The following is a 57,671-nucleotide window of genomic DNA, read 5'->3' on the forward strand; positions in this document are numbered from 1 at the left end:
CCATCCACAGTATGCACGGGTACAACAGGTTGCTGTACCAGCGCTGCAAACAGAATATCACTTGCAGGCACCAACGCATCTTTAGTATAGGTAACAGAAAAATTCTCCCCTATCTTTAACCGGCCTTTGAAAAAGGAATAATCCGTATTAAAGCGGGCCGTGATCTTCTGCTGATTTGTTTCTTTTACTATGCCCTTATTGTTATATAATCCTAAAGAAAAAAAAGAATTACCCTTTTCACCACCATTTGCCAGAGAGATATTATATGCCTGCAACAGAGATGTTTGTGCTATTTCATCAAACCAATAAGTATCCGCAGGTTTCATCGTTTTGGCAGCATCAATATATTCCGGCAGTATTACTTTATTGAGCACCGGATTCGTATAATCACCATTCCAGTCGTATTGATAAATCTGGTTATTATCCGGATTGGCACCGTCATTTACAGCCGCACGCCAGTAGGCTTTTCCCCTCCCATCAGTATTCAATGTTTTTAATTTGGTATTGTAATATTGAAGAGAAGAAGAGGCGTCTACATTAATACGGCTATATCCACTCTTTGCTCTTTTGGTAGTAACGATGATCACCCCATTTGCTGCTCGTGAACCATAAATAGTAGCCGCAGAAGCATCTTTCAGCACCTGTATGGATTCAATATCATTCTGGTTCAGTTCCTGCAATCCTCTTTTCGTAGGGATCCCGTCAATCACATACAACGGATCATTGTTACCGAGGGTGCCAATTCCCCTGATCCTTACAGTAGCACTGCTATTAGGATTACCATCTGTAGTAATGAATACGCCGGGAACACGTCCCTGTAAAGCTTTTACCGGACTCCCCAATGGAATGTTTTTTATCTCATTCACATTTACAACTGCTACTGCCCCGGTAAGGTCGGCCTTCTTCTGCGTCTGATAACCTGTAACTATTAGCTGGTTCAATTCCGTTGCATTCTCTTCCATCCGGATAGATAATACGGTCCTATTATCTTCCACTTTTTGTGTGAAGGATTTCATTCCGATATAAGAGAAGGTAAGCACATCCCCCGGAGCGGCCGAAATGGTAAATTGCCCCGTGCCATTGGTAATAGTGTGATTGTTGCCTGCCTGTACCGTTACTCCCGGTAAAGGGGTTTTGTTCTGCTGACTGATAACTGTACCTGTAATTGTTTTTTGCTGTGCTGCTGCGAAGAAATTAAATAGCAGTAAAGGCAAGAGATAGAAGACATTTTTCATAACGTAGCTTTAAATTGAATGGAATATATACATGACACGCTTACTAAAAAACCGGTGCCATTGTCGTTATTTCGGCTATATCATACTCCGGGCAACCGCCTGACTTTGACGCTACCAGCGCCCCCAATGCATTGGCATATGCAAGACTGTATTCCGGTGTACATTGATTAATCTGACAGCTAAGAAATCCGGCAAGGAACGCATCCCCGCTGCCAATCGTATCAGCAACTTTAATGGATTGTCCGGCCTGATAATAAAACTGCTCCTGTATGTACCCCATACATCCCGCGCCACCTAATGTTACTATAATGGTTGTTACACTAAAGTGGTTAGCCAGAGCTATGATCCGTTCTTCATTGGTGGCATAATTGCCATACCAGGAACTGATCAGTTCCAGCTCGGCAATATTCAACTTCAGCAGGTCGCAACTCAGTATTAACCATTCAAGCACTTCCCTTGAATAATAAGGAGCACGCAGGTTAATATCCAATACCTTCCTGGCCCTGGATTGCAATGCTTTACTGAGTGCATTACGTGATACAACATTACGTGCCAGCAGTGTACCATACACCATATACTGCAGGTCATCATCGTGCAGCAGATTTTCAAGTGATGCATTCCAGGTAATGTGATCCCATGCTACCGGATGTACAATATCATATTGCATATCATTATGCTCATCCATCCGGGCATATACTTTACCCGTAGCATAAACAGGATCCTGCTGGATATAGTCTGTGATGAGTTGCTGCCGTTGCATGAGCTGAAGCAACCGTTGTCCGTGACTATCCAGCCCTACACTGGATACAACCGCTACTCGCTGTGACAGTTTTTGCAGGTGGTATGCTACATTCAGCGGAGCACCACCCGGCAGTTCCTTATCGGGTAGTACATCCCACAGTATTTCTCCCAGGCTTACAATGTTATGTTTTATCATAGCTGTGATTCTTTAATGCATGATCATGGTTACCTCAATCTGTTCAAGCGTTTTCCCTTTGGTTTCAGGCATCCAGCGCCATACAAAGAATAGCTGAAGCACCATCATTATGGTAAAGAACAGGAAGATATGCCCGCTCCCTATATGGCTGGCGAGGTAAGGAAATGTAAAAGCAATGATGGCTGCCATGATCCAATGCGTAAAACTACCCAGGGTTTGCCCTTTCGCACGTACCTGCGTAGGAAAGATCTCTGAAATAAATACCCAGATGACTGCTCCCTGTGAGAAGGCAAAAAAGGCGATGTAAAATAGCAGATAAGATACTACCGCAATACCGCCTGAATGCATGTAAAAAGAGATCGCTACCAGGCCCAGTGTGGCAATCAGGCCGATTGTACCTATAAACATCAGTTGCCGGCGACCTATTCTGTCAATGAAACGCATGGCCGTGAGGGTAAATATAAAGTTCACAATACCTATTCCCACAGTAGAAAGCCTTGAAGAATCAGCCTCTAACCCAGACATTTCAAAAATGCGGGGAGCATAATATATAATGGCATTAATACCTGATACCTGGTTGAAAATGGCAAATAATACGGCCAGCATAACGGGAGTACGATATCGCGCAGAAAACAGCCGCTCCTTTGGTACACCAGAGGCAGACTGCTGTTGTGATTGCCGGATAGTAAGGATATCTTCCCGGAAGCTGGTGGGATTAATAATCTGCAGGATAGCAGTGGCCGCCGCTTCTTTATTTTGCTGTAACAGTAACCAGCGCGGACTTTCTGGCACCCAGCGCAATAACACCAGGAATATGGCTGACGGTACTGCCTGAATGCCTAACATCAGCCGCCAGGAATTTTCACCGGTTTGCCCGATCAGATAATTAGAAAAGTAGGAGATCAATATTCCGAATACAACGTTGAACTGGAAAAGCCCTACCATACGCCCGCGGTAATGTGGAGGTGCAATCTCTGAAATGTAAACAGGAGCGGTGACAGAAGAAGCTCCCACACCCAGTCCGCCTATAAAGCGGCAGGCTAAAAAGAAATACCAGTTAGCCGCCATCCCCGTACCTAAGGCAGACAGCAAATAGATGATGGCAACTATTATAAGTGTCGTCTTACGCCCTAGTTTGTCTGATGGCAGACTACCACTCAAAGCACCAATCACCGTTCCTATCAATGCAATAGATATAGTGAACCCGTGTTGCATCTCTGTTAAATGCCAGTATTGTTGAATGGATTGCTCAGCTCCTGAGATAACCGCTGTATCAAAACCGAAGAGAAAACCACCTGTGGCTACCACATAAGCCCAGAAGAACACAATTTTGCTGTTCATAACGTAGAATCTGTTTGAGCTTCAAACCTATTACTTTCCCTAAAGGATGGATTGCTATATAGCACCTATTCCTTCTAAAATTGTATTCTCATATAAATCCCAACTAATAACCTTATTATCAATTTGTTGTAAATAATTTAAAATACATTATCAATAGATCATTTTCAATTTCGTATCATTGTTTTTCGAAAAAGGGACATTCCACCACTTTAAATTCCACCATATTGTCTGCTATATTTACCAAGTACACTTACATTTCCTGCCTATTTGCAATCTTATGTTGCCTGGGCTGCCGGCAAAAATCAACACCCAGATACCGTATTGGATTTTCGCAATGTACAGGCAATGATGACTGGCGCAGAAATATGCTGGTCGAAATGAAACGGGAGTTATTCTATCATCCCGAAATGCAGTTATTATATAAAGACGCTGAAGATGACAGCAAACGTCAGATTAACCAGATAAAGGAATTGCTGTCAGAGAAAATGGATATCCTGTTGGTCTCACCCAATGAGGCGACTCCCCTGGCACCGATTATTGCGGAAGTATATCGTAAAGGTATACCAGTGATTATACTGGACAGAAAAGCAGCCACAGATTCTTTTACGGCTTACATAGGAGGAGACAATTATAATATAGGTAAACTGGCAGCGGAATATATTGCCGGACAACTAGGAGGGAAAGGACGTATCATCGAGGTCACCGGACTACGTGGTTCATCTCCTACAATAGAAAGACACCAGGGATTCCATGATGCCCTCACCCAATACCCTGGATTACAGGTAATTACCAGCCTGGAAGGCAACTGGGGACCCAGACAAACCAGGGAAGCCGCTATCCGGAATCAAGCGGCCATCCGGCAAGCGGATGTCGTATTTGCCCAGAACGATGTGATGGCTTATGCCATGTATAATTATTGCCGGGAAGCCGGATTCCGGAATATCCGGTTTATAGGAGTAGACGCCAGCCCTTATCCTGACGCTGGCATCGACCTTGTTTCACGCAGCATACTGAGTGCATCCCTCTTATACCCCAGCGGTGGTAAGGAAGCCATCAGCATGGCTGCAGATATACTCGCCGGGAAAAAGGTACCCCGGAGTACTTTATTACAGACGGTCCTTATAGATAACAGTAATGTAAAACTGATGCGCCTCCAGATAGACAAAATCCAGGCTCAGCACCATGAACTGGAACAACAGCAATCACTCTTACAAGAACAACGCCGTCTCTATCAGGACCAGCAACACCTGCTCCGAATTGTAGTGACTACCCTGTGTATCGCTTTCCTACTGGGGATTGTACTGATCTTTATACTGAGAACTAACAGACGTATTAATCATCAGCTGAAACAACAGCGCGATGAAATAGTCCAGCAACGGGATCAGTTAGTTGAAATGACCGCCAAAGCGCAGAAAGCTACAGAAGCTAAATTTGACTTCTTCACAAACCTGTCCCATGAATTCCGTACGCCATTAACATTGATTCAGGCACCCCTGGAAAATCTTCTGGGAGAACGGCAACTCTCTTCTTCACAAAAGCAACAGCTTGAATTGATGCAGAGAAATGTGAGCCGTCTCATGCGACTGGTAAATCAATTGCTGGAATATCGCCGTATCGAAAGTGGCAAAATGCAGTTGAAGGTATCAGAAAGTGAACTGGCTGTATTTATGATTGACATCATAGAAGCCTTTAAAGGCTTCGCCGTAAAAAAACACATAGACCTTCGCCTGATCAGCCGGCAACCTGGTATCAAAGCATGGTTTGATCATCGCCTCTTTGACCGTGTACTCTATAATCTCCTTTCCAACGCCTTTAAGTTCACCTCAGATTATGGCAAAGTACATATCTACCTTGAAAAAGCGGAGAATGGTAGAGATGCCGTTATTATTATTGAAGATGATGGCATTGGAATGGATGAATCCACACTGGCACATGCTTTTGAACTATTTTACCAGAGCAGGGAAAGTGAACATAAAGGCACCGGCATTGGCCTGGCCCTTACCCGTGAGATTATTACGCTACACCATGGCTCCGTGAGTGTAAAAAGCCGTAAAGGTGCTGGTACAACCTTTACGATAACGATGCCTGGGTACAGCGATCCCTTTACCTCAGAAGAAATACTAAAGGAAACGGAATACGTGAATGTGATCAATCCACAGCAGAACCACTATATGGAGGAACTGGAAAATACCATACCACTGACACAACTGCCCGTTTCAGGTAAGGAACATCATTACTCTATACTGATCATAGAAGACCATCCGGATCTCAACAGCTTCCTGGCAGGTTTTTTGAATGAGCAGTACGAAGTATTCCATGCGGGCAATGGTACTGAAGGATTACAACTGGCTTTCCACCATATCCCGGATCTGATCCTTTGCGATATCATGATGGATGGTATTAACGGCATACAGGTGCTGAGTACCCTGAAAAAAGATATTCGCACTTCACATATTCCCATTATACTACTCAGTGCCAATAATAGTGAGGAACAACGGATAGAAGGCATGCACCATAATGCAGATGCCTATATCAGCAAACCCTTTAAACTAAAATACCTGCAGGAAACTATCTCCAGCATCCTGAGCAACCGGACGCTACTGAAAGAGCATTATATTGCTGAGCCGGAAATAAGGGTAAATACCAACAATTCCAATAAACAGGATCGAAAATTCGTTAATGATTTTACTGCAATTGTAGAAGAAAACCTGGGGAATGATGGCTTTAGCGTAGAAGATATCTGTCAGCAATTATCTATTTCCAAAGTACAGTTGTATCGTAAAGTAAAACAATTGCTGAACTGTAATGTCAATGATTATATACTGGATGTCAGAGTAAAAAAAGCAAGGTATTTACTCGTTAATTCCAGAATGGCTATTTCAGAGATTGCATTTACCTGCGGATTTTCATCACCCGCTTATTTTTCTACCGTGTTTAAGGCAAGAAGCCAGCAAACGCCCAAAGGATTCAGGGAACAGATTTATAAAAAAAATGAAGGTTGATCAGGTTGCCAAAGATTTTTATGCCGTAAATTTGAGAATTGTTCATTCAGGATAAAAATCAGACCATATGACTGGCTTTATTAAACAATACCGTACAGAAATACGTAATATACTTATCATTGCCCTGCTGGCCATAATTCTACCGTACCTGCCTAAAATGGCAGCAATGATGCTGACAGCCACAGGATTAATCATTTCTATGGCACTGCTGGCAGGCGTTGTAATCGGAATGTCTCTTAAAGTATACTTTCGCACCCTGGTAATGCGTATTAATAAAGATAATGAGGTTACTGCCTAAATTTTTTATCATGATGAAGATTATTTATTTCTGTCTGTTAACAGGATTAATGGCGGCCTGTAGTAATGCTCCTAAAAAAGCACCGGATGCTGAAACCGTAGCCGTAAAACCGGCAGAACAGACCCCGGCGCCAATCCAGGATCCATTAATAGCAGGCAAATTACCGGACCCGGTATGCCAAATGCCTTATGATACCATGTATCATGAATGGAGTGTATACAAAAAAGATACCCTTCATTTCTGCTCACCGACCTGTAAACGGGTGTTCGACAAGAATCCGGAGAAATACGCTTCCAAACTGGGACTGTAATAAAACTATTTTTAATATCATATTTATCCGGCTTTTGACGGAGCCGGATAAATATCTTCCCTGTTTCGTAGCAAAATATCCCGGTGCAACTTCTAAATATGCCTTCTTTTCGACGATTTCCCCCTTTTCGTCGCCGACCAGATGTAACATAATTGACAAATTCACGTCTAATTACAAACTCATTATGTATGAGATCTCTTTTTACCACCCTGCTACTACTTCTTTTCTTTTGTAGCTGTGAGAAGAATGATACAGAGGCCACCCCCTCTATTGATGTTACCGGTACATGGCAACTGGCAGCAACCATGCCATCAACGGATACTTTCTGGCAAGCCATTTCGGCTACAGATTCTGTATATTATATATTCGGGAATAATGGCCAGTTTGCATTTAACGCAAGCTCCTATCACCAAACCGGCACCTATAAGGTATTGGCAGATGGGGTTGGAGTAAAACTGATCGTTACTGGTACAGACTCTCTCTCCCAATATCTTCAGGTAGAAAAAGAAAGCGATTCTACTATAAGAGTTGATGACTGGCTGAAAGGGATCACTAAAGGTTATGCCAGCAAGCTTTTTAAGAAGATAGAATAGGCTCAGTCATAACCCTTCCTTAAAATATTCCCGTAAGTCCAAAAGTTAAAGTCGGCCCCACCTTGTCTCCCATAATAGCCAGGTAAAGTTCAATTGCTATTAATCATCAATACATTGCGTCTGCCATAATGGTTAGGTGAAGTTCAATTGCCATCAATTAGTCAATGAATACATCTTGTCTCCCATGATGGTGAGGTTTGATGGCTGTTGATCAATAAATACACCTTATCTGCCGTGATGCTTAGGTGAAGTTTAATAAAGATCTGATCTAAAAACCCTTATTCTAAAGCCCAATTAATAACCAAAACAGGCAGATGCAGTGTATTTATTGATTAACAGCTATCAAAAGAAACGTCCCGGGAGAATTCCCGGGACGGTCAATTAAAACAGCTTATGAAAATCTACGCTTACGTTCAAATATGATGTACTAAAGATAACCTCACTATATTACTTCACTGTTACCCTAGCATTATCAGCGTATTAACAATTATTCAGTTTTAGAAACTATATCTCAGACCCAACTGCATCTGATGTCTGCTTGCAAAGAAATCCTTTGAATACGGAGTACCGGGATTAGACCAGGTATACACCGGATAAGCAGTAGGTGTACCAGCAGTAGCAGTTGTTAAACCAACACTGGCTGTTGAGTTAAAGGTATTTGGAGAGAAGTATTGAATCCCCCAGTTCTTATTCAACAGGTTAGTAAGGTTCACTATATCATAAGTTAATGTGATAGTGTGTGTTGACTTGCTAACTTTTACATTGAAATCTTGTGTAAAGCGGAAATCTGCCTGTGTATTCCATGGAGTACGTCCACCATTACGTTCTGTGAACTGTCCCTTGCGGCTGTTCAGGTATTTATCTCCCTGGATATAAGAGAAGAATGCATCTGCCTGGCTCTGGTTAGCGGCGGTAAAGAACTGACGCGCTTCTGCCTGATCTTTAGGAATATAAGCAAGACTTACCTGCTGCGGTGTACCCTGTATAGTAGCATTTACGAAACCATATGTGAAAGGAACACCTGAAGAGGTATTAAAGAATAAAGAGAAGTTAGAAATGAACTTGCCATTGTGCAACCAGTCTACTTTATAGTTTGCAGTTACAACTATACGGTGACGGATATCAAAGTTAGAATAAGCCAGTGTAGGATTATTCGGATTTAATGCCTGGTTCAGCTGCCAGTTAGACTCCATAGAGTTACGGATACCATTGGTAATATCTTTAGACTGACCATAAGTATACGCTGCAGAAGCATTCAGACCAAATTTGAAGGTCTTGCTTGCCTGACCGGTAATTGCATAACGGTATCCATCTTTGGTATTAGATAACAGGTAAGCATTGGTGAATTTGGAATTGATCTTTGCACCACTATAGATAGGCTGTTGTTTCTGCGTATCATAAATGTTGTACGTAGGATTATCTACCAGGTTCACTTGCTGGAATTTCAGATCATAAATAGTTTTGGTATAAATACCTTCTACAGTGAAACGCCATTGGTTCGGAGTAGAATAATCAAGTGCCAGGCTGCTTCTCCACATCTGAGGCATCTTGAAGTTATTATCGATTAAGTCTACCTGAGTAGCACCGGTAGCATCATGTACGTCTACACCCTGTGCGGCAACAAACTGTGCAGCACCCTGGTCAGAAACCTTAACAGGATTAGAACCAACAGCAGGTGAATTTGCAGGAGTAGTGTTTTTGAATTTAGTATCATATGCACCAAAGCTATTACCATTGTTATAGTAAGCATAACCTAACCATGCAAATGGAATACGACCGGTGAACAATCCTGTACCACCACGCAGTACCAGACTCTGGTCACCATTGATATCATAGTTAAAACCAAGGCGCGGAGAGATCTGTATGTTGTTCAGATATTTGTTCCTGATATCTTTAGGCTTGGTATAAGTATAAGTGGTACCATAGTTTGCATCAACAACAGCATTCACTGTTTTGTCGCTCAACTGCTGCTTGTTTGGTAAGCTGGTATAATCAAAACGGATACCCGGAGTGATCTTGAAACGATCAGTAATCTGGATCTCATCCTGTCCATAAATACTGTACATGCCAATCTTGAATTTAGCAGGAGGATGAGACATGATATAATCACGACTGTTATCAGTATAATTAAAGTTACCACGAACGCGGCTTGGCTGATCTGCCAGGAACGCACCAACACTATCATAATCCACACGACCATTCCATGAGTTTACAAAACCATAAGTGATATTGTAGAATTCATTGTGCGTACCAATTGTAATATTATTTTTCCCTTTGAAGATGTTCACGTTATCAGTAAACTCAAATGTTTTCTGCTTCATATCAAAAACAGAAGCCTCACGATCTGTACCTAGGAATATAGTTCCACCGTTAGATTTAATCTGGATCTGTGCCAGGGAAGGATCAGACACAGGATTACGATAATCATGAATATCAGAATAACCAACAATCAGACTGTTTGAAAGCGTATTTGAAAACTGGCTTTTCAGTTCAGCTACTGTTGAGGTTTGATTATTCACCTGTTTGTAATCTATACCACCGAAACGGAAGTTCTGCTGATCACGCTCCAGGTTAGTAGCCTGTGAAGTGATGGTATTGTTACGGATAGACAACCGGTGTTTATCACTGATATTCCAGTCCAAACGGTTAAAGAACTTATTAGAATTGGAGTAGATGCTGGTATTACTATAAGTTCCCGGATCATATTTTCCGCTTTTGGTTACATCCAGATCCAGCATATGCTGCCTGATAGCCTGCGCCTGAGCCACTGTGATCAGTGGCATATCTGACGATCCTGCACCCAGGATTACCGGATCATTTCTGCGGGTGATCTCTGCGTTGGTGAAGAAGAACAATTTATCTTTAACGATAGGGAAACCTAAACGAACACCTGTCTGGTAATCATGAAAATCTGAAGGCAGTTTGGAACCGTCACCTGCATTGTTCTTTCCAATCAGGGAAGCATTACGGCCAAAACCATATACGGAACCATGCAATTCATTAGTACCGCTGCGGGTAACAGCATTGATACTACCTCCTAAAAAGTTACCAATCTTCACATCATAAGGAGCCAGGTACACCTGGATGTCCTGTACTGCATCCAGTGATACAGGGTTAGTACGGGTACTGCTTCCTGGCTGACCAGAACTGTTGCTCTGTCCACCCTGAGAAGGACTGAATCCAATTGCATCGTTATTGATAGCACCATCCAGCGTTACGTTATTGTAACGGTAGTTGGTACCAAGGAAGGAGTTGTTATTACTCTGCGGAGTAGCACGGGTAAAATCCTGGAAACTGCGGTTCAGGGAAGGCAGTGTTTTCAGTTGGTTCTGACCTACGCGGAAACCGCCGGCCTTACCAGTGTTATTACCTTTGATCACTACTTCACTTAACGCTTTTGATTCGTCACTCAGCTGGAAGTTAAAAGTAGTGCTACCTAATCCAAGGTTCACATCTATCCTTTCTTCTTTTTTATAGCCAATGAAAGTTACTGTAATTGTGTAAGGACCACCTGGATTCAGGTTGTTGATCAGATAACGGCCATCACCGTTTGTTTGTCCGCCATAACGGGTGCCGGTGCTTGTGTTTAAGGCGATTACTGTAACACCGGGAAGAATTTCTCCTTTAGCACTCACTACTTTCCCAGTCAACTGGGAAGAGGTGATCTGCGCTCTTAAGTTGGTTGTTGAAAGTACAAGGATACTTACAAATAACAGGAGTGAATAGTAAATCTTGTTCACGTCTTTTGAATTTTGACGCAAACCTATCCCTGCTACATTACGCCTATGTTAACACAATATTAAATTAATGTTAACACATAGGCGCACGTATCACTTTCAACGAATTACAAATTAATTCCTTGAACATATGAGGCAACTTTTTGTTCAGATCTGAACTTCTCAGTACAGAATCTGCGTAGGCATTCCTACTTTCTAAAGGAAAGTATTGGCATGGCATACAGACAAAAACATTACCGGATTGGTAAAGATGCGGGAGAAAAAGATCCAGGTTCGCTTATAGGTATCCATATTCTTTTCGCAGAAATCAAAAATAACGTGTGTGTGTTAAGAGAGTGTTACCCCAATATTAACTTTATTAATTATGAATGTTAAATTTTATAACATTTTTTGAAGACTCATAAGTTATTTTGAGTGTAGCCTCTGGAGACGTAGCAACTCTCATGCATAAAAAAAGCCCCCCGCAAATGCGGGGGGCTTTTTTTATATGTACTAACTAATTCCCTTTATTAGTATGCAGTAACCTCAGCACCAGCGGTAGTCCAGCCTGTAGTCCAGTCTGTAGTACCATCAAATGCACCACGGTAAGCTACGGTTGTAAAACCAGTAAGACCAGTGAAATCAGCACCGGTTAAAGCACTAGCACCAGCTTTCAGCAGGAAGCTTGGAGTACCTATAGCAGTAGCAGTAGAAGTTATACCAGCAGAATATTTGTAAGCATCACTGATTAATACATCAGCTACGTTGGTCAGTACTTCTGTACCAGTACCAGCTATCCATGTAGTCCATGCAGCAGTATTAGCAGTCAGCCATTCTCCTTTGTAAGAAGTAGTGCAACCAGCAATGATGTTGTTCTTAAACACCAGTTTGCCAGCAATAGCATTCTGAGAAGTTTTGTTACCTACTACTTTGCTGTCATCGATATACAGCGCAACAGGGAAACCAACCAGCAGAGAGTTATAAATGCTGATAGATGAGTTACGACGGATCTGTGCAGCATGCTGGAAGTTAGCATTGATACCTGAAGTACTGTTACCAGACTGTATAGGTCCGATGATAGTCATGTTAGAAAACACAGCACTTGTTTGAGGTGCATTTTCAGAACCGTTTGAATCGTTATCAGATTCAAAACCGTTAGAACCAGATACGTCAGCAGTAGATTTATAACGTTGAGCAACGCCAAACTGTACTTTACCAGAGAAGCCATTGTCAGTATCGAAATCATCATCCCAGCTATTAGTAGCAACCAGGTGATCGCAATTTACGCTACCGCCAAACCATTCGAAAGCATCATCACCTGAACGGTAAACCTGGATATAACTGATCTTGGTACCACTACCAACACCACCCATTGTTAAACCGTTGATTTCATTATCAGGTGTGTAAGGAAGACCTGCAAACTCGATACGGATATATTTCAGAGAACCGGAGTTATCGGCATCATCTGTACCACCATACCAGATATATGTTTTTTCATCACCACCGTTTGTAGGAATCAGACCACCTTCGATCTTAGCTTCTGCAACAGTTGGATTAACCTTTGCTTTACCCAGCAGGATAATACCACCCCAGTCACCAGCACTACGCGCACCAGCTGCCTGAGAAGAAGTGAAAACAATAGGTTTTGCAGCAGTACCTTCTGCCATCAGTTTACCACCACGGGTTACAACCAGTGTACCTTTATTAGCCTTATCGCCCATGATAACAGTACCCGGCTCAATGGTTAATGTAACACCACTCTTCACATACACGAAACTGTTCAATAAATATTTTTTGTTTGCAGTCCATGTCTGGTTAGCAGTAATGTCACCTTTCACTATAACAAACCCACTACTGTCAGTACCATTGTTGTTAGTGTTGTCGTTGTTATCATCCTTGCTACAGGAAGACAGAATGCTTAAAGAACTAAGCGCGATTAAAGCAAATAAATACCTTTTCATGGAAATGTTTCAATTGTTTAAGAATTCAAAAATATGCTTGCGTTATGATGTAAGTATTAACTACCTGTTATGTATATATTAACTATTTCTATTTAGAGAAACGATAAGTGTAGGTCAGTGTAAATGTACTTCCAGGGCGGAATTGCTGTAAAATATAATCCTCTCCTGAACTGATAGATCCTTTTTTATAAACAGGATTATCAAACTTGTCATTACCATTCTGATCATAATAGAACCGGTACTTTGCGTTCAGGATATCTTTAACATTTAAACGAAGACCACTACGTTTGCTGATATTCAGACTCGCCTGGAAATCCAGCAGATCACGCGGACTTTCATAAATATTTCCCAGTTTACCGGAACCATCAGCTCCACCACCTTCTCCTACCAGATACAAACGTTGTCCTATACGATTGTACAACAGGTTGAAACTTACTTTATCATTAGGCAATGTATAAGCAAGGCTGGTATTGATCACGTAATTGGATTGTCCGGATAATGGTCTGTCTTTCGCGTTCACAACTGAATTATCCTGTACTACAGATTTAATATAAGCCAGGTTAGCATAGAAAGTAGTGTTCTTCAGGAAACTGTTCTGTGAAAGGAATCCCAGCTTTTTACGAATCTCTATTTCAGCACCCACATTATATGCACTGTTGAAATTATACGGAGTTACATCATACTGACTTAAACCGGATGAAGTAACCTTGCTTTCTATCGGATTCTTAAAATGTTTGTAGAATACAGAAGCAGATAATATTTCACCTGCTTTAGGGAAAAGTTCATACCGGAGGTCTGCATTATCTATCTGGCTACGTACCAGTTTAGTATTCCCATTAATCAGGGAAGACATTTCATAGTCGTAATAAGATAAAGGTGCAATCTCTCTCAACTCTGGTCTTGCTACTGTTCTGTAATATGAAGCACGCAGGTTGGAACTTTCATTCAGGGAATAGGTAAAGTTCGCAGAAGGTAAAAAGTCCGTCCAGGTATTATCCAGTTCTATAGAAGAATTGTTGATAGGTGATTTCAACTGCAGATTGAATGATTCCATACGCACACCCCATACCAGGCGGAGCTTGTCGGAGAATCTATTGTCAAACTGTACATAACCAGCCGTTGTTAAAGTATTGGCCTTGTACTGATCTGCACTGGAAGTAATATCATCCAGCTGGTAATAACCACCATTGATAGCATCATCACCATACAATGTAGATATCGGACGTTGTGCAACAGCATCACCACCATCTACATTAGGATCTAATTTCATACCAATATAACGTGCATGAAATTCACGACTACGGTATTGGCCTAATGCACCTATTTTTAAAGAACTCTTATTATTCAGGAAGCGAAACGGATGTGTATAATTTACATCAGCGATATAAATATTCTCATCAAGATCAGAAAACAGACGGTTATTGGCTTTACCAATAGTACCTACATCAGCTATCATTACAGCAGTAGCATCATCTATCGCCCTGCCGTAAGATATTTTGCGCTGGTCGGGCTGACTGTTTGTTACCTTATTATAAGACAATAACCAGTTGATCTTGTTTTGTCCTTCTCCTATCTGGTGATCTCCTTCTACTGCTGTTTTGAACAATGATTTCTGGATCAGGTCAAAAGCGTAATAGTTAATAAATTTGGAACTACCCAGGTTATCACCTTTACGCAAAAGCAGGTTGTCATCAAAGATCCTGTTGTAAAGGTTCTTCCATACAATCTTATTCTTACCGGCAGAATAACCGAAGTTCAGTACAGCACCAAGATTGGAAGAGTATTTATATACATTGTCTATATAATCGTAGTTATCATAATGCCTGATTACATCTTTCATCACTGTTTCATTGTGAGAATAAGTGATAGCAGCAATCATCCCCAGGCTGGCATCTTTTTTTGTATTCCAATGATCGCCCAGTGTAGCCTGTAAATTAACAGCGGGTAATCCTGTTCTTTCTTTAATGCTGTAATCGTTGTTTAATGATTTCTCTGCAGCCACTTCCTGAGCAGGCGTTAACTGGTTGTTGAGAATAGCATTGGTATTTGGGAAGCTGGAAGGCAGCTTACGTCCACCATTATCAAATCCCAGAAAGTCGGTACTGCTTTTATATCCGCTTTTAAATGTCTGGAAAGTGGAAACAGTGTTGAAACCTGTTCCTACAGAAATATCTATAAAATGTTGTTCAGGAATTTCTTTTGTCTGAATATTGATCACACCACCTGCAAAGTCGCCCGGCAGGTCTGGTGTTGCCGACTTGGTGATAACAATGTTATCGATCATGTTGGCAGGAATGATATCGAAAGAGAATGCTTTACGGTTAGGCTCCGTGCTTGGCAGGCTCGCATTATCAATGAGGGCCGCGTTATAACGGTCACTCAATCCACGTACAATTACAAACTTGTTATCCTGGATGGTAGTACCGCTTACACGTTTCAATACTTCGCCGGTACTGCGGTCGGGCGATTTTTTAATTACATCGGCAGAGATCCCGTCAGATACAGCAGCGCTGTTCTTCTGTGTGGTATATAATGCATTGATTGTTTCCTGTTTGAAAGAACCCCTGATTACTACTTCCTGTAATTCTTTTGACTTAGGTTCATCCATGATGATAGCCAGGCTGGTGGGAGTACCCGCTTTTACTACTACATCACTTACAGCTTTTGTCTGGTACCCCATGTACTTAAACTCAATGGTATAGGTGCCGGGAGCTACATTCAGTGAATAGTGTCCTTCAACATCTGTTACTGCACCGGTAGCTGTTCCCTGTATGATAACAGTAACACCTATCAATGCTTCCCCCGATTTTTTATCGGTTACTTTCCCGCTTATTTTTCCATTATCAGCTACAGATGCGTACAGTGAGGCACTCACAAAAAGACATGCGCATAACAGTGTGGACACAATTAATTGTTTCACTTCTTAAGTTGGATTCGTTCGTGATATAGATTGATTACTTACTGGCGCAAAAGTATTACCACAGTGTTACCGCAGTGTTACTGCAAGGTTACCTGAATGTTAATTGTTAAGGAATAATTAAAAAATAGTTAACAACTATAGGGAGAGGAGATATGGTTTCAGAGGGTATTACATAATATAGGTTAAAGATAAAAGCGCTAGCAGAAAGGCTGTGATGGCCCTTGCCTGTTATTTAATAATCGTTCAAGTGTAAGATCCAGTTGTGTATTATACTCACTTCCATGCTTATAAACGTCACTAACTGTAGCGATTAATTGAAAAAGGTGCATCCCTTTATTTGTAAAAGGTTTATTATCCTTATTACATAGTTCCAGAGTAAAATTGAATTTATCTTCCAGTTCTTCCTCAAACTCTCTTAAACTTAATGTTTCATCAATTGGGAACTCTATCAGAATCTCTTCCGGAAACCCGGCTTCCTGCAATGTATCAAAAGCATTTGCTATTGAGTTATGCATAGTATATACGGCAATATTACATGAAAGCAATCGCTGAAACTGCATCTGCAATAGGGAGATAGTCATCAAAGGATGTAATTTCAATACTTTCATTGTGAATCATGGATTATTAGCATTGCCAGTCTAACTAACTGTGTAACAACAATGCAAACTTAGCGGATGTCTATTACCGGAATATTAAGACGTTATTATTATATCATAAATATATGTTAAATCAATACCTTATATGAGGTCACTGATTAGGGAAGCTGATCACCTTGGAAATATCTCCCCAGGGGTGATTTGGGTCTTCTTCCTCTTCCGGTAATATTACTTGGCTTTTGCCCAGGGGATACTGATACAAGCTCCATTGTCCGGCTGTATATTCCAGAGATGTAAGACTTTCTACCCAGTCGCCGGAGTTCAGATATAAAACGGGTTTACCATCGTGCTGCATTTCTTTAATGATAGGCTGGTGGATATGTCCGCAGCATACTACATCAAATTGTTTATCGACTGCTATTTCTGCTACAACCTGTTCAAAATCGGAAATAAACTTTACAGCCTGCTTTACGCTGTTCTTTACTTTTTTGGAGAAACTCATCTTTTCCCGGCCCATTTTTTCCAGGATATTATTCACCAGCCGGTTGATAATGATCAGGAGATCATATCCTTTTCCGCCCAGTTTGGCCAGCCATTTTGAGTTTTTCATGGTTACATCATATACATCTCCATGAAAGAACCAATGCCTTTTACCATCTACATCAAGGATCAGCTTATTGTCGATAGTGAGATTTCCCAATCCGAAGCCTGCGTATTTACGCAATGCCTCATCATGATTGCCAGTCAGATAGTAGACTTCTGACTTACTTGTCATTTTAAGAATTTTGCGGATCACCTTGGTATGGGACTTTGGGAAATAACGTTTGCTGAATTGCCAGATATCGATGATATCTCCGTTCAGAACGAGTATTTTGGGGTCAATGCTATCCAGGTATTGGATCAGTTCTTTAGCGTGACAGCCGTAAATTCCAAGATGTACATCTGAAATTACGGCTATATCTAATGGGCGTTTTTCGGACATTGTAGGTGAATTGAACCGAATAAACCGGTTCTCTGTTATTTATTTTATGAAAAAAAAAGTTCGCAGTTGACCTTGCATTGAATGTTTATAATCCGTTAATGGGCAGTCAATTTCTACTTTGCAAAGGAAAAAATGCTATATTACTTTTACATTAATACAGTGTTAAGGAATTATTAATTAAAAAAATTTCTTGGAGGTATTGCCCCCGGAAAGCTATTTTTGCGCCAAATTCAAACTACACCGTATGGGAGGCTTCAATTCTTTTGTTAAACTATTTGTGCCTAAAGACCGGGTTTTTTACTCATTGTTCGAAGATGTAGCCGCTAATCTTGTGGAAATGGGCAAAGTGCTCATAGAACTTACCTCATCCACAGATCCTGCTGTACGTAAGGATAAAACCCACCTGATAGAAAGGCTGGAGCATAAGAATGACGATTTTACACATCGCATATTTGTGGAATTAGGGCAAAACTTCATTACCCCCTTTGACCGTGAAGATATCCACCACCTTGCTGCCACCCTTGATGATGTGGCCGATTATATCCATGGTTCTGCTAAAAGACTGGATCTTTACAGAGTTGTAGAAATCAATGACAGCGTACGTAAACTGGCAGATCTCATCTACCAGGGTACCCTGGAACTACATAAAGCTATCCCTGAACTGCGTACTATGTCCAACATGCGCAACATCACAGATGCCTGCGTTAGGATCAACAGCCTGGAGAACCATGCCGATGATATTTATGATATGGCCATTGCAGACCTGTTCGAAAAAGAAGCCAACAATGCAGGAGAACTGCTTAAAATGCGCGAAATATACCAGGCACTGGAAATCGCTACAGACAAGTGTGAAGATTGCGCCAATGTGATAGAGTCAATCATCATAAAGTATGCATAATCAGTAGATTGTGTAATTAGGCCAGCCTGTTTTCAACGCAAACAACTTTCTAATGACCTTACTAGTTATCATTATTATACTGGCATTTATCTTTGACTATATCAACGGGTTTCATGATGCTGCTAACTCTATAGCTACCATCGTATCTACCAAAGTACTGACTCCTTTCCAGGCAGTGCTGTGGGCCGCCGTGTTCAACTTTGCAGCATTCTTTATTTCCAAATATGTATATGGAGAGTTCAAAGTAGGTAATACCATTGCCAAATCTATATTTGAGCAGTTTATTACCCTGCGGGTAATCCTTTGCGGACTTATTGCAGCTATTTTATGGAACCTGCTTACCTGGTGGTATGGCATCCCTTCCAGCTCTTCGCATACATTGATCGGAGGCTTCATCGGTTCTGCAGTAGCTGCAGCACACGGTTCCTTTGATGTGATCAACTATGCCAAAGTATTGCCTATCCTGTACTTCATCGTATTGGCCCCCTTTATAGGTATGGCCGTCGGCTTCCTGATTACCGTCTTCATTCTGAATATCTGCCGCAAGGCAAACCCCTACCGGGCAGAAAGCTGGTTCAAACGTCTGCAGCTGGTTTCATCCGGTGCACTGAGCCTTGCCCATGGTGGTAATGATGCACAGAAAGTAATGGGTATCATTGCAGCAGCACTGGTAGCACATGGTAGTATCAGTGATATTAAAGATGTGCCCAACTGGGTACCTTTCTCCTGCTTTGCCGCCATTGGTCTGGGTACTATGAGCGGTGGCTGGAAGATTGTAAAAACAATGGGCTCCCGTATTACCAAAGTTACCCCTCTGGAAGGTGTAGCAGCAGAAACTGCGGGTGCTATTACACTGTATCTTACGGAAGCCTTAGGTATCCCTGTAAGTACTACACATACCATCACCGGTTCAATTATCGGTGTAGGTGCTACCAAACGTCTTTCTGCAGTACGCTGGGGAGTAACAGTAAGCCTGCTATGGGCATGGATCCTTACCATTCCTATCAGCGCGCTGGTAGCCGCACTGGTTTACTTTATCTCAACCTTATTCTTTTAAGAACAGCACACGCTGTTAATAATATTCAAAAGGCTCCGTTAAAATCTCCAACACAGGGGATTATTAACGGAGCCTTTTTTTGCGTAATAGGAGCCGCCAAATGTGATTTTCCTTTATTCCGATAATTTTTTCACTTTTTATCAAAGAGCCGCCTATTTTTGTACGGCTTTTTGAAGAACCAGATTCTATCATATTCAATTATCTACCATGAAAGGTATTATATTGGCCGGAGGTTCCGGAACACGTTTGCACCCAATTACTTATGCTATCAGCAAGCAGATTATGCCTGTGTATGATAAACCGATGATCTATTATCCGCTGTCCACATTAATGCTGGCGGGTATCAAAGATATTCTGATCATTTCTACTCCACACGACCTGCCTGCCTTTAAAAGGCTGTTTGGCGATGGTAAACAATACGGGCTCAACCTGAACTATGCGGAACAGGCAGTACCAAACGGACTGGCACAGGCATTTGTTATTGGCCGTGATTTTATTGGTGATGATAGTGTAGCACTGGTACTGGGTGATAATATATTTTATGGTGCAGGTCTCGGTACCCAGCTGGCTAATAATATCAACCCGGATGGCGGGATCGTATATGCTTACCAGGTGTCTGACCCTGAAAGGTATGGTGTTGTTGAATTTGACAAACAGATGCAGGCTGTTTCGATAGAAGAGAAACCAACACAACCGAAAAGCAGCTATGCTGTTCCCGGTCTGTATTTTTATGATAATGAAGTTATTAATATAGCAGCCGATCTGCAGCCCAGTCCACGCGGAGAATATGAGATCACTGATGTGAACAGGGAATACCTGAAACGTGGTAAACTGAAAGTATCGATCCTGCCCCGTGGTACGGCCTGGCTGGACACCGGTACTTTTGATTCACTGATGCAGGCATCACAGTTTGTACAGGTGATTGAACAGCGCCAGGGTATCAAGATTGCCTGTATAGAAGAAATTGCATACCGTCAGGGCTTTATAACCCGTGATCAGTTGAAAGAACTGGCCAAACCTCTGCTGAAAAGCGGTTATGGTCAATACCTGGAAACAGTGCTGGAACAGAAAAGTTAAGTTCTTTTCGATATAACAGCCGGATCGGGTAATGTATACTGTTGACAATAACCACCAATCATATACTTATGGCAAACATGGTCAATACCATCAGGAGTTATCATGTTTACAGAAGAATGATAATTAAGAGATTTAATTCTTGATTAATAATCGGTTATCCGTAATTTGTAATCTTAAAACTTTTTTAAATTATAGACTTATGAAGGTTCTCGTTACCGGCGGTTGTGGATTTATCGGCTCTCATACTATAGTAGATCTTATCAATAATGGATTTGATGTGGTATCTGTAGACAGTAACATCCGCAGCAGCACGTTACTGCTGGAAGGCGTTGAAAAGATAACAGGCAAAAAAATCCGTAACTATAAGGTAGACCTTTGCAACCTGGAAGATACCCATGCTGTATTTCATGAAAACCGGGATATTGTAGGTGTAATTCATTTTGCAGCATTAAAAACTGTTCCCGAATCAGTATCGGACCCATTATTCTATTTCCAGAACAACCTCACTTCCCTGGTAAATGTTTTAAAATGCGTGAAGGAGTTCAATATCCCTAATATGGTATTTTCTTCTTCCTGCTCAGTATATGGTAATACAACAGAGCTCCCGGTAGTAGAAGAAACTCCGCTGGGAGAGGCACAGTCTCCTTATGCACGTACCAAACAAATGGGCGAGCAGATCATTGAAGATTACAGCCGTGTAAATGATACGCAATCCATCTTACTGCGTTATTTTAATCCGGTAGGTGCACACCCTTCTGCGCTGATTGGAGAACTGCCCCTGGGCCGTCCGGACAACCTTGTTCCAGTAATCACGCAAACTGCTATAGGAAAGATTCCTAAGCTCACTGTTTACGGACATGATTATGATACCCGCGATGGCTCCTGCATCCGCGATTATATCTATGTAATGGATATCGCCAATGCACACACCAAAGCCTTGCAATACCTCATAGACCAGCGGAACACAGAAAACTGTGAGATCTTCAACCTGGGTACCGGCAAAGGTGTAACCGTGCTGGAATCCATCAAGGCTTTCGAAAAGATCTCCGGCGTAAAGCTGAACTATGATCTTGGTCCCCGCCGCCCGGGAGATGTGATCGCTATCTATGCCAATAATACCAAGGCCAGAGAAGTATTGGGCTGGGAACCTAAAACGGGCATAGAAGATATGATGCGCACCGCCTGGCAGTGGGAAGTTGCATTACGTGACAGGGTATTAAATAATTGATGTATCGGAGATTCTCACATTAATTATTACTTTTACGATTCAATTGTTATTAAAAGGCTATGGTAAAAGATATTCAACCTTTCAATGAGAAGGAAACCCGCGCAGGATTCGGAGAAGGCATCCTGGAAATAGGACGTAAAAATCCCAATGTGGTAGCGTTAACAGCTGACCTGCTGGGCTCTATGAAGCTGAACGCCTTTATCAAGGAATTCCCTGACCGCTTTGTACAGTGTGGTATCGGTGAAGCAAATATGATCAGTATTGCTGCCGGTATGACCATTGGAGGAAAAATTCCTTACACAACTACGTTTGCAAACTTTTCTACCGGTCGTGTGTACGATCAGATACGCCAGTCAGTGGCCTATTCCAACAAAAATGTGAAGATCTGTGCTTCACATGCTGGTTTAACACTGGGCGAAGATGGTGCTACTCACCAGATCCTGGAAGACATTGGTATGATGAAAATGCTGCCGGGCATGACAGTGATCGTTCCCTGCGATTTTAATCAGACCAAAGCAGCAACTATGGCTATTGCCGATTACGAAGGTCCTGTGTACCTGCGTTTTGGTCGTCCAAAATGGCCAAACTTCACACCAGAAAACCAGAAATTCGAGATCGGTAAAGCTCAGATCCTGCATGAGGGTACTGATATTACACTCTTTGCATGTGGTCACCTGGTATGGATCGCTGTACAGGCAGGTAAAATACTGGAAGAAAGAGGTTATAGCGTTGAAATCATCAACATCCATACTATTAAACCGCTGGATGAAGCTGCTGTATTGGCATCTATCACTAAAACAGGTTGTGCAGTAACAGCAGAAGAACACAATGTACTGGGTGGTTTAGGAGACAGCATTGCTCAGGTAGCAGCGCGTAACAATCCTATTCCTATCGAATATATTGGTACCAACGATACCTTCGGTGAAAGTGGGAATCCTTTTGAACTGCTCAAAAAATACGGTCTGGATGCAGATCATATCGTAACAGCTGCTGAAAAAGCAATTGCACGCAAAAAGGCTAAATAATACAATCCATATTAAACTTTATAATAAAAAAGCCATCCTAATAGATGGTTTTTTTATTGAAACCATTTAACCTTTCTATGAGCATTACTCAGGATGATAAAACATTATTGGCATTATACCGTGAACCTTCTACCAGGGAAAGAGGATTCACATATATCATCCAGAAATACCAGGAAAGACTCTACTGGCACGTTCGCCGGCTGGTATTAGATCATGATGACGCCAATGATGTGCTCCAGAATGTGTTTGTAAAGGTTTGGAAAAACCTGGAAGGGTTTCGGGAAGATGCACAATTATACACGTGGTTGTATAAAATAGCCACCAATGAATGCCTCACATTTCTTGAAAAACAAAAAAAGAACACATCTGTCTCCCTTTCTGATGTGGAAACTGGGCTGAGCAATACCTTAAAAGCCGATAGCCAGTTTGATGCAAATAAGTTAGAGTGGAAACTACAACGAGCCATCATCAGCCTGCCGGAAAAGCAAAGGATTGTATTCAACCTGCGTTATTACGATGAGATGCCCTATGAAGAAATGAGCCGTGTATTATCAACCTCCGAGGGTGCCCTGAAAGCTTCTTATCATCATGCCGTAAAAAAGATTGAAGAATTTATCAAAAATGGCTAAAAATGCGACATCTTAGCATTTTTATAGGATGAAAACTACCTTTTTGAAGATGAAAGCCAGACCTATTTAAACCATTGCCTGCTTTTAAGGTCTAAAATAGCAAGATGAGATCCAGAGACAACGATATTGCGAACGAATTGAAGGATATAGTACCTGAAGCTATATGGCCAGGACTTACTCCTGCTATGGGTGATGTACCTGCCGGTTACTTTGAACAGCTGCCGGCACAAATCATGCAGAAGATCGCTGTGCAGGAAGAACTGGAAACCATTTCTCCCCTGCTGGCAGAAGGATCAAAAACGCTCCCTTTATCAGTTCCGTCTGGTTATTTCGAGCAGTTACCAACACAGATCATACAAAAGATAGCCGTACAGGAAGAACTGGAAACCATTTCTCCCCTGCTGGCCGATATAAATAAAACACCTTCGTTATCAGCACCTGCCGGTTACTTTGAACAGTTGTCTGCGCAGATCATGCAAAAGATAAACGTACAGGAAGAACTGGAAGCCATTTCTCCCCTGCTGGCCGATATAAATAAAACACCTTCGTTATCAGCACCTGCCGGTTACTTTGAACAATTGTCTGCGCAGATCATGCAAAAGATAAACGTACAGGAAGAACTGGAAGCCATTTCTCCCCTGCTGGCCGATATAAATAAAACACCTTCGTTATCAGCACCTGCCGGTTACTTTGAACAGTTGTCTGCGCAGATCATGCAAAAGATAAACGTACAGGAAGAAGCAGAAATTCAAACAACGGTTTCCGAACCAGCGAAAGTAGTGCCGATGCGCGCCCGCAGAACTTACCTGAAATGGGCAGTGGCTGCATGCCTGATAGCATTGATAAGTGCCGGCACTTTATTTTTTGTACAAAACAGTCAACACACCACTGCACCTGTGGTGGATAACAACCTGGCAGATGTGAGTGATCAGGCAATAGTAGAATACCTGCAAGCCCATATGGATGCTTTTGACAAAGAAGAACTGTTAAGTCTTGCATCTCTCAACATTAATTCAGGAACAGTTCCGCTGCCTGAAACCAGCGAGATGTCTTCAGATGCTATCCAACGATACCTGGATAATTCAGGTTTCTTAAAAGAAAGTCCAACTGAAAATTGAAATGAAACATTTTTACACATTTAGGTTACTCTTTTTAGTCACACTGTTAGGTATTGGCTCTCCCTCAGGGCATGCCCAACAAGGTGGTGATGCAGATGTAATAGACAAGATCCGGGCCTTACAAGTGGCCTATCTGTCTCAGAAACTGGATCTTACTCCAGACGAAGCACAGAAATTCTGGCCATTGTATAATCAATACACGAAAGAAGTGGAATTGCTGATTGCAGAACGTCAGCGCCGAAATATCAGCGCAAAAAAGGCAGATCCACAAAATAAAATTGAGGCAGGAGATAATGAACTGGGCTACGAACGGCGTATGCTCGATATTAAAACCCACTACGATAAAGAGTTTCAGAAAGTATTGCCAACTACAAAAGCAAGTTCTGTATTCAGAACCGAAAGAGAGTTCCGCAGCACATTGGTACGCTCCCTGAAAGAAAGACAAAACCGTAATGTAGGTGGTCCCGGTGCCAGAAGATTCAGGCAATAATTTGTTTATAAGTTCTTGTAATGTGCCCTGACTTCCGCCACTTTTCCTGCTGCATTTAATAACATCATTTCAGCCGCCAGCCGGTTGCCCACGCTTTTATAATAAAGCACTAAAGAGTTTACACCTTCCATTATATGATAGGGTTCAAACTGCAGATCAGGATATGCTATAAGCGCCTTCTGAAAATAGGCTCTCAATGCAGTAACTCCGTGTATGCATCCGCTGGGATCATTATTAAGCTTCTGTATAAAGGGGGAATAGAATACAACATCTTCGCTGTAATGTTCCATAATTGCATCCAGGTTATGCGTATTCCAGGCATGTAACCAATGTTGTGCTAACTCACTCATTACTTAGAATTTACCGAAAGGAAGTTTTGTATCGTGATAATAGAGGAATGTCCAGTTTTCGCGGGTACCACGTTGCATAAACTGCTGACGTAACTCCATACTGCGTTTGCCATCATAATCATATTTGGCCGCAAACCGTCTGATCATATAAGAGACCTGCGGTGCCTCATCTCCACCAAAGAATACCTTATCCCCTTCATCATCAATCAGGAAAACCTGGTGATAAGGACAATGGCCTCCTGTTACTTCATAGCTGATGTAATCATCTATAGTACCATCTCCCTCTGTAAAAATCACATTATCCATCTGCTGAAGAATAGCAATATCTGCTGCATGATATGATTTACCATCATTCTCCATTGCATATTCCATTTCGTGACGGTTCACATAATAAGTAGCCTGTGGAAAAGTAAGTGCCCGCTGACCGCTGACAGGGTCCAATGCAGATACACCTCCGGAGTGATCTTTATGCAGATGGCTCATCAACACTTTGGTAATCTCCATAGGGTTCACACCATTATCTATGAGATGCTGATGGATCTGTAATACACCATCCGGATTACGTAAACCCAGACCGGTATCAAAGAGGATAAAATCGTGTGCAGTAATAACTAAAAATGGTTGGATCTCTACCAGCAGCGAGCCCCCAGGACGTTGCTGCATAGTATCTGTAGCAGGGTTGTATGGTACAAACTGCTTGGTTGCGTCTACGGTGAAACTCCCTTCTGATAACGGAATAATACGTGCCATAGCGCAAAGATAACCAACTATCTCAAAACCATTTGCCTGTCGGCATCCAGCCTGAGCATTATAAAAATAAGCATGGTAAAGGTCATCAAAGAAGATCCTCCATAACTGACCAATGGCAGCGGAATCCCGATTACGGGCGCCAGACCGATGGTCATGGAGATGTTGATGGCCATGTGAAAGAATATTATACTGGCTACCCCATAGGCATATACGCGGCTGAATGTAGAACGCTGTCGTTCCGCTACAAAAATGATCCGTAAGAGTAATGCTACATACAATCCTACAAAGATCAGTGTACCCAGAAATCCGAAGTCTTCGCCCACTGTACAGAAAATGAAGTCCGTACTTTGCTCAGGTACAAAGTCATAACGTGTTTGTGTCCCTTTCAGATATCCTTTTCCAAAGAAGCCGCCAGAGCCAATGGCGATCATACTTTGCCGTGTATTATAAGTAGCTTTCGGATCGTTTTCCTTACCCAGCATCACCTCAATACGGCGTACCTGGTAATCTTTCAGCACCTTTGTAAATGCCATAGGTACAATGAACATCACGAATACCGAACAGAAGGCCCAGATACCCAGTATGAGCGCCAGCCTGGAACGGTGGCGTTTTATTTCACGACGGCTGAAATAAATAACCAACGCGGTGATAACTGAAAATATGATGAACAGGATGTTCTTATCTACCAGCAACGCCGATAGTACCAGTACAATCCCGGAAAAAGCAATGATCAGTAATATACCCGGCAACCCTTCACGGTACATTACCAGGAAAAACGAGAAGTATACCAGGGCAAGTCCTGTTTCATCCTGCAAAATGATGATTACACAGGGCACCAGTGCCAGAGCTGCGGCTATCAATCTGGACCGCATTTTGGTAAAATCCGTTTCCAGTGACGACAGGTATTTGGCCAGCGCCAGGTTGGTACATAGTTTTGTCAGCTCTGCCGGTTGAAACTGGAAGCCACCTATCACCAGCCAGGAATGAGAACCCTTTACATCCTTTCCTATCCCGATTACTACCAACAGTAGCACGATACCCCCTGCATATAGCAGGTTGGCCGTTGCAGTAAAGAATTTACTGTCTGTGAGCCAGATGATGGTAGCCAGTACTCCTGAAATTCCTAACCACATCAGCTGACGGGCATAGTTTTTATTCAGATGGATGATATCATTCCATATTCCATCGCCTTCCCTGTATTCAGCAGCAAAGATCGATAACAGGCCCACGAAAACAAGGCCGAAGTACAGGCCCATAATAGGCCAGTCAATACCTTCTGTAAGTTTTATTTGCTGCCGACGGTTTATCATGGGTTAGTCGCGAAAATAAAGTTTAAGTATTTGATCCGATGTCATTTTAGCTGTTGCTCCATTCAGTGAGTCCAGCTTGGATTTCTCACGTACTATAGGATCCAGTGTATTGTATTCCAGCAATGTTTTCATCATTGGCTTCCGTTTCACAGAGATGGTATCGTGCAGGTATTTCTCCATGATCAAACTGGCGATAGGCGCTGCATAAGTAGCACCAAAACCGGCATTCTCCACAATCACCGCAATCGCGATCTTTGGATTATCCCTTGGAGCAAAGGCCACGAAAACAGAGTGGTTCTTCAGTTTTACCAGTTTACCATCTACTACAGCATTGTTTTCTGCAGTACCAGTTTTACCACACACTATCACACCTTCTATCTGTGCCACCCTACCGGTACCAGATTCCACCACGTCCTGCATACCAAATATTACGGATCTGTAGGAAGTATCTGCCACGTGTGCCACGGTGTGTTTCTCTTTATATTTTTTCAGAATGTCTGATTCCTCATTATCAATGCTGTGTACAAAATGCGGCAGGTAATAAGAGCCCCGGTTTGCAATGATACACATAGCATTTGCCATCTGCAGCGGAGTAGCCACTACTTGTCCCTGTCCCATTCCCACATACAGCTCAGAGCAGGAATTCCATTGTCCTCTGTACAATTTATTCATTCCTATCGTATCGATGGCCTTACCACCGGATTCTCCCGGGATATCTATTCCCAGCCGGTGTCCGAGACCGAAGGAGGTCATATAATCATACCACTTCTGATGTCCTTTCTTTACGCCTCCCCATTTTGGCGCATCTACTTCCAGACGGTACAGATGCACAAAATAAGCGTTACAGGAATTGGCAATCGCCAGACGGAGATTTGCAGCATGACCAGGACTACTATGTGTACAGGCAATTGCCCGGCCACAGTTCACATATGCCCCGTGACATGGAAATCCGAAACTGGGAGTAATTACCCCTTCATCCAGTGCAACCAGCGCTGTCAAAGGCTTCATGGAAGATCCAGGTGGATAACCCGCCTGTATTGCACGGTTGAACAGTGGTTTTGTTGTATCGGTAAAAAGTCTGCTGAAATTACGTGTTCTGTAAGAACCGGTAAGCAGGTTGGGATCGTAAACAGGAGCGCTCACCATGGTAAGCAGCCCACCTGTTTGCGGATCGATGGCTACAATACTGCCAATCTTATTACGCATCAGGTGTTCGCCCAATACCTGCAGGTCTATATCCAGCGATAAGCGAAGATTTTTACCGGCAATAGCAGCGGTATCGAATTCCCCTTTTTCGTAGGAGCCCTGCGGGCGGTTCAGGTTATCTTTTACCAGGTATTGGATACCACGTGTTCCCATCAGCACACCTTCGTAAGTTCTTTCCAATCCCGTCATACCCAGGTAATCGCCCTGATTATAGGCACTGTAAGCAGGCCTTAGTAACATCTGTGGAGAAACCTCTCCTATATATCCAAGAATATTTGCGGCGGCGGAGAAAGGATAAGAGCGGATCTGCCTTTGTACCAGGTCAAACCCCGGCTGAAACAGGTACATACTTTCCTGCAGGCGGCCAAACATATCCGGCGGTAGCAGGGAAGCAAATACTGATACGCGGCGGCTACCATTTTTAATAATAGCTGTTGCTATCCGTCTTTTAAATTCCTCTTTATCTATCTGTAGGATCTGACACAGGTAGTTGGTGTCAATATTTCTTGCACTGATGGGCGTTACCACCAGGTCGTACATGGCATCGTTACTCAGGATACTACGGCCTTTTCTATCGAAAATGATTCCCCTGCTCGGGTATACAACTTTACGGAGTACGGCATTGGCATCCGCCAGTTTGGAGTACTTTTTTTCTACTACCTGCAAAAAGAATAACCTGACAACGATCAACATTGTCATCCCTAATATAATAAACTGTATTACTCTTTTTCTGGGCTGATTATAAACAGACATTTATTGAATAATGCGGCCTTTGCGACCTGTTGCTTTTTAATATACGGACCTCTTTCTCATTCTAAAAATACATCCTTACACCGTCTTATGTACATTACTTCTTTGAAAAGAACAGCAGTTCATACAGCACGATCAGGAAAATGCTGGCGGCGGTAGAACAAATGATCTTTAACAACAGGTAGAAGAAATTTCCAAACCCGAATACTTCCAGAGAAAAGAAGACCAGGTTATGGAGGAATACCAGTATAGCAGCGAATGTCAGGAACTGCGAAACGCCCATGCTGGTCATAGACGGTGTTTTCTGTGTAGTTTCAAAGCCTCCCTGGGGGGATAAGATATTGATGATGAAGGGGCGGAGATAAGCAATGAATACGCAGGCAGCGGCATGTACTCCCATTGTGTTCATGAACATATCCATACTAAGTCCCATTAGCAGTGCCAGCAACATCAATGCAGGACGAGGCAGATTGAAGGGTAATAAAAGAACAAACAGCATGTAGAGGTTAAGGCTCACGAGTTGATGCAGCAGTACCTGGTTCAGTACAAATACCTGCAACAACAGCAAGAGCACAAAGCGAATGATATTTCTTAACAGTATACTCATTTGATCAGCCTGTAGGTTGAATCCTCTAATGATTTTTGTTCGTCCTTCAGCATGTTATCTACTACATATACATACTGGAGGTTAAAAAAATTGGTAGCCAGTTTTATTCTTATACTATAAGCGGTACTCCCTTTATCGGGCAGGGAGTAAGATTCAACATAGCCGATGGGGATGTTTTCCGGGAACAGGGCAGAGTAACCACTGGTTACTACGGTATCGCCTCTTACCAGTCTTACACTTTTAGGAACATCTTCCATAAGGGCATACCCGGCATCTCCACCATACCAGCGAACAGTTCCCATTTCCCTGCTGTGGCTCAGGCGGGCGCTGAAACCGAAGTTGCGTCCTTTAGAAAGCAGGGAGAGTACTACTGCATAGTTTTCGCTTACACTACGTACAATACCAACCACGCCGCTGGGTCCTATAACGCCCATGTTAGGCTTAAGACCATTTGCGCTTCCGCGGTGGATAGTGATATAGTTGATAGGATTATTAACCGTGTTGTTTACCACCTTGGCGGAATGATACAGATAACGGCGCAATTCAATACCTACTACTTTACGTGTAGTGTCTGTGCTGTAGGTACGGATGGTATCTTCTTTAACAAAATTATCCAGGGTAACGCTGTCGTAGCTGCTGCGCAGCATGTTATGCAGGCGGGCATTTTCATTTACAAGGCTGTCGTTTGTAGCCTTCAGATGAAAATAGTACTGCACATTGTTGTAACGGTTGTATAACCTGGCGCTGATGTTATTTGCGGAATTGAGGTAGGCTGTTTTCTGAAAGTCGTTGTTCCGGAATACCAGCACAATACAAATCACTTCCAGCAGCAGAAACATAAAAAAATTGAAATAGCGCCTTAAGAAAATGATGAGATTACGCACAGGATATATTTTCAAATAGAAACATGCAAGGCAAATGTTTGAATTTCCCTTGCATGATTCCTGATATTATTGCATTAGGAACGGATACTTACCAACGTGTTTCAGTGCGATACCAGTACCTCTAACTACTGCGCGTAACGGATCGTCTGCTACATGCACAGGTAATTTGATTTTCTGGGTGAGCCTCTTATCCAGGCCACGTAACAGGGCGCCACCACCGGTGAGGTATAATCCTCTGCGGTAAATATCGGCTGCCAGTTCTGGCGGTGTAGTTTCCAGTGCTTTCAGAATAGCTTCTTCAATTTTGAAGATGGATTTATCCAGGGCCTCTGCAACTTCCTGGTAAGATACCATGATCTGCTTAGGAATACCGGTTACCAGGTCACGACCATTTACAGGTACATCATCCGGTGGATTATCCAGTTCTTTCAATGCGGAACCGATCTGTATTTTGATCTGTTCAGCTGTCCTTTCACCTATCAGCAAGCTATGATAACGGCGCAGGGCTTCCATAATATCTGCGGTGAACTCGTCGCCCGCGATACGGATACTCTGATCGCACACAATACCGGCAAGGGCTATTACGGAGATACCAGTGGTACCACCTCCAATGTCGATAATCATGTTACCCACCGGTTCTTCCACGTCAATGCCAATACCAAGGGCCGCAGCCATTGGTTCATGTATAAGGAACACCTCCTTGGCGCCTGCCTGTTCGGCAGAGTCGCGTACGGCGCGTTTTTCTACTTCTGTAATGCTGGATGGTATGCAAATAACCATGCGCCAGCTGGGTGAGAATAAGGGCTTTTTGGGGTACACCAGTTTGATCATCTCGCGAAGCATGCCTTCCGCTGCATTGAAGTCAGCTATCACACCATCTTTCAATGGGCGGATAGTGCGCAGGTACTCATGTGTCTTCTCATGCATCATCATGGCCTTCTTACCAACTGCCACAATCTTACCGCTTGCGCGCTCTATAGCTACAATAGAAGGTTCATCAACCACCACCTGATCGTTATGTATAATCAGCGTGTTAGCTGTACCTAAGTCAATCGCTATTTCCTGTGTTAAAAAATTAAAGAACCCCATTGCTTAATATGGTCAAATATATTATGAGTGCAAAAATGAATAATTCCAACGAATATACGATGATAAAATTGTTTGTTTTATCAATTATACAACTAAATATTAAAAAATCTTATTTATTGTATCTGTTGAGCCGGTTAGTAAGTTGTAACAGATAATGACAATGTATCAGCCGGCACAGAATGACTCTCGAAAACGCTTAAACGAAAATACTTTGTTAAAATTGTGTAATGCTCTAAACTAATGAGTTATGAGTTTTATACGAACTCAAAACCGATGTCCCTTCTGTAATACTTCCCTTCAAAATTAATCTTTTCTGCCGTTAACTTACTATGTGTCAATGCAATACCCAGGTCGGATGCGAGAGATGTAATAGTGAGTACCCGTCCGCCATTGGTAAGGATTTCCCCGCCTGTGGCTTTTGTACCTGCCTGGAACACGATCTGATCGCGTGCCGGTGCTGGTATATTGGTGATCACTTTTCCTTTCTCGTATTCTTCCGGATATCCCCCGGCCACCAGCATTACCGTAGTTGCCACACGCTCGTCTTCGTAAATGGTTTGCCCTGCCAGCTTACCTTCCGCTACAGCATTAAACAGCTCCAGCAAGTCGTTCTGCAGGCGTGGCATGATCACTTCTGTTTCAGGATCTCCCATGCGACAGTTGTATTCAATCACAAAAGGTTCTCCATCTACACTGATCAAACCAAAAAATACGAAACCGTTATAGGCTATCTTTTCCTTTTCCAGTCCGGCAATCGTGGGGCGGATAATACGTTCATCCACCAGCTCCATAAATGCCTTTCCTGCAAAAGGTACAGGAGAAACAGCGCCCATACCACCGGTATTGAGGCCGGTATCACCTTCTCCGATCCGCTTATAATCCTTGGCTGTAGGCAGTAACTGGTAGCTATGCCCATCTGTCAGAACAAACACAGACAACTCAATACCTGTCAGAAACTGCTCTACTACTACTTTCTTGCTGGCATCTCCAAACTTGGCGGCCTTGATCATTTGCGTGAACTCATCCACTGCTTCTTCATGATTGTCCAGGATCACTACTCCCTTGCCTGCTGCAAGTCCGTCTGCCTTTAATACAATAGGCAAAGAATGTTGGCGCAGGTAAGATACACCTTCTTCGTAGTTTTCTTCGCTGAATTCTCTGTAAGCTGCAGTGGGAATATTGTGACGCAGCATGAACTGCTTAGCAAAAGCTTTACTTCCTTCCAGCTGTGCACCCAATGCAGATGGGCCCATTACAGGGATGTGCTGCAAAGCGGCATCCTGCTGAAAGTAATCGTAAATTCCTTTTACAAGCGGCTCTTCGGAACCAGGTACTACCAGGTTGATGGCGTTGTCTGTACAAAAGGCTTTAATCTTTTCAAAGTCGCTGACAGCTATATCCAGGTTCTGTCCATATTGCGCAGTTCCGGCATTACCAGGTGCAATGAACAATTGTTCACACAACGGGCTTTGTGCCATTTTCCACGCCAGGGCATGTTCCCGGCCACCACTTCCTAATAGTAATATCTTCATATGAGTAATTCTCTTTTCTGCCTTCAAAGCCAAAATATACACGCTATCTTCCCCGCTCTTCCAATTTTTTTGCAAAGAAAGGCCAAAAAATAACCAAAATCACCATTTTACTTCATAAAAAGCTGAATTTATTTATCTTGCCACACTGAGCAACTGGCAAAGGACGACTAACTAACAACTAACTAACACCTGTAATCAAACATCAAAACTAACCTTTTATGATCCAAACAGCTGTAGAACAGCCTGTGACTGCACCAAACATCCCCAAGAAAGGGCAACATCACCCAGGGCTTTACGTACTCTTCTTTACTGAAATGTGGGAACGTTTCGGGTATTACCTGATGATAGGTATCTTTTTCCTCTACCTGATCGATCCTACCGCTAACGGTGGCAAAGGATTTGATACCGCCCATGCAAGCGACCTGGTGGGTTCTTACATTGCATTGGTTTATTTATCCCCCTTTATAGGTGGAATGATGGCCGACCGCTACCTGGGTTACCGCAGGGCCGTTATCCTGGGAGGTACTTTACTGGCTGCCGGCTATTTCGGACTGGCATTCCCGGGAGATACTGCCATGTATATTTCCCTTGGCCTCATCATCGTTGGTAATGGTTTCTTCAAACCGAACATCGGTACCATTCTTGGCAACCTCTACAACAGGGAAGATCTGAGACCTAAGAAAGATGTGGCTTACAGCATTTTCTACATGGGTGTTAATATCGGTGCTTTCATTTGCAACTTTGTGGCTGCCTATCTCCGTAATCATTATGGATGGGGTCATGCTTTTGCAGCGGCAGGTGTTGGTATGGTAGTCGGGCTCATCATATTCTCCTCCAAACTGAAAGTGATTGCAGATGGAGATATCAGAAAACCCGCACAAAAAGAGGATATGCCTATGAGCAGGATTTTATCCCTCGTCTTTTTACCTGCTGCAATAGCTGCTACTATTGGTTATTTCATGACCAGCATGACCGGGCATTCTATTTTCGGCACCCGCTCCATCGATGCCTTCATGTTTGCCTGTGTACCCATCATCATTTTCTACATTCGCATATATACTACAGCAGCCAAAGAAGATAAACGCGGACTAGGTGCCCTGCTGGCCTTCTTTGTAGTAGCTATCATCTTCTGGGTAATCTATAACCAGAACAGTACCGGGCTCACCATCTGGGCAGATCAGTACACCGACCGCTCAATGTCTCCGGCAGTGGAAAACGCAGCCAAACCCCTTGGGATGTTGCAAACCGTTACACTCGAACCTCATGCTGTTACAAAGATAGATGACCATTTCCGGGCTATAACTGATGCCAGCGGAAATACAATCACTGTACAGGGACCTGATCCTTACTTCCAGAACCTCCCTAAAGAACAATGGCCTGCCACTGGCAAAATGAAACTGATTTCTACAGAAATATTCCAATCAATCAATCCTTTCTTTATTGTTGCCTTCTCCCTGCTTGTAATAGGCTTGTTTGGCTGGATGGCGAAAAGAGGCAAAGAACCTACTACACCGGTCAAAATTGCAATGGGCATTTTCCTGGCAGGATTTTCCTCCCTGCTGATGGTAATGGCAGCGGCTATGACAAGTGTATACGTAGATAAGAGTTCCATGGCCTGGTTGTTTGGTACCTATGCTGTATTCACCGTTGGTGAGATCCTGGTAAGCCCTATCGGGTTATCCATGGTTTCCAAACTGTCTCCTCCCCGTGTAACAGCACTCATGATGGGTGGCTGGTACCTGGTAAATGCCATTGCTGGTAAAGTGGCCGGAATGATGGCTACCTTCTGGGATAGCTTCATCGATAAAAAATCGTACTTCCTTATATTGGTGATTTGTGCCGGTATTGCGGGTACTGTGATGCTTATTATCAGTAAGTGGATAGCCAAAGTGGTGAGAGAAAAAACAGGCTCTTACTAGAATAATTATAAGATATTATTGAAACGGAGAAAATGGGGAATCCCTGTTTTCTCCGTTTTAGCTTAGAGCCAAAAAACCATTTTTTCGCTTATATTGCTTTCTCAATCAACAAAATCGACCCATCAAAACTTCTTATGGCAGATCATTTCAAGCCTTTCGTTTCACCAGATGTGAAAATGAAAGAATTTACGCTCAAGTCCATTCTACTGGGCTGTGTTTTCGGTATTATTTTCGGCGCTGCCACGGTATACCTGGCGCTGAAAGCGGGTTTAACCGTTTCCGCTTCTATCCCAATAGCCGTAATCGCCATTACGCTTGGCCGGAAATTCTTTAAGACAACCATCCTCGAAAACAATATTATACAGACAACCGGTTCTGCCGGAGAGTCTATCGCCGCAGGGGTGGTATTCACCTTACCCGGCTTCCTGTTCCTGACAGACGGCGGTGGTGATCAATATTTCAATTACATCACTATCCTGATCCTGGCTATTTTTGGAGGCATCCTGGGTACGCTGATGATGATCCCCTTGCGCAAGGCACTGATCGTAAAAGAACATAAAACACTGCCTTACCCGGAAGGTACCGCCTGCGGAGATGTATTGATTGCTGGTGAAAAAGGGGGTGATTTTGCTAAGACAGCCTTCTACGGACTGGGGTTTGCTTTTGCTTATGCTATTATGCAAAAGGTGCTGCACGTCATTTCTGAGGTACCGGTATTTCTAACAAAACAAACCAACAGATATTTTCCTTCTGCTAAAATAAGTGGAGAAATCACACCTGAATATATGGGTGTGGGATACATTATAGGCCCCCGCATTGCGGGTGTGCTGGTTGCCGGTGGTGTAATGTCATGGCTGGTGTTGATTCCGTTACTGGCTACTCTGGTACCGGCAGATGCTATTGCCACTCAACTTGTAAAACTGGGTTACCTGGCTACTCTGGCCACCCCTGGTGGTAAAGGTGCCTGGGATCCTATTACACATACTTTTAAAGATTATTCAGCTGCTATCTATTTTGCCTATGTACGCCAGATAGGTGCGGGTGCTGTAGCTGCGGGCGGATTCATTACCCTGATCAAAACCATTCCTACCATTGTTTCATCTTTCAAGGGTAGCATAGGCTCCCTGAAAAAAGAAGAACTTGCTGAGGGTGAAGTAGCAGGAGTAGTTCCCCGTACAGAAAGAGATCTGAACATAAAAATAGTACTGTTTGGTAGTCTTGCACTGATCCTGCTGATGGCATTCCTTCCGCAATTACCGGGAGATTCTGTTGGCAAAAAACTGCTGGTAGGATTACTGGTAGTTATTTTCGGTGCTTTCTTCGTAACAGTGTCCAGTCGTATTGTAGGATTGATCGGGTCTTCCAACAATCCTATTTCCGGTATGACTATCGCTACCCTGATGGGTACCTGCCTTGTGTTTATTGCCGTAGGCTGGAGTGGTAAAGTATATGAGCCTATGGCTCTGGTAGTAGGCGGTATGATCTGTATTGCCGCTGCAAATGCAGGTGGTACCTCACAGGATCTGAAGTCTGGTTACATTGTGGGAGCAACCCCTATGTACCAGCAATTATCACTGTTCATTGGTGCTATTGTTTCTTCTATCGTAATAGGATTAACCATAAAGTTCCTGGACAAGCCTACAGCAGCAATGATTGCCAACGGTGTTACAGACCATGCTATTGGTAGTACCTACTTCCCGGCTCCACAGGGTACACTGATGGCCACATTGGCTAAAGGAATCCTGTCTTATAATCTCGACTGGCAGTTTGTGCTGGTAGGTGTATTCATTGCTATTACTATGGAACTGTGCGGCATCAAATCATTGTCTTTTGCCGTAGGTGCTTACCTCCCATTATCTACTACCCTGCCTATCTTTATTGGTGGTGCTATCCGTGGTATTGTAGATAATAAACGCAAAAAAGAAAATAAGGACCTCCCTGCAGAAGATGAAGAATTGGGTAAAGGAAACCTGTTTGCAACCGGCCTTGTGGCAGGAGGAGCGGTAGCAGGTGTTATCATTGCGATTATGGCAGGAGTAGATCCCTTTACTATTCCCGGAATCGGATTAACAATTAATCTGCCCGGATTGCTGAATGCCCTGAATATGGAAAACGGAATCAGTCATGCCATCGGAGAAGGATCCTACTATATATTAGGGGCTGCCTTCTTTGCATTTATGGGATATGTACTATACAAAATTGCAAGAAAGCCGCAAACGGCAGCATAAAATACCTGCTTAACATAAAAGAAACGGCTGTATCAAAAAGTGCAGCCGTTTCTTTTTTACTTTTAATACAGCTTATTTTTTTACTATATATCTGATAATCAGTTACTTTTTTGAAGGATTATTGCAATTAACCACTTATAATTGCGTTTAAAAGATAAAACCCATGCGCCAGTGTTTTGTTTTTGCCATCGTATTAGTGTGTTTTGCCAGTTCTTGTAGTAAAGAAGCAGACCCCTCAAGGAAGTTTGTATCTTTTCAACTTGATAGCCTGGTGGTCTTATCAGAAAACCCTACAGCTATCTTAACAGCGGCCAATCTTACAGACACCGATCCGGATAACGACTATCCCTCTCTGAAAATCACAGGTACGGGCAACCATAATGAAACCATTACGTTTACACTTATTTCAGAAACTGATTCATTGAGAACAGGTAGTTATCCTTCCACCCAACGCGGCAATGGAATGGCTATTTCATACACCGAGAGTAATTCTACGCTGCTGGCAGATAATACCAACGGTTCTCTTACTTTCGACATCGGCGATGTACAGGATAGCACAATAGAATGTTACTTCGTTGGTTCACTTGTCGATACTACCGGTGTTCTTTCAAACAGGCAGGTTACAAATGGTTTTATAAGAGCTGTGGTGAAGAGAAACTAAACAAATGTAAGGAGCGGATAATCATGTTTAAGAATAGCTTTATCATCTGCTCCAAGCCATTTATTCAACATCGTAGCATATACACTTTTAAAATCTACTTTGTATTGCAGATCGCCATCCTGCAATTGTTCCAGATCAGGACCATCATTCAGTAGTCCTTTTTCTTTCAGTCCTCCTCCTATAAAAAACATATTATTTGCAGTACCATGATCTGTACCGTTGCTGGCATTCTGCTCTACCCTGCGGCCAAACTCGGAAAAGGTCATTACTGCCACATCCTGAAAACGGTTATTGCTTTGCAGATCTTTGGTAAATGAGGTAACCGCATCATCCAGCTGTTTCAACAGGTTATTCTGACTTGCCAGTTGATTTACATGCGTATCAAACGTGCCATGAGAAACATAATACACTTTTGTACTGATATCAGACATGATCAAACGCGCAATCGTACGCATACTGCTGCCTAATGCTGTATTAGGATACTCCTCCTTTGTTTTATACATCTTAAACTGTTCTTTGAGATAAGAGGCAGAAGAAAGCGTTGAACCCATTGTTTTATAGAGATAGTCAACATTGTGATGTGTATCCTCATCTCCGGCAGGATGCTGTTGTAAAAGCTCATTCATAAAACGGTCATTACCACCCAGCCGGTTAGGATCTTTGAAAGCCAGTCCTTTTTCCAGCTCTCCTTTCAGCGCCAGGCTAAGTGTATCATCAATCTCAACTGCCTGAACCGGTTTATCACAACCTTTACATTGAGCATCCAGGTAACGGCCTATCCAGCCATTACTCCAGGCTTCAGAAGATGCACTCCCCGTTTGCCAGATATCCATAGAGCGGAAATGTGAACGATCAGGATTCGGATATCCTACATTCTGTAAAATGCCCACCGCTCCATTATCGTACAAAGATTTTATTCCTGTTAGTGCAGGATGCAAACCCGTTTCATCCGTCAGCATTAATGCCTTATCCCGCTGTATTCCTATTGCTGGCCTTGAGCGGAAATAGATATCATTCCTGTAAGGGATCACAGTATTTAACCCATCGTTGCCCCCGGAAAGCTGGATTACTACCAGCACTTTATTACCAGGAGGAACCATCTTGTCTCTTTCCAGTGCCTTCAGAAATTTAGGCATAAATACAGAAGCTGAAGCCAATGATCCTACTTGTAAAAAACGACGTCTGTTGATGATTAACATGATCAGAATTTTTTAGCACATCTGGTATTCAGGCGTACTCATGATGGCAATGGTGACAGTCTTTATATAGCTTTCACGGGATGAACTATCTGCATAACGATCCAGCAATTGTTTATTAACCCGCATGTTCGTCAGCAGTAAAGTATCCGTAATAGAATCCGCCAGATTTTCCCGTTTTACCTTATCGTATTCTTTAAGATATGGCTGCCAGTTGATCTCTGCACTGATTTTTTTAGCATATTGTTTTTTTAGTGCCTCATTCACCTGCATCGCAGCTTTATACTGTGTCATTCCCATTTCAGGAGTGATCTCCTTGGGCATAATAACAGACTCTTTATCATACAGGATCATTTGCGGCAACTGCATCCGGTACATCAGGCTGGAACTGTCTATCCAGTTGCGCCCTCCGGGCCATCCGGCTACATTTGGCGGATAAAAAAGTACCTGTCCCAGAATCTGCTGGAACGACAACATCACTTCTTCTTTCTCAAATTTTACAGGTATTGTTCTGCGTAATCCAACAATTAATTCAATGGGCGATTTGATATGTCCTCCTATGTAACGTTTATCATAAAACCAATCGGCCATGAAGATATTTTGCATCAGTGATTTGATGTTGTACCCGGAAGCATAAAACTTATCTGCCAGTGCATTTACTTTTTCTTCATCCACTACATCATCTACAAAGAATTTATAAATCTTTGTGGTGATGAACTTCGCCGTTTGTTTATGTTCCAGTAATATTTTCAGTACATCATCTCCATTAAAATCACCCGTTTTTCCCAGCACTGTTTTTTCCCCTCTATCATGCTCCTTTTCGCGGAACTGAAAATTCCCGTCAACGTCATATCCCCAGCCGGTAAAGGCCCGTGCAGATTCTTTTACATCTGTTTCTGTATAATTTCCTCGGCCCAGTGTAAATAGTTCCATTACCTCACGCGCAAAGTTTTCATTGGGATGAGCTTTACGGTTCTGCTTATTATTAAGATATTCCAGCATAGCCGGTGATTTCGAAACCTCCGTCAACAGATCTCCGAAATTACCGAGTGCATGAGTGCGGATTACTTCCAGTAACTGCTGACTGAATAACGCACGTGTAGTACGTGCAGCGAAATGTCCATGCCAGAACAACGCCATTTTTTCCCGTAGCGGATGCTCAGTATTTATCATAACATTGATCCATGCAATGTTCAGCTCTTTGATGCCCTGCATCTGCATCTTCCTCTCCATTTTCTTTTCCTCCAGTGTCATCTCTTTTTTGGGAGTATCAGGAAGATCTGATTCATCGGTTACTATCAGTGGTTCGCTCTTCTCTTTTTCATTACCAATCATCACATTATCGACGATTTGTTTTCGCCGTTTACGGGCCCAATCTTCGATAACAAGATGATTTTCACCAAAGCCGGCCCTCCAGGCCAGATGCTGCATCTGTAACTTTCCAGGGATGGATGTTATCATTCAAATGGGTTTAAAATTTGACGGATATGACTATCTAAAGTTTAATGTTCAATATTGGCAAATAGTGTTCCGCAATTCCTACCGGAATTTCCAAACAGGATAACTACTTCCTTTTTCAAACAGATCTTTATCTGGTGGTAATTCTAAAAAACCATCTGCCTGCAGCAGTGCTGCCAGATCGCCCGAGCCATGATAAGGTGGTGGCAATGCAATGAATTGTCCACCGGCAACCGGATGCAGTTTTACCGGCAGGAAGTATGTTAACGGAAATTTAAAGTTGATGTCAGTTCCCAGCACAGCATAAGGCATGGGAGGTGCCTGATACTGCAGGCTGGCTCTCAGCCAGGGCAGAATATAGCGGTAACAGCACATAAAGCCGGACACAGGATTTCCTGGTAGTGCAAATACGACTGGCCCTGTTTCAAAATGTCCGAACAGGAATGGTTTACCGGGGCGTTGCTGTATTTTATGAAACACCTGGGTCATTCCTATCGCTTCCAGCACCTGCGGCAGGTAATCAAATTTCCCGGCAGATACGGCACCCGTGCAGATCCACACATCTGCATCCATCAGGGAACGGAATAAATCACGGATAGCAGTTTCATTATCAGTTACATGATGGCAGGTAGCGGCAATCCCCAGTTCCTGCAAGGCCGCAGCCAGACTGTAAGAGTTGGAGATACGTATCTGATGCAGCCCCGGTGAACTCTGCACTGGCACTAATTCATCGCCGGTGGCAATGATTGCTACTTTGGGCAACCGGCTTACACTTACCAGTGTTTTGCCCACAGAAGCCAGTACGCCAATCTCTGCCGGCGACAGCAACGTACCTGCCGGTATTAGTAGTTGTCCGGCGGCAGCATCTGCCCCCTGACGGTGAATATTTTGTCCTTTTTCAACACCCATTTTAATGGTGAAGCGTTTAAAACCTTCATGTTCCTCTGCTTCCAGGTGTTCATAGGGGATCACGGTATCTGTCATTTCCGGTAAAATGGCCCCCGTCATTACTTCCATACAATTGGCAGTATTAGATAATTGCATGCGGGGCATGCCGGCAGCCTGCAAATCTTCTACCCCAAAAACGGTTTGTCCTTTGGAATACGTTTCATAGTCCAGCGCAATGCCGTCCATTGTTACGCGGTCATATGGCGGAAAGTCGCGGTCTGCCAGCACCGGCTCACGCAACACCCTTCCTGTTGCAGCAGTAAACGGAATCTGTTCCATACCGAAATCACGGACCGTATCCATTACAGCAGCAAATGCAGCAATAACATCTAATAGCATTGTTTTGAATTTGATACTTTGTAAATTTATCCTATTATGGTCAATGATTCAAGTCAACAGGGATTTTCACATTTGAATGCCGCAGATCAGCCAACAATGGTAGATGTAAGTGGTAAGACAGACTCCAATCGTGTGGCTGTTGCAGAAAGCAGGATTTTTTTACCGGAGATCGTAAGGCAGCAATTCAGTGGAACTGATATCCATACCGCCAAGGGGGCTGTTTTTCAAACGGCGATCCTGGCCGGAATTATGGCCGCCAAGAAAACTCCGGACCTGATTCCGCTGTGTCATACCTTACTACTAAATGGCTGTCAGGTGGATATCTATATGGAAGGAGAAGAAGCTGTGATTCGCTGTATGGTGAAGACCACCGGAAAAACCGGAGTAGAAATGGAAGCACTCACCGGAGCCAGTATAGCTGCACTAACAGTGTATGATATGTGTAAGGCCTTTACACATGAGATGGTAATCAGGCAAACACAACTGATCAGTAAAACTGGTGGGAAGAGAGATTTTTAGAATGGTTAACAGATGATCAGGTTGATGAAATTACTGATGAATAGTAAGTAAAATAAGGACCTTTACAGAAGCAATAGAAATCATCCGGTTGGTATCTTTTACTGATGATAAAAAGTAAAACAAAAGACCCTTGCATGTCCGGTTGGTAAAATATACGGTCTGATAAATAAATACAGATGAAAGGATTGATTCTTTGCGGTGGCCACAGCACCCGCATGCAGCAGGATAAAAGCAACATTGCATATCACGGAATGCCGCAATGGCAATATCTGTATACGCTGTTACAGTCTTTAATACCTGAAGTGTATCTCTCCTGCCGGGCAGATCAGCAGCCGGCATTTACAGATCATATTCCGGTGATTACTGACAGTATTCCAGGTGGCGGGCCAGCCGTAGGATTGCTCAGTGCACATGCTGCTTTTCCGGATAGTGCCTGGCTGGTGCTGGCATGTGATCTTCCACTCATCAGCCTGCAAAGTCTGCGCGTTCTGGTAGATGCCCGTCAACCCGAAAAGGATGCGACCGCTTTTATCAGTCCGTTTAACAATTTCCCTGAACCACTGATTGCGATATGGGAACCAACAGGATTACAACTATTAAAACAGAGTTTTGAATCAGGGAAAAATTGTCCGCGTAAAGCATTAATGCAGGGGAATATTCATTTACTGGAAAATCCATATGCAGCGGAGCAGTTCAATGCCAATACTCCGGAAGAGATGCAGGAAGCAAAAGATCAGATTCTTTAAGGATGAGCAGCTACCCAAACCGCCCCATCTTCAAAATATTCTTTCTTCCAGATAGGTACTGTTTCCTTTAATGTATCAATTGCATATTCGCAGGCCGCAAAGGCCGCCGCACGATGAGCAGATGCAGCAGCAATTACCACAACAGTATCTCCCGGTAGCTTTTCGCCCACAATATGGAGAATGGCTATCTTTTTTATACCCATTTTATCGATAGTATGCTGTGCTATCTTTTCCATTTCAAGTAATGCCATCGGCTCATAACATTCAAAGAGGAGCTTAGTCACCTTTTTTTGCTGTGTTACATTCCGTACATTTCCTACAAATACGGCCACACCGCCACATTCAGGGGTTTGAACAAAGTCAAGCGCCTGTTGTACGGTAATACTGTTATTTATTTGTAAGAGTGTATTCATATTATAAAATTAATACAGAGGAGATAAAGTCATCCTTCGTTAAAAGACGAAGGATGAACGAAGGATGACTTTATCTCCTCTCCACCTATCCTCCACTTACGGGCGGAATTATTGCTATTTCGTCTTCCGGTTTTAATACATCCACATCAGCAGCATACACTTTATTCACGGCAATCATCAATGAGCGTAACTTTTGCAGTGCAGGGTATTGTTTGTATAACCATACCTTAAGTTCTGCAACGGTTGTAATCCCCTCTGCCATAATAAATGGCGCCCCGGCAATATCTTTGGCAATGCCAAATAACAATACACGCATATCCTGATAATGAAAATTATAGTTAAAGCTACGATAATGTAGTAATTTTAAGTAGAAATTACCGCAAGATGAAGATAAGGATAAGAGGCAACAGCATCCGTTACCGGCTCGACAAGCAAGACATACAACTGCTCCGTGAACAGCAGAAAGTGGAAGAAACTACAACCATAGGCGCAGGAACTCTTCATTTCTGTATCAAGTCTAAGAACAGCGGCCCGGCTATCAAGCTGGAGCAATCAGGCGTACACCTTTCTCTCCCTGCCGAACAGGTAAAAAACTGGGTAGAAACAGAAGAGGTGGGCTTCTCTCTGGAATTGCCCAACTCAGACGGTTCTGTACTGCAAATCCTGGTAGAAAAGGACTTTAAATGCCTTACCGAACGGGACGAGGATGAGAGTATGGCATTTGACAATCCGACAAAAAGCTGTTAATGCTCAGGGATTCACATAACCGCATTATAAATTATGTAAGACTCGCAGTTACAGACCGCTGTAATTTGCGGTGCACATATTGCATGCCGGAAAATATGCAATTTCTTCAACGTAAGGAACTACTTACCTATGAAGAAATACTGGCAATAATGCGCCCGCTGGCAGCTGCCGGTGTCAACAAAATCCGCATTACGGGCGGAGAACCCTTTCTTCGCAGGGATCTTATGCACCTGCTCACCCAGCTTTCTCAATCGGAAGGCATTCATGAAATAGCCATTACAACCAATGGAGTACTGACGGCCCCTTTCATTCCTCAGCTCAAAGCATTGGGTATCAACAATATTAACCTGAGCCTGGATACACTTCAACGTGATAAGTTCAAACAAATCACCCACCGTGACCAGTTCAATGCCGTAATGCATACGCTGGATAACCTGCTGGAACAGGACATGCATGTAAAATTGAACATGGTGGTTATGGGAGGCGTGAATACAGACGAACTGCTTGATTTTGCTGCACTTACAGCCCACAAACGGGTAACTGTAAGATTCATTGAAGAAATGCCTTTTAACGGACAGGGGCACGCCTTTTCGGGCCAACAATGGAACTACCGGAAAATCCTGGATACGCTGAACCAGCATTATGAGCTACAGAAACTGGAAGACGCACCGCACTCTACATCTCTGAACTATCATATTCCCGGTCACCAGGGACGCGTTGGCGTTATTGCTGCCTATAGCCGCACCTTTTGTGGCACCTGCAACCGGATCCGGATTACTCCTACCGGTGGGTTTAAAACCTGCCTGTACGGGCACGATGTACTCAATGTGAGAGATCTGCTGCGAAACGGAGCCAGTAGTGACCTGCTAATGCATGAGATTCAGGCAGCCCTGAATAAACGCGCTGCCAATGGGGTTGAAGCTGAAAAGGGAAGTAAGCAATGGGACAGCATGTCTATGATAGGAGGGTAAATGCCCCAGGATAGGCCATCAGCATGTATACTAAAAATCACCTTTAATTATTAACCCACATAATTTTTCCGCTTTCGATCATTATTTCTCCCGATTTGAGTAAAGCTCTTCAATTTCCAGCAGTTCCTTTGTGCTAAATTAGAAGGGACCTATGCTCAGAATTGTCAGTGTTGTTTCAATATGCATCTTATTTTCTATCATCTCCTATGCCCAGACCAATATTACCGGGCAGGTAAAAGATATCAATAATAAACCGCTGGAAAAAGTAACGGTTAAGATTATCAATAACTCAAAAGTCACCCTTACCGATGAACAGGGTGTATTCAGCTTTAATGACCTCCCCGCAGGTAAATACACACTTCAGTTTACAAGTACCGGTTTTGAGAGTTTCCGTAAAACAGTAAACAGCGGATCTACGCACGAGATAACATTATTACCTTCTTCTGAGCAACTGCAAACAGTAGAGATCACCGGAAGAAAGGAATCAGGATATAAAAACACAAACTCTTTCATCGGTAGTAAAACAGCTACTGCATTGAAAGATGTACCACAATCCATTTCTTATGTTACCAAAGAAGTAATGCAGGATCAGGGAGCAGTAAGAATGGGAGATGTAGTGAAAAACCTGAGTGGTGTAAACCAGTTCACTTTTTACGATGATCTTACCATCCGTGGTTTCCGTATTAACGGAGGAAGTACCACACAGCTGATGAATGGCATGCGCACCTTTACCGGTTTCTGGAAACAACCAATGGTCAATTACCTTGAAAGAGTGGAAGTGATCAAAGGACCTGCTTCAGCGCTGTTTGGCAATGCATCTCCTGGTGGCGCTATCAACCGTGTTACAAAGAAACCATTGGAAGAGGCTCGCAAATCCCTGAGTTTTACAATGGGAAGTTTTAATAATAACCGCGCACTGGCCGATTTTACCGGACCATTAAATGATGAGAAAACAATCCTTTACCGCCTGAACCTTGGTTATGAAAATGCAGAATCGTTTCGTGATCTGCAATTTGATAAGAACCTTGTGATAGCACCTTCTGTATCTTTTTTACCTACAGAAAAAACAAGGATCAACTTTGATGCGGTATATAACAAGTCTAACAGCCGCCTGGATCGTGGTCAGTCCGTTATCGGCAACGATCTCTATTCTACTCCTACTTCACTGGCGCTTAGTGCATCCAATGATTACCTGAATGAAGAGACCTATACCGTAATGGCATCTTTGAATCATCAGTTTAACAGCAGGTTGGCATTTAATTTAGCTTATCTCCGTACAGGCTACAGCCAGGATTTACTGGAGCACCGTAGTGCGAATGGTTATGCAGTAGATATGGATAGTGTGATAGTACCGAATCTTGTAGCCAGACAGGCATTTATCCGTAAGTCAAAACAGTACAGTGATAATGCTTCTGCTTATTTGACCTATGATGCCCATACCGGTAAGATAGAGCATAAACTGATGGCAGGATTTGATTATACGCAGGCTACCCTGCCTCCGGGATCTGCACAGCAAACAGCAAATAATTACCTGTTGAAAACAGGTGCATCAAAAGCATATAACCCTAAAAAAAGCGCAGATTACCAGACTTACCAATACACTACACCCGACGGAAAAGTATTAACACTTCCCAAACCAAATGTTTCTTCATTTGATCTTACCCGGAAAAATAACCAACTGGAAGATGTAAGCAAGTACGTATTTGGTAATGCAGCCAACAGTGCTACTGTCCCTACTTTCAGCAGCCTGTATGGCGTATATGTGCAGGATCAGATTAAACTGGGTAACCTGCAGGTATTACTGGGACTCCGTTTTGATACTTATAAAGATAAAGCCAATTACAAAACAGACAGCCAGGAGGTTGTGAGTCAGCATAAAGTATTACCACGTATAGGTCTCGTATATAGCCTTACTCCAAACATCAATGTTTATGGTATTTATACACAGGGATATAATCCGCAGGATGCTGCGACACAAGCAAATCCATTGTCTGGCGGACCTTTCAGCCCTATAGAAAGTAACCTGATTGAAGGTGGTTTAAAAACGGAATGGTTCAATAGTCAGTTAACGGCCAATCTTTCAGTATACCAGATCAGACAGAAAGGTACTTTGTATACTGCCAGTGCTCCGGAGCAACCTGAGTTAATGATCCAGATAGGAGAGGAAAGAGCAAGAGGTGTTGAACTGGATGTAACAGGACAAATCACCAGTAACTGGAATATTACCTTAAACTATGCCTATAATGATGCAACGATTACGGAGGCAGATTCGAAGAACCAGATATATGTAGGAAAACAGAAGCCGAATGCCCCGAAACATCAGGGTAACCTCTGGACAAAATACATTATTCCGGCAGGACCAGCTAAAGGATTAGGCATTGGAGCAGGTGGTAACTTTGTAGACTCAAGAAACGTTTCCAATAATGCCACCCAGGTAATTCCGGGATATGCTATTTTTAACGGCGCACTCTTTTATAAAGTGAATAAAGTACAGCTTCAATTGAATTTCAATAACCTTACCAATAAAACATATTGGGTGGGTGGATATGATTATATTCGTCTGTTTCCTGGCGCACCAAGAAGCTGGCAGGCTACTATTTCTTATACTTTTTGATGATGAAAAAGATTATTGGTTGGTTACATCTGTGGTTGGGCATTGGCTCAGGATTGGTAGTGCTGGTAGTAGCACTGACCGGAAGTCTGCTCGTGTTTGAAGATGAGCTGGAACACCTGTTTCAGCCTTCTCTATATTACGTGCAGGTGCCCGCACAGGCAGAAAAAATTCCGGTAGCAATACTGGCTGCTGATGTAAAAAACCGCTATCCTGATTATAGACTGAATTCAATTATTACAGAGCCGGAAGCTAACCGCACCGTTATCTTTACCGTATTAAAAGGTAAGAATGCAAAAAACGGGAAGGTCATTGCAATGGCAGTAAATCCCTACACAGGACAGATCATAAAAGCAGTAAATGAAAAGGACCGTTTCTTTTCAGTAGTACTTCGCCTGCATCGTTATCTCTGCATAGGAGAAACAGGAAAAATAATCACGGGCATTTCATGCAGCATTTTCACTATCCTTATCATTACCGGCCTGATTCTCTGGTGGCCTAAAAGAAACAACCGCAAACAACGTTTCCGTATTAAATGGAATGCTTCTTTTAAACGCCTGAACTGGGATCTGCATGCAGTTTCAGGATTCTATATAAATATTGTATTACTGAGCATTTCCCTCACCGGTCTGGTATGGAGTTATAAATGGGTAAACAATCTCCTTTTTTATGCATTTGACGGTTCATTAAAAAACGTCAAAATGAAGCCGCCTAAAAGCGAGCCAGTGAAAGATAACAGTATTGCATATCTGGATAAAATATTAACAACTACCAACGAAAAGCTGACTTATCCCGGTACTGTTACTATTCGTTTCGGAGAGAATGATAGTATTGCTGTTGCCGTTGCCAAATTAAATACAACAGCCTCTATCGGCAATGTGAGCGACTTCCTTTATTTCCAGGCAGGTACAGGTAAACTGGTTCAGGAACGCCCATATGCAAAGGAGAGTGCAGGAACAAAAGCAAGAAGATTAGTCTACCCTATTCACACAGGAAGTCTCTACGGATGGCCGACTAAAATACTGGCACTGATCAGTGCACTCGTGGGTGCATCACTGCCCATTACCGGGTTTATGATATGGCTTGGAAGGAAGAAGAAAAAGGAACCGGTATCACTGAAAAAGCATGCGAACACCCGCGTACAATATCAGTAAAGCAGTAGCTGCTTCTACCATTCGAGGTTTAAGCACAGCAGCACTCAGGCGGGCGCCTATCTGTCCGCCTGCAATTACAGCCAGTAACAGCGGCGTGGTAAAATGAAGATCAAATACAAATTGTTTTTTGGCGGCTTGTCCTAACAGGCCGCCAATTGAATTTACGAGAATAAAAAAGCTGCAGAGTCCTGCAATATTCTTAGCAGTATCATAGCGGCCCAGGCGCAAAATAGGAGATAGATAAATACCGCCACCGATACCTGTCATACCGGATAACAAGCCAATAAAAGCACCAATAATACCATACTTATAATTCCCCTTTTTATCTTCAGCAATCTCATATGTTTTCTCTATAAAAAGACGATAACACATAAACAGCGCAGCTACTGTCAGCGCAATACCCAGCAGCAGGAAAAATGTACGCTGGCTCAGCGGCAGATATCCTCCGAGAAATGCCATCGGCACGCTCGCTAAACTAATCTGCCAGGCCTTTTTCATAGGCAGGTGTCCTGCACGATAAAAGTGATATACCCCTCCGGCCACAACCACAATATTACAGATCAGTGCAGTCGATTTCATCAGATGAAAATCAACACTCCACAATGCCATCAACGCAAGGTAACTGGAACCGCCTCCAAATCCGGCAGAGGCATATAATAATGCGATGGTGAAAAATAAGAGACAAAGTTCTACGGACATATTAATACATATTCATTTCAACATCAATTTCATTCGCCCAGGCATGGATGCCTCCTTCTACATTAAAAACGAACGGAAAACCTGCGGTATATAATTGCTGCGCCACCATGCGGCTACGCATTCCATGATGACAAAGTAATACCAGCGGAACATCCTTCTTTAACTTTGGAATTATCTGTTCCACCATTCGCATAGGGATATGCATTGCTTGTGGTAAATGACAGATCTCCCACTCATCTGCTTCACGCACATCTATCAGTTGTAAAGAACGATCTTCTTCCAGCCATTGCTGCAACTGTTTTACTGAAAGACTTTTCACACCACCTGTATCACAGGGCTGCTCATAATCAGATTGCAAACTTGTTATAGTATGATTACCAGCTATAGGTTTTACCTGAAAAATATGATGCGTATTATACAGCGTATCTATTGTCAGCAATTGATTTTGTAATGGCTCCCCGATTCCACAAATGATCTTCACAGTTTCATTTGCCTGGTAACTACCAATGATCCCAGGTAAAATACCCAGCACACCAATGTCACTACAATTAAGCATGGCACCGGCTTCTGGCTGTTCGGGGAACAGGCAGCGATAAGTAGCACTACCTTTATAATTAAACACGCTCACTTGTCCTTCATACTTGTGAATAGCCCCATACACAAAAGGCTTTTTCAGCATTACGCAGGCATCATTCACTAGGTAACGGGTACCAAAATTATCCGAGCAATCTACTACCACATCATAAGGAGTGATGATAGATAATGCGTTGTCAGGCAGCAGCCATTCATCATGAGAAATGAATGTAACTTCCGGATTCAGCTGTTGCAATCGCTTAATTGCCATCTGCAATTTGGGTTTCCCCTCATCTTCCGTATTATATAACACCTGTCGTTGCAGGTTGGTAAGTGAGATATTATCATGCTCCACAATACCCAATGTACCTACCCCCATTGCGGTGAGGTATTGTAATACTGGTACGCCCAATCCACCGGCGCCAATTACCAATACTGCCGCATTATGCAAAAGCTGTTGTTTCTCCGGGCCGAAGCCCTCCAGTTTTAATTGTCTGTCGTATCGTTGCATTATAGATTCTTTATCCTTTTAGACATCAATATTGTATCGCCATAGGAACCATCCTGGTGGCGCACTCCCTGTGGCATCCGTCCATATTCAGCGAAACCGAAGTTACGGTATAACTGAATAGCCCTTTCGTTATTGGAGAATACGCTAAGATGAATGATTTCCATGTCTTTATGTTGTTCAGCCCAACGGATACCCGCAGTTATCAGTCGCCGGCCAATGCCCATATTCCAGTAGGAATGCAGGATTCCAATACCTAACTGACCAAGATGTGCCTGTTTCCACAGTCCCGGTTGCTTGATGGTGATGGAACCTACCAGTTTTCCTTCGGCCATTGCCACAAGAAGCAGATCTTTTTTATCATCCAGAAAGGAGAGGATATAATCCTTTTCACTTTCTACAGATAACTCAGCAGCCTCCCGGAGAGTAAATAACAGAAACCCGGTTTCTTTTGTCAGCTGACGGAAGTAGGAGAGCATAGCTGTTGCATCTTCCGGTTTTGCATTGCGGATCTCCAGGCTTTGGCCATTAGGTAAGAAGTGCTGCATAGGGTAAAGTTAATCATTCCTGCATTTTGCCATCCCATCTCATTCTGCACTACTTTGAACAATCTTCACCTGGCACAGCGATATTCAGGAAGCCTCCCAAATTACCAAAAAGGGAATCATAAGTAAAAACAAACTCCGTTAGAAGTTCCCTGAACAAGGTTCTTCTAACGGAGTCCGCTTAAAATTATAAGAAGTTATCAGGAGATCTTTCCGCTGCCAAAATATGATTGCAATACAGCCGGAATGTGAATACCATCTTCTGCCTGATTATTTTCCAGGATACATGCCAGAATACGGGGCAATGCCAGGGAACTACCATTCAGTGTATGCACCAGTTGTGCTTTACCAGTGCCATCTTTAAAACGGATCTTTGCACGGTTAGCCTGGAATGTTTCCACATTTGATACTGAACTTACTTCCAGCCATCTCTGTTGTGCAGTGCTGTATACTTCAAAATCGTAGGTGAGTGCAGAGCCAAAGCCCATATCTCCACCACACAATTTTAAGATCCGGTAAGGCAGTTGTAATGATTGCACCAGTGCCTCTACATGTGCAGTCATTTCTTCCAGCACATCATAAGATTTATCCGGGTGTACAATCTGCACCAGTTCTACTTTATCAAACTGATGAAGGCGGTTCAGACCACGAACATCTTTACCATAAGAACCCGCTTCCCTGCGGAAACAAGGCGTATAACCCGTCATTTTCACAGGCAGGTCTGTGTCTTTCAGGATCTCATCCCTGAAGAGGTTCGTCAGTGGAACTTCAGCCGTAGGAATCAGATACAATTCATCCTCTCCCACGAAATACATCTGTCCTTCCTTATCCGGTAACTGGCCAGTGCCATAAGCAGAGGCAGCATTCACCATATGAGGGGGCTGATATTCTGTATATCCGTTGTTAATATTAAAGTCCAGGAAATACTGGATCATCGCACGTTGCAGGCGGGCACCCTTGTTTTTATACACGGGAAAACCGCTTCCGGTGATCTTATTACCCAGTTCAAAATCGATGAGGTCATATTTTTTAGCAAGATCCCAATGCGGTACTGCTCCGGCATGTAATACCGGTACCTGACCACCTTTGCGGATCTCTACATTCTCTTCAGGTGTTTTACCCGGAGGCACAGCAGCAGCAGGCAGGTTAGGCAACTTGATCAATACATCATGCAGGGCTTTTTCTGTAGCAATGAGTTCCTCATTGGCAGGTTGCAATTTTTCTTTCAGTGATGCTACTTCCGATTTACGGGCTTCCGCTTCTTCTTTCTGACCTTGCGCCATCAGCTTACCAATCTCTTTGGAGGCTGAATTAATTTTGGCTTGTGTCTCATCATATTCTAGGGTCAGCTTCTTGCGCTTGTCGTCCAGCACCAGGATTTCTTCTACCAGATCCAGCTCTTTGAAATTTTTCAAAGCGAGCCGTTCCAGCACCAGGGCCTTATTTTGACGAATGAACGGAACTTGTAACATTGTATAACTATTGATTAAATTTTGGCAAATATAACTAAAGGGATTGAGCTCCGCACCTACAAACAGAAGGCTTTCGGGGTGGGCTGGTCATCTACCGGGAAAGGATCCCCTTTTTCAGTCAGCATCTACTTATTAACGGAGTTTTATCAAAAGCCCCAATGGTGCTTTTGATAAAACTCCATAAGATCTCTAACTTAAATATTTTCCTACTATCGGTACTCTTCTTCCAACCCCAAAGGCTTTTGAAGATACCCTTATGATAGGGCAGAACTGATTACGTTTGTATTCATTATTGTTCACCATTTTCAGGGTGCGGGCAACTAATGCAGCATCAAAACCCTGGGCAATGATTTCACGCGGCCCCTGCCGACGCTCTATATACTGATAAAGCAGTTTGTCCAGTATAGCATAATCAGGCAGGCTGTCACTATCTTTCTGATCAGGACGCAATTCCGCAGAGGGCGCCTTATCAATGATATTCTGGGGGATGATCTCACCATTCCTGTTGATATATCTTGCCAGTGAATACACCTGCATCTTATACACATCTCCCAATACAGACAAGCCACCGGCCATATCACCATAAAGCGTACCATAACCGGTAGACAGTTCACTCTTATTAGAAGTATTCAGCAATATATAACCGAATTTATTGGACAATGCCATCAGCAGGTTACCGCGGATGCGCGATTGCGTATTTTCTTCCGCCACATTAAAAGGCAGTCCCATAAAAAACGGATCCAATGTTTGCAGGAACATTTCGTAGATATCATTGATGCGGATGAGATCATAAGGATTGTTCAACCTTTTAGACAACGCCACAGCATCATCTACGGAATGTTCTGTAGAGTAGGGAGAAGGCATCAATACTGCTCGTACATTTTCCTTGCCCAATGCTTCTACTGCCAATGCCAGTGTAACTGCGCTATCAATTCCACCGGACGATCCCAGAATGGCTTTTGTAAAGCCCATTTTCTGGAAGTAATCCTTTATTCCCATTACAAGCGCCTGGTAAATACGCTCTATCTTATATTCCGGTAATAGTTCTGTAACAGGCGTAAAGTCAGATGCTGCCACCACGCCATTGGCTGGTAACAAATCTTCCAGCACCACTCCATCCATTGCCTCTTCGAAATAAGGCATTTCTTTCACAATATTCCCTTGTGCGTCAAAGATCAGCGAACCGCCATCAAACACTATCTCCGTTTGAGACCCCACCGTACAGGAATAGAACATCGGGATTTTGTATTTACGCACATTAGCCCGGATAATCTCTTTACGCTGCTCTGCGGCAGTATAATCAAACGGAGAAGCAGAAAGATTGATCATTACATCCGGCTGCTGCTCTATCAACTGATCCATAGGGCAGATCCTGTATAGGGGATTATCTCCCAGGTTCCAGATATCCTCGCAAATCGTTACCGCCAGCTTTTTACCCTTAAAAGGAATTACGTTCCAGGCAAAGGCCGGTTCAAAATAGCGGTATTCGTCAAATACATCGTAGGTAGGAAGTAATGTTTTATGGATCACCTGCTTCACTTCGCCTTCATACAGGAACCAGGCAGCATTGAACAGCTCCTTTCCTTCAGGCTGGGGATTGCGGGCAGGTCCGCCTACCAATACAGCTATATTATGAGTATGTGCCTTAATAGTATCTATTGCAGCATATGACTTCTGTATAAAATCTTCAAATTCAAGGAAATCACGTGGGGGATAACCACACACGCACAACTCGGAAAATACCACAAGATCAGCTCCCTGGGCTTTGGCATCGATAATCCCCTGAAGGATCTTCTGTATATTTGATTCAAAATTGCCGACATGGTAGTTCTGCTGTGCCAGTATAATCTTCATCAATCATTTTATTTAAAAAAAGAGACCTAGTTTCAGTGCAAAGCTATTCATATTTACTTTGCCATCATTCCATTTAGCATTACGGGTTACATCGATAAAGCCGTTCTGATAGTTCAAACCCACTACAGCACTCAGTTTATCACCTAACGGATATTCGATTCCGGCACCTATCAGCAATCCCATATTTATAGGAGTGATATCACGTAATACATTCACTTTATCATAAGTATTGGTAAGGCTTACAATATCAGCACGACCACGAACGGGGAAATCAAGGTAAGTACCGAACTGTCCCCAGAAGCCGATTCCATCGCTAACATCTGTTTTGAGTTTTAATGCTACTGGAATTTCCACATAAGTGAGCTTCAGGTTGTACTCTGCCGGATTTGCTTTATAGTCGTCCAGCCCTTTGCCTGCATCATATTTAAGCTTACTGCCAGCGGTGGTTACCTGCAAACCTGAGGCAATGGCATAACGACCGGTTTCGTCCAGCAGGAAATCTGCCATGACCCCAAAGCTGATACCAGCGCGGCCAGCATTGCGGGTTACACCGGATTCCTGAGGTTTCAGTGTAACAATGGCTGGGGTTAACGTAAATCCCAGGCGTACCCTGTTTTCCTGTAAAATATTCTGTTGTGCTTTACCTGTCAGAACAATGGTTAACAATATAATTATCAAGATTCCTTTCCTCATAATAATTTATCTTTTTTTTAATACAATGTATATAATATTTTTACCTATAAGTAGTTATATGTTAAGTATGCAAAATTACATTAATAAATTATCTGGCAGCAATTCCAAACTGCTGATCCTGATTCTATTCCTATTCTGTTTCAGTGCCTGTAAGCATAAAAACGTGCCAAATGTGAGTCATATTGCGATGGAGGTGCATATTCAACGATTTGATCACGACCTTTATAAGCTGGATACCAATCATATTCAGGCATCATTGCAGCAGTTGGATGCAGCTTATCCCACATTTCTGCCGGCTTACATAGAGCATATCATGAATTTCGGGCCTTATGCAGATAGCAGTAAGCTGGTACAAATGCAAACCCGTATGCTGGTAGGCAATAGTGACTTCCGGTTATTGCAGGATACCATCAATGCACATTTTCCAAAGCTGGACGAACTGGAGAAAGATCTTGCACAGAGTTTCCGCTATATAAAATATTATTTCCCCTCCTTCAGGGCACCGAAGGTAGTAGCATTCAGTTCCGTGATCAGCAACTATGGCGCTATTACAATTGATTCCGTACTGGGTGTTGGGCTGGATATGTACCTTGGCAAAGATTTCCCGGTTTACGCTATGTTACCGGACTACCCAGGTTACATGATCCGTAAGTTCTCAAAAGAATATATTACTACTAACTGCATCCAGGTACTGTCTCAACAGATGTATCCCGGAGCCGATCCCAGCGACAAACTGATTGCCCAACTTGTAAATGCCGGCAAGCATCAATACTTCTTAGAGCAGGTACTCCCGGATGTTCCTGATAGCATCCGGTTAGGATATACTAAAGATCAGCTGGAATGGTGCATGGAAAGTGAGCAGATGATCTGGCAATTCTTTATACAGCAAAACCTGCTGTATAAATCTGACTGGCAGAGTAATATGCATTTTATGAATGATGGCCCGTCTACACAGGGAATGCCTGAAGGTTCTCCCGGAAGAATAGGATCTTTTGTAGGATGGAGGATTGTACAGGAGTATATGAAACAACACAAAGAAGTTACGTTACAAAAGCTGATGGATAATAAAGATGCCATGCAGATTTTTTCACAGTCGAAATACAGACCGAAGTAAGCTGACAAATACAACCAACCATTATATGCAAACAATGAAACCAGCATTAAAGCCGTTTCAGAAATCATTATCCTTAATAATTATACCTGTCAGCTTTGTATTGTTTTATATCTACGGGTGGACATTTATTTCTACTCTTCTAAAGCTGAATAACTTCTATGGTAATCTCTATAACTATTACCATGTTAGTGCACTCTCTTTTTCCATTTATAATTTACTGGTTGCTTTTATAGCAGGTATTTTAACTGTGAGGCTGGTCAAAGGTGTATTGAATAAAAGACAAAAATATGTAAAGCAGTCTTTATGGATCTTTCTTGCGCTTGCTGCAATATTGGTCTCGGGGGAGATTATCCTCCATTTAAGTCTTGAGGGCAGGTTATAATAGTGTATCAGTTTGAATTTAGGTAATTAC

50 protein-coding genes (1 of these 50 only partly in view) are annotated in these 57,671 nt (G+C 42.9%); 23 read left to right on the forward strand and 27 right to left on the reverse strand.

The window, feature by feature from the left end:
- The 3 genes in view from BM176_RS06015 to BM176_RS06025 are tightly spaced (at most 43 nt apart) and all read right to left on the reverse strand, a layout consistent with a single transcriptional unit that may run on beyond the window.
- Positions 1 to 1,235, reverse strand: the beginning of a protein-coding gene (locus BM176_RS06015) for a SusC/RagA family TonB-linked outer membrane protein (RefSeq protein WP_090100588.1). 1,846 nt of this gene lie to the left of the window's left edge; the window shows 1,235 of its 3,081 coding nt (coding positions 1-1,235); its start codon is at positions 1,233 to 1,235; the stop codon falls past the left edge of the window.
- Positions 1,236 to 1,278: 43 nt separating this feature from the next.
- Complete coding sequence (locus BM176_RS06020; RefSeq protein WP_090100590.1) at positions 1,279 to 2,172, reverse strand: PfkB family carbohydrate kinase; 894 nt, start codon at positions 2,170 to 2,172, stop codon at positions 1,279 to 1,281.
- Between the two features lie 12 nt (positions 2,173 to 2,184).
- The gene (locus tag BM176_RS06025; RefSeq protein ID WP_090100592.1) at positions 2,185 to 3,513 is read right to left on the reverse strand and encodes a sugar porter family MFS transporter; all 1,329 of its coding nucleotides are present in this window, start codon (positions 3,511 to 3,513) and stop codon (positions 2,185 to 2,187) included.
- A 224-nt stretch (positions 3,514 to 3,737) separates the two neighbouring features.
- On the opposite strand from BM176_RS06025, the gene BM176_RS06030 reads away from it, so the two are divergent.
- The 4 genes from BM176_RS06030 (at position 3,738) to BM176_RS06045 (ending at position 7,716) form a co-directional block, all read left to right on the forward strand.
- On the forward strand, positions 3,738 to 6,515 hold the full coding sequence (locus BM176_RS06030) for a hybrid sensor histidine kinase/response regulator transcription factor (RefSeq protein ID WP_143097729.1): 2,778 nt from the start codon (positions 3,738 to 3,740) through the stop codon (positions 6,513 to 6,515).
- 67 nt (positions 6,516 to 6,582) lie between these two features.
- Complete coding sequence (locus tag BM176_RS06035; protein ID WP_090100596.1) at positions 6,583 to 6,813, forward strand: hypothetical protein; 231 nt, start codon at positions 6,583 to 6,585, stop codon at positions 6,811 to 6,813.
- 10 nt (positions 6,814 to 6,823) lie between these two features.
- On the forward strand, positions 6,824 to 7,123 hold the full coding sequence (locus tag BM176_RS32710; RefSeq protein WP_218162151.1) for a YHS domain-containing protein: 300 nt from the start codon (positions 6,824 to 6,826) through the stop codon (positions 7,121 to 7,123).
- A gap of 188 nt (positions 7,124 to 7,311) precedes the next feature.
- Entirely contained in the window at positions 7,312 to 7,716 is a 405-nt protein-coding gene (locus BM176_RS06045; protein WP_090100598.1) for a hypothetical protein, read from the forward strand.
- Between the two features lie 497 nt (positions 7,717 to 8,213).
- Here the strand turns inward: BM176_RS06045 and BM176_RS06050 are convergent, their stop codons facing one another.
- The 5 genes from BM176_RS06050 to BM176_RS06070 all read right to left on the reverse strand — a co-directional run bounded on the left by BM176_RS06050 (position 8,214) and on the right by BM176_RS06070 (position 17,891).
- A complete protein-coding gene (locus BM176_RS06050; protein ID WP_090101682.1) occupies positions 8,214 to 11,456 on the reverse strand; it encodes a TonB-dependent receptor in 3,243 nt (1,080 codons plus the stop codon).
- Between the two features lie 506 nt (positions 11,457 to 11,962).
- A complete protein-coding gene (locus tag BM176_RS06055; protein ID WP_090100600.1) occupies positions 11,963 to 13,393 on the reverse strand; it encodes a hypothetical protein in 1,431 nt (476 codons plus the stop codon).
- An 88-nt stretch (positions 13,394 to 13,481) separates the two neighbouring features.
- The gene (locus tag BM176_RS06060; RefSeq protein WP_218162152.1) at positions 13,482 to 16,298 is read right to left on the reverse strand and encodes a TonB-dependent receptor; all 2,817 of its coding nucleotides are present in this window, start codon (positions 16,296 to 16,298) and stop codon (positions 13,482 to 13,484) included.
- A gap of 212 nt (positions 16,299 to 16,510) precedes the next feature.
- Positions 16,511 to 16,921 carry a hypothetical protein gene (locus BM176_RS06065; protein ID WP_090100603.1) on the reverse strand — a complete coding sequence of 137 codons (411 nt, stop codon included), beginning with the start codon at positions 16,919 to 16,921 and terminating at the stop codon, positions 16,511 to 16,513.
- Positions 16,922 to 17,060: 139 nt separating this feature from the next.
- Positions 17,061 to 17,891, reverse strand: coding sequence for a UDP-2,3-diacylglucosamine diphosphatase (locus BM176_RS06070; protein WP_090100605.1), 831 nt, complete (start codon positions 17,889 to 17,891; stop codon positions 17,061 to 17,063).
- Positions 17,892 to 18,135: 244 nt separating this feature from the next.
- On the opposite strand from BM176_RS06070, the gene BM176_RS06075 reads away from it, so the two are divergent.
- The 8 genes from BM176_RS06075 to BM176_RS06110 all read left to right on the forward strand — a co-directional run bounded on the left by BM176_RS06075 (position 18,136) and on the right by BM176_RS06110 (position 25,413).
- Entirely contained in the window at positions 18,136 to 18,789 is a 654-nt protein-coding gene (locus BM176_RS06075) for a DUF47 domain-containing protein (protein ID WP_090100607.1), read from the forward strand.
- Positions 18,790 to 18,841: 52 nt separating this feature from the next.
- A complete protein-coding gene (locus BM176_RS06080; protein WP_090100609.1) occupies positions 18,842 to 19,846 on the forward strand; it encodes an inorganic phosphate transporter in 1,005 nt (334 codons plus the stop codon).
- 207 nt (positions 19,847 to 20,053) lie between these two features.
- Positions 20,054 to 20,923, forward strand: coding sequence for a glucose-1-phosphate thymidylyltransferase RfbA (gene rfbA / locus BM176_RS06085; protein ID WP_090100611.1), 870 nt, complete (start codon positions 20,054 to 20,056; stop codon positions 20,921 to 20,923).
- A 199-nt stretch (positions 20,924 to 21,122) separates the two neighbouring features.
- Complete coding sequence (gene galE / locus BM176_RS06090; protein ID WP_090100613.1) at positions 21,123 to 22,151, forward strand: UDP-glucose 4-epimerase GalE; 1,029 nt, start codon at positions 21,123 to 21,125, stop codon at positions 22,149 to 22,151.
- Between the two features lie 59 nt (positions 22,152 to 22,210).
- Entirely contained in the window at positions 22,211 to 23,176 is a 966-nt protein-coding gene (locus tag BM176_RS06095; protein ID WP_090100615.1) for a transketolase family protein, read from the forward strand.
- 77 nt (positions 23,177 to 23,253) lie between these two features.
- Positions 23,254 to 23,805: an RNA polymerase sigma factor gene (locus tag BM176_RS06100; protein ID WP_090101685.1), complete on the forward strand. Its 552-nt coding sequence runs from the start codon at positions 23,254 to 23,256 to the stop codon at positions 23,803 to 23,805.
- 104 nt (positions 23,806 to 23,909) lie between these two features.
- Positions 23,910 to 24,923 (forward strand): hypothetical protein, encoded by a 1,014-nt coding sequence (locus tag BM176_RS06105; RefSeq protein WP_090100616.1) that lies wholly within the window; start codon positions 23,910 to 23,912, stop codon positions 24,921 to 24,923.
- 1 nt (position 24,924) lies between these two features.
- Positions 24,925 to 25,413 (forward strand): hypothetical protein, encoded by a 489-nt coding sequence (locus BM176_RS06110; protein WP_090100618.1) that lies wholly within the window; start codon positions 24,925 to 24,927, stop codon positions 25,411 to 25,413.
- A 5-nt stretch (positions 25,414 to 25,418) separates the two neighbouring features.
- Here the strand turns inward: BM176_RS06110 and BM176_RS06115 are convergent, their stop codons facing one another.
- From BM176_RS06115 to purD, 8 genes are all read right to left on the reverse strand, one after another.
- Entirely contained in the window at positions 25,419 to 25,763 is a 345-nt protein-coding gene (locus BM176_RS06115; RefSeq protein ID WP_090100620.1) for a nuclear transport factor 2 family protein, read from the reverse strand.
- A 3-nt stretch (positions 25,764 to 25,766) separates the two neighbouring features.
- Complete coding sequence (locus BM176_RS06120) at positions 25,767 to 26,513, reverse strand: MBL fold metallo-hydrolase (protein WP_255373447.1); 747 nt, start codon at positions 26,511 to 26,513, stop codon at positions 25,767 to 25,769.
- Between the two features lie 17 nt (positions 26,514 to 26,530).
- The gene (gene rodA / locus BM176_RS06125) at positions 26,531 to 27,823 is read right to left on the reverse strand and encodes a rod shape-determining protein RodA (protein WP_255373448.1); all 1,293 of its coding nucleotides are present in this window, start codon (positions 27,821 to 27,823) and stop codon (positions 26,531 to 26,533) included.
- A 3-nt stretch (positions 27,824 to 27,826) separates the two neighbouring features.
- Positions 27,827 to 29,782, reverse strand: coding sequence for a penicillin-binding protein 2 (gene mrdA / locus BM176_RS06130; RefSeq protein ID WP_090100622.1), 1,956 nt, complete (start codon positions 29,780 to 29,782; stop codon positions 27,827 to 27,829).
- A 94-nt stretch (positions 29,783 to 29,876) separates the two neighbouring features.
- Positions 29,877 to 30,386, reverse strand: a complete 510-nt coding sequence (locus tag BM176_RS06135) for a hypothetical protein (protein WP_090100624.1) — start codon at positions 30,384 to 30,386, stop codon at positions 29,877 to 29,879.
- Entirely contained in the window at positions 30,383 to 31,270 is an 888-nt protein-coding gene (gene mreC / locus BM176_RS06140; RefSeq protein ID WP_177230313.1) for a rod shape-determining protein MreC, read from the reverse strand. The genes BM176_RS06135 and mreC overlap by 4 nt, the downstream gene beginning before the upstream one ends.
- A gap of 66 nt (positions 31,271 to 31,336) precedes the next feature.
- Entirely contained in the window at positions 31,337 to 32,359 is a 1,023-nt protein-coding gene (locus tag BM176_RS06145; RefSeq protein WP_089780779.1) for a rod shape-determining protein, read from the reverse strand.
- Positions 32,360 to 32,613: 254 nt separating this feature from the next.
- Positions 32,614 to 33,891, reverse strand: coding sequence for a phosphoribosylamine--glycine ligase (gene purD / locus BM176_RS06150; protein WP_090100628.1), 1,278 nt, complete (start codon positions 33,889 to 33,891; stop codon positions 32,614 to 32,616).
- 218 nt (positions 33,892 to 34,109) lie between these two features.
- On the opposite strand from purD, the gene BM176_RS06155 reads away from it, so the two are divergent.
- The 3 genes from BM176_RS06155 (at position 34,110) to BM176_RS06165 (ending at position 38,699) form a co-directional block, all read left to right on the forward strand.
- Positions 34,110 to 35,810, forward strand: a complete 1,701-nt coding sequence (locus BM176_RS06155) for a peptide MFS transporter (RefSeq protein ID WP_090100630.1) — start codon at positions 34,110 to 34,112, stop codon at positions 35,808 to 35,810.
- 134 nt (positions 35,811 to 35,944) lie between these two features.
- A complete protein-coding gene (locus BM176_RS06160; RefSeq protein ID WP_090101693.1) occupies positions 35,945 to 38,038 on the forward strand; it encodes an OPT family oligopeptide transporter in 2,094 nt (697 codons plus the stop codon).
- A gap of 163 nt (positions 38,039 to 38,201) precedes the next feature.
- Entirely contained in the window at positions 38,202 to 38,699 is a 498-nt protein-coding gene (locus BM176_RS06165; protein WP_090100632.1) for a hypothetical protein, read from the forward strand.
- Here BM176_RS06165 and BM176_RS06170 read toward each other — a convergent pair.
- The 3 genes from BM176_RS06170 to BM176_RS06180 form a co-directional block, all read right to left on the reverse strand.
- Entirely contained in the window at positions 38,696 to 39,898 is a 1,203-nt protein-coding gene (locus tag BM176_RS06170) for a DUF1501 domain-containing protein (RefSeq protein WP_090100634.1), read from the reverse strand. The genes BM176_RS06165 and BM176_RS06170 overlap by 4 nt on opposite strands.
- Positions 39,899 to 39,910: 12 nt before the next feature.
- A complete protein-coding gene (locus BM176_RS06175) occupies positions 39,911 to 41,356 on the reverse strand; it encodes a DUF1800 domain-containing protein (protein ID WP_255373449.1) in 1,446 nt (481 codons plus the stop codon).
- Between the two features lie 78 nt (positions 41,357 to 41,434).
- A complete protein-coding gene (locus tag BM176_RS06180; protein ID WP_218162153.1) occupies positions 41,435 to 42,640 on the reverse strand; it encodes a molybdopterin molybdotransferase MoeA in 1,206 nt (401 codons plus the stop codon).
- 36 nt (positions 42,641 to 42,676) lie between these two features.
- Here BM176_RS06180 and moaC point away from each other — a divergent pair, with 36 nt between their 5' ends.
- Both moaC and BM176_RS06190 read left to right on the forward strand, forming a co-directional pair.
- On the forward strand, positions 42,677 to 43,159 hold the full coding sequence (moaC, locus tag BM176_RS06185) for a cyclic pyranopterin monophosphate synthase MoaC (RefSeq protein WP_090100636.1): 483 nt from the start codon (positions 42,677 to 42,679) through the stop codon (positions 43,157 to 43,159).
- 176 nt (positions 43,160 to 43,335) lie between these two features.
- Complete coding sequence (locus BM176_RS06190; RefSeq protein ID WP_090100637.1) at positions 43,336 to 43,905, forward strand: molybdenum cofactor guanylyltransferase; 570 nt, start codon at positions 43,336 to 43,338, stop codon at positions 43,903 to 43,905.
- On the opposite strand, the gene BM176_RS06195 is transcribed toward BM176_RS06190, so the two are convergent.
- Positions 43,902 to 44,318 (reverse strand): molybdopterin synthase catalytic subunit, encoded by a 417-nt coding sequence (locus tag BM176_RS06195; protein WP_090100639.1) that lies wholly within the window; start codon positions 44,316 to 44,318, stop codon positions 43,902 to 43,904. The two genes, BM176_RS06190 and BM176_RS06195, sit on opposite strands and share 4 nt — an antisense overlap.
- A gap of 85 nt (positions 44,319 to 44,403) precedes the next feature.
- Positions 44,404 to 44,634 (reverse strand): MoaD/ThiS family protein, encoded by a 231-nt coding sequence (locus tag BM176_RS06200; RefSeq protein ID WP_090100641.1) that lies wholly within the window; start codon positions 44,632 to 44,634, stop codon positions 44,404 to 44,406.
- 68 nt (positions 44,635 to 44,702) lie between these two features.
- On the opposite strand from BM176_RS06200, the gene BM176_RS06205 reads away from it, so the two are divergent.
- From BM176_RS06205 to BM176_RS06220, 4 genes are all read left to right on the forward strand, one after another.
- Positions 44,703 to 45,065 carry a DUF7009 family protein gene (locus tag BM176_RS06205; protein ID WP_090100643.1) on the forward strand — a complete coding sequence of 121 codons (363 nt, stop codon included), beginning with the start codon at positions 44,703 to 44,705 and terminating at the stop codon, positions 45,063 to 45,065.
- Positions 45,065 to 46,036 (forward strand): GTP 3',8-cyclase MoaA, encoded by a 972-nt coding sequence (moaA, locus tag BM176_RS06210; RefSeq protein WP_090100645.1) that lies wholly within the window; start codon positions 45,065 to 45,067, stop codon positions 46,034 to 46,036. Before BM176_RS06205 ends, moaA begins: the two co-directional genes overlap by 1 nt.
- 151 nt (positions 46,037 to 46,187) lie before the next feature.
- Positions 46,188 to 48,650 (forward strand): TonB-dependent receptor, encoded by a 2,463-nt coding sequence (locus tag BM176_RS06215; RefSeq protein WP_090100647.1) that lies wholly within the window; start codon positions 46,188 to 46,190, stop codon positions 48,648 to 48,650.
- Positions 48,651 to 48,652: 2 nt separating this feature from the next.
- Positions 48,653 to 49,801, forward strand: coding sequence for a PepSY-associated TM helix domain-containing protein (locus tag BM176_RS06220; protein ID WP_090101698.1), 1,149 nt, complete (start codon positions 48,653 to 48,655; stop codon positions 49,799 to 49,801).
- Here the strand turns inward: BM176_RS06220 and BM176_RS06225 are convergent.
- The 6 genes from BM176_RS06225 to BM176_RS06250 form a co-directional block, all read right to left on the reverse strand.
- Complete coding sequence (locus tag BM176_RS06225; protein WP_090100648.1) at positions 49,760 to 50,500, reverse strand: sulfite exporter TauE/SafE family protein; 741 nt, start codon at positions 50,498 to 50,500, stop codon at positions 49,760 to 49,762. The two genes, BM176_RS06220 and BM176_RS06225, sit on opposite strands and share 42 nt — an antisense overlap.
- A gap of 1 nt (position 50,501) precedes the next feature.
- Positions 50,502 to 51,584, reverse strand: a complete 1,083-nt coding sequence (locus BM176_RS06230) for a ThiF family adenylyltransferase (RefSeq protein ID WP_255373450.1) — start codon at positions 51,582 to 51,584, stop codon at positions 50,502 to 50,504.
- Positions 51,584 to 52,129 (reverse strand): GNAT family N-acetyltransferase, encoded by a 546-nt coding sequence (locus BM176_RS06235; RefSeq protein ID WP_090100652.1) that lies wholly within the window; start codon positions 52,127 to 52,129, stop codon positions 51,584 to 51,586. The genes BM176_RS06230 and BM176_RS06235 overlap by 1 nt, the downstream gene beginning before the upstream one ends.
- Before the next feature lie 197 nt (positions 52,130 to 52,326).
- Positions 52,327 to 53,598 carry a serine--tRNA ligase gene (serS, locus tag BM176_RS06240; RefSeq protein ID WP_090100654.1) on the reverse strand — a complete coding sequence of 424 codons (1,272 nt, stop codon included), beginning with the start codon at positions 53,596 to 53,598 and terminating at the stop codon, positions 52,327 to 52,329.
- A 189-nt stretch (positions 53,599 to 53,787) separates the two neighbouring features.
- Positions 53,788 to 55,452 carry an NAD+ synthase gene (locus BM176_RS06245; RefSeq protein ID WP_090100656.1) on the reverse strand — a complete coding sequence of 555 codons (1,665 nt, stop codon included), beginning with the start codon at positions 55,450 to 55,452 and terminating at the stop codon, positions 53,788 to 53,790.
- 12 nt (positions 55,453 to 55,464) lie between these two features.
- Positions 55,465 to 56,145: a porin family protein gene (locus BM176_RS06250; protein ID WP_090100658.1), complete on the reverse strand. Its 681-nt coding sequence runs from the start codon at positions 56,143 to 56,145 to the stop codon at positions 55,465 to 55,467.
- Between the two features lie 67 nt (positions 56,146 to 56,212).
- On the opposite strand from BM176_RS06250, the gene BM176_RS06255 reads away from it, so the two are divergent.
- Together BM176_RS06255 and BM176_RS06260 are read left to right on the forward strand one after the other, a co-directional pair.
- Positions 56,213 to 57,259 (forward strand): gliding motility lipoprotein GldB, encoded by a 1,047-nt coding sequence (locus BM176_RS06255; RefSeq protein WP_143097730.1) that lies wholly within the window; start codon positions 56,213 to 56,215, stop codon positions 57,257 to 57,259.
- A gap of 34 nt (positions 57,260 to 57,293) precedes the next feature.
- Positions 57,294 to 57,641, forward strand: coding sequence for a hypothetical protein (locus BM176_RS06260; protein WP_143097731.1), 348 nt, complete (start codon positions 57,294 to 57,296; stop codon positions 57,639 to 57,641).
- Positions 57,642 to 57,671 lie beyond the last annotated feature (30 nt).

It is taken from the genome of Chitinophaga sp. CF118 (genome assembly GCF_900112615.1).
Lineage (GTDB): Bacteria > Bacteroidota > Bacteroidia > Chitinophagales > Chitinophagaceae > Chitinophaga.

Bases quoted from the DNA above. Each gene is read 5' to 3' on its own strand.
- BM176_RS06080 (WP_090100609.1), top strand. From the start codon at position 18,842: ATGACCTTACTAGTTATCATTATTATACTGGCATTTATCTTTGACTAT.
- rodA (WP_255373448.1), bottom strand. From the start codon at position 27,823: ATGATAAACCGTCGGCAGCAAATAAAACTTACAGAAGGTATTGACTGG.
- BM176_RS06100 (WP_090101685.1), top strand. From the start codon at position 23,254: ATGAGCATTACTCAGGATGATAAAACATTATTGGCATTATACCGTGAA.
- BM176_RS06175 (WP_255373449.1), bottom strand. From the start codon at position 41,356: ATGATAACATCCATCCCTGGAAAGTTACAGATGCAGCATCTGGCCTGG.
- BM176_RS06135 (WP_090100624.1), bottom strand. From the start codon at position 30,386: ATGAGTATACTGTTAAGAAATATCATTCGCTTTGTGCTCTTGCTGTTG.
- BM176_RS06250 (WP_090100658.1), bottom strand. From the start codon at position 56,145: ATGAGGAAAGGAATCTTGATAATTATATTGTTAACCATTGTTCTGACA.
- BM176_RS06110 (WP_090100618.1), top strand. From the start codon at position 24,925: ATGAAACATTTTTACACATTTAGGTTACTCTTTTTAGTCACACTGTTA.
- moaC (WP_090100636.1), top strand. From the start codon at position 42,677: ATGGTCAATGATTCAAGTCAACAGGGATTTTCACATTTGAATGCCGCA.
- BM176_RS06155 (WP_090100630.1), top strand. From the start codon at position 34,110: ATGATCCAAACAGCTGTAGAACAGCCTGTGACTGCACCAAACATCCCC.
- BM176_RS06045 (WP_090100598.1), top strand. From the start codon at position 7,312: ATGAGATCTCTTTTTACCACCCTGCTACTACTTCTTTTCTTTTGTAGC.
- BM176_RS06105 (WP_090100616.1), top strand. From the start codon at position 23,910: ATGAGATCCAGAGACAACGATATTGCGAACGAATTGAAGGATATAGTA.
- BM176_RS06225 (WP_090100648.1), bottom strand. From the start codon at position 50,500: ATGTCCGTAGAACTTTGTCTCTTATTTTTCACCATCGCATTATTATAT.
- BM176_RS06220 (WP_090101698.1), top strand. From the start codon at position 48,653: ATGAAAAAGATTATTGGTTGGTTACATCTGTGGTTGGGCATTGGCTCA.
- BM176_RS06035 (WP_090100596.1), top strand. From the start codon at position 6,583: ATGACTGGCTTTATTAAACAATACCGTACAGAAATACGTAATATACTT.
- BM176_RS06245 (WP_090100656.1), bottom strand. From the start codon at position 55,452: ATGAAGATTATACTGGCACAGCAGAACTACCATGTCGGCAATTTTGAA.
- BM176_RS06065 (WP_090100603.1), bottom strand. From the start codon at position 16,921: ATGAAAGTATTGAAATTACATCCTTTGATGACTATCTCCCTATTGCAG.
- BM176_RS06020 (WP_090100590.1), bottom strand. From the start codon at position 2,172: ATGATAAAACATAACATTGTAAGCCTGGGAGAAATACTGTGGGATGTA.
- BM176_RS32710 (WP_218162151.1), top strand. From the start codon at position 6,824: ATGATGAAGATTATTTATTTCTGTCTGTTAACAGGATTAATGGCGGCC.
- BM176_RS06070 (WP_090100605.1), bottom strand. From the start codon at position 17,891: ATGTCCGAAAAACGCCCATTAGATATAGCCGTAATTTCAGATGTACAT.
- BM176_RS06255 (WP_143097730.1), top strand. From the start codon at position 56,213: ATGCAAAATTACATTAATAAATTATCTGGCAGCAATTCCAAACTGCTG.
- BM176_RS06075 (WP_090100607.1), top strand. From the start codon at position 18,136: ATGGGAGGCTTCAATTCTTTTGTTAAACTATTTGTGCCTAAAGACCGG.
- BM176_RS06025 (WP_090100592.1), bottom strand. From the start codon at position 3,513: ATGAACAGCAAAATTGTGTTCTTCTGGGCTTATGTGGTAGCCACAGGT.
- BM176_RS06145 (WP_089780779.1), bottom strand. From the start codon at position 32,359: ATGGGGTTCTTTAATTTTTTAACACAGGAAATAGCGATTGACTTAGGT.
- BM176_RS06230 (WP_255373450.1), bottom strand. From the start codon at position 51,584: ATGCAACGATACGACAGACAATTAAAACTGGAGGGCTTCGGCCCGGAG.
- BM176_RS06205 (WP_090100643.1), top strand. From the start codon at position 44,703: ATGAAGATAAGGATAAGAGGCAACAGCATCCGTTACCGGCTCGACAAG.
- BM176_RS06095 (WP_090100615.1), top strand. From the start codon at position 22,211: ATGGTAAAAGATATTCAACCTTTCAATGAGAAGGAAACCCGCGCAGGA.
- moaA (WP_090100645.1), top strand. From the start codon at position 45,065: ATGCTCAGGGATTCACATAACCGCATTATAAATTATGTAAGACTCGCA.
- BM176_RS06195 (WP_090100639.1), bottom strand. From the start codon at position 44,318: ATGAATACACTCTTACAAATAAATAACAGTATTACCGTACAACAGGCG.
- BM176_RS06120 (WP_255373447.1), bottom strand. From the start codon at position 26,513: ATGGCACGTATTATTCCGTTATCAGAAGGGAGTTTCACCGTAGACGCA.
- galE (WP_090100613.1), top strand. From the start codon at position 21,123: ATGAAGGTTCTCGTTACCGGCGGTTGTGGATTTATCGGCTCTCATACT.
- purD (WP_090100628.1), bottom strand. From the start codon at position 33,891: ATGAAGATATTACTATTAGGAAGTGGTGGCCGGGAACATGCCCTGGCG.
- serS (WP_090100654.1), bottom strand. From the start codon at position 53,598: ATGTTACAAGTTCCGTTCATTCGTCAAAATAAGGCCCTGGTGCTGGAA.
- BM176_RS06190 (WP_090100637.1), top strand. From the start codon at position 43,336: ATGAAAGGATTGATTCTTTGCGGTGGCCACAGCACCCGCATGCAGCAG.
- BM176_RS06260 (WP_143097731.1), top strand. From the start codon at position 57,294: ATGAAACCAGCATTAAAGCCGTTTCAGAAATCATTATCCTTAATAATT.
- BM176_RS06215 (WP_090100647.1), top strand. From the start codon at position 46,188: ATGCTCAGAATTGTCAGTGTTGTTTCAATATGCATCTTATTTTCTATC.
- rfbA (WP_090100611.1), top strand. From the start codon at position 20,054: ATGAAAGGTATTATATTGGCCGGAGGTTCCGGAACACGTTTGCACCCA.
- BM176_RS06200 (WP_090100641.1), bottom strand. From the start codon at position 44,634: ATGCGTGTATTGTTATTTGGCATTGCCAAAGATATTGCCGGGGCGCCA.
- BM176_RS06160 (WP_090101693.1), top strand. From the start codon at position 35,945: ATGGCAGATCATTTCAAGCCTTTCGTTTCACCAGATGTGAAAATGAAA.
- BM176_RS06115 (WP_090100620.1), bottom strand. From the start codon at position 25,763: ATGAGTGAGTTAGCACAACATTGGTTACATGCCTGGAATACGCATAAC.
- mrdA (WP_090100622.1), bottom strand. From the start codon at position 29,782: ATGTCTGTTTATAATCAGCCCAGAAAAAGAGTAATACAGTTTATTATA.
- BM176_RS06235 (WP_090100652.1), bottom strand. From the start codon at position 52,129: ATGCAGCACTTCTTACCTAATGGCCAAAGCCTGGAGATCCGCAATGCA.
- BM176_RS06170 (WP_090100634.1), bottom strand. From the start codon at position 39,898: ATGTTAATCATCAACAGACGTCGTTTTTTACAAGTAGGATCATTGGCT.
- BM176_RS06055 (WP_090100600.1), bottom strand. From the start codon at position 13,393: ATGAAAAGGTATTTATTTGCTTTAATCGCGCTTAGTTCTTTAAGCATT.
- BM176_RS06165 (WP_090100632.1), top strand. From the start codon at position 38,202: ATGCGCCAGTGTTTTGTTTTTGCCATCGTATTAGTGTGTTTTGCCAGT.
- BM176_RS06180 (WP_218162153.1), bottom strand. From the start codon at position 42,640: ATGCTATTAGATGTTATTGCTGCATTTGCTGCTGTAATGGATACGGTC.